Annotated in this window: 41 protein-coding genes and 1 tRNA gene (1 of these 42 only partly in view); 27 read left to right on the top strand and 15 right to left on the bottom strand. The window is 43.5% G+C overall.

The features are described 5' to 3' along the window. Nucleotides 1-221 precede the first annotated feature (221 nt). The 11 genes from I2H87_RS10870 to dnaA all read right to left on the bottom strand — a co-directional run bounded on the left by I2H87_RS10870 (nt 222) and on the right by dnaA (nt 12,687). Entirely contained in the window at nt 222-497 is a 276-nt protein-coding gene (locus I2H87_RS10870; RefSeq protein ID WP_009268951.1) for a helix-turn-helix domain-containing protein, read from the bottom strand. Nucleotides 498-513: 16 nt separating this feature from the next. Further along, nucleotides 514-1,419, bottom strand: a complete 906-nt coding sequence (locus tag I2H87_RS10865) for a hypothetical protein (RefSeq protein WP_195609945.1) — start codon at nt 1,417-1,419, stop codon at nt 514-516. 206 nt (nt 1,420-1,625) lie between these two features. Continuing rightward, entirely contained in the window at nt 1,626-2,342 is a 717-nt protein-coding gene (locus I2H87_RS10860; protein WP_009268949.1) for a lysophospholipid acyltransferase family protein, read from the bottom strand. Between the two features lie 33 nt (nt 2,343-2,375). Continuing rightward, nucleotides 2,376-2,948, bottom strand: a complete 573-nt coding sequence (locus tag I2H87_RS10855; RefSeq protein ID WP_117550068.1) for a Fe-S-containing hydro-lyase — start codon at nt 2,946-2,948, stop codon at nt 2,376-2,378. A 20-nt stretch (nt 2,949-2,968) separates the two neighbouring features. Further along, nucleotides 2,969-3,814, bottom strand: a complete 846-nt coding sequence (locus tag I2H87_RS10850; protein WP_009268947.1) for a fumarate hydratase — start codon at nt 3,812-3,814, stop codon at nt 2,969-2,971. 82 nt (nt 3,815-3,896) lie between these two features. After that, nucleotides 3,897-6,410: a DNA gyrase subunit A gene (gyrA, locus tag I2H87_RS10845; protein ID WP_009268946.1), complete on the bottom strand. Its 2,514-nt coding sequence runs from the start codon at nt 6,408-6,410 to the stop codon at nt 3,897-3,899. A gap of 31 nt (nt 6,411-6,441) precedes the next feature. Next, the gene (gyrB, locus tag I2H87_RS10840) at nt 6,442-8,379 is read right to left on the bottom strand and encodes a DNA topoisomerase (ATP-hydrolyzing) subunit B (protein WP_022151381.1); all 1,938 of its coding nucleotides are present in this window, start codon (nt 8,377-8,379) and stop codon (nt 6,442-6,444) included. Nucleotides 8,380-8,390: 11 nt separating this feature from the next. Continuing rightward, nucleotides 8,391-9,476: a DNA replication/repair protein RecF gene (gene recF, locus I2H87_RS10835; protein ID WP_022151382.1), complete on the bottom strand. Its 1,086-nt coding sequence runs from the start codon at nt 9,474-9,476 to the stop codon at nt 8,391-8,393. Between the two features lie 41 nt (nt 9,477-9,517). After that, nucleotides 9,518-9,733, bottom strand: coding sequence for an RNA-binding S4 domain-containing protein (locus I2H87_RS10830; protein ID WP_195609944.1), 216 nt, complete (start codon nt 9,731-9,733; stop codon nt 9,518-9,520). A gap of 142 nt (nt 9,734-9,875) precedes the next feature. Further along, entirely contained in the window at nt 9,876-10,985 is a 1,110-nt protein-coding gene (gene dnaN, locus I2H87_RS10825) for a DNA polymerase III subunit beta (protein ID WP_009268941.1), read from the bottom strand. A gap of 331 nt (nt 10,986-11,316) precedes the next feature. Next, complete coding sequence (gene dnaA / locus I2H87_RS10820) at nt 11,317-12,687, bottom strand: chromosomal replication initiator protein DnaA (RefSeq protein ID WP_009268940.1); 1,371 nt, start codon at nt 12,685-12,687, stop codon at nt 11,317-11,319. A 508-nt stretch (nt 12,688-13,195) separates the two neighbouring features. Here dnaA and rpmH point away from each other — a divergent pair. From rpmH to rsmG, 8 genes are all read left to right on the top strand, one after another. Further along, nucleotides 13,196-13,330 (top strand): 50S ribosomal protein L34, encoded by a 135-nt coding sequence (rpmH, locus tag I2H87_RS10815; protein WP_004613283.1) that lies wholly within the window; start codon nt 13,196-13,198, stop codon nt 13,328-13,330. A gap of 57 nt (nt 13,331-13,387) precedes the next feature. Beyond that, nucleotides 13,388-13,729 (top strand): ribonuclease P protein component, encoded by a 342-nt coding sequence (rnpA, locus tag I2H87_RS10810; protein ID WP_009268939.1) that lies wholly within the window; start codon nt 13,388-13,390, stop codon nt 13,727-13,729. Nucleotides 13,730-13,819: 90 nt separating this feature from the next. Next, nucleotides 13,820-14,032 carry a membrane protein insertion efficiency factor YidD gene (yidD, locus tag I2H87_RS10805; RefSeq protein WP_009268938.1) on the top strand — a complete coding sequence of 71 codons (213 nt, stop codon included), beginning with the start codon at nt 13,820-13,822 and terminating at the stop codon, nt 14,030-14,032. Nucleotides 14,033-14,044: 12 nt separating this feature from the next. Next, on the top strand, nt 14,045-15,313 hold the full coding sequence (locus tag I2H87_RS10800; RefSeq protein ID WP_195609943.1) for a YidC/Oxa1 family membrane protein insertase: 1,269 nt from the start codon (nt 14,045-14,047) through the stop codon (nt 15,311-15,313). Between the two features lie 40 nt (nt 15,314-15,353). Further along, nucleotides 15,354-16,244, top strand: a complete 891-nt coding sequence (gene jag, locus I2H87_RS10795) for an RNA-binding cell elongation regulator Jag/EloR (protein WP_117550015.1) — start codon at nt 15,354-15,356, stop codon at nt 16,242-16,244. Nucleotides 16,245-16,357: 113 nt separating this feature from the next. Next, a complete protein-coding gene (gene mnmE / locus I2H87_RS10790) occupies nt 16,358-17,734 on the top strand; it encodes a tRNA uridine-5-carboxymethylaminomethyl(34) synthesis GTPase MnmE (protein ID WP_022151389.1) in 1,377 nt (458 codons plus the stop codon). Further along, entirely contained in the window at nt 17,700-19,619 is a 1,920-nt protein-coding gene (mnmG, locus tag I2H87_RS10785) for a tRNA uridine-5-carboxymethylaminomethyl(34) synthesis enzyme MnmG (RefSeq protein ID WP_195609942.1), read from the top strand. The genes mnmE and mnmG overlap by 35 nt, the downstream gene beginning before the upstream one ends. A gap of 56 nt (nt 19,620-19,675) precedes the next feature. Next, a complete protein-coding gene (gene rsmG / locus I2H87_RS10780; protein WP_195609941.1) occupies nt 19,676-20,389 on the top strand; it encodes a 16S rRNA (guanine(527)-N(7))-methyltransferase RsmG in 714 nt (237 codons plus the stop codon). Between the two features lie 68 nt (nt 20,390-20,457). On the opposite strand, the gene I2H87_RS10775 is transcribed toward rsmG, so the two are convergent. Next, the gene (locus I2H87_RS10775; protein ID WP_195609940.1) at nt 20,458-21,411 is read right to left on the bottom strand and encodes an alpha/beta fold hydrolase; all 954 of its coding nucleotides are present in this window, start codon (nt 21,409-21,411) and stop codon (nt 20,458-20,460) included. Between the two features lie 292 nt (nt 21,412-21,703). On the opposite strand from I2H87_RS10775, the gene I2H87_RS10770 reads away from it, so the two are divergent. The 9 genes from I2H87_RS10770 (at nt 21,704) to I2H87_RS10730 (ending at nt 29,193) form a co-directional block, all read left to right on the top strand. Further along, nucleotides 21,704-22,474, top strand: coding sequence for a ParA family protein (locus I2H87_RS10770; protein ID WP_117550008.1), 771 nt, complete (start codon nt 21,704-21,706; stop codon nt 22,472-22,474). Next, the gene (locus tag I2H87_RS10765) at nt 22,474-23,412 is read left to right on the top strand and encodes a ParB/RepB/Spo0J family partition protein (RefSeq protein ID WP_195609939.1); all 939 of its coding nucleotides are present in this window, start codon (nt 22,474-22,476) and stop codon (nt 23,410-23,412) included. Before I2H87_RS10770 ends, I2H87_RS10765 begins: the two co-directional genes overlap by 1 nt. Nucleotides 23,413-23,431: 19 nt before the next feature. Next, nucleotides 23,432-23,983 carry a DUF4446 family protein gene (locus I2H87_RS10760; RefSeq protein ID WP_009268928.1) on the top strand — a complete coding sequence of 184 codons (552 nt, stop codon included), beginning with the start codon at nt 23,432-23,434 and terminating at the stop codon, nt 23,981-23,983. 22 nt (nt 23,984-24,005) lie between these two features. Continuing rightward, on the top strand, nt 24,006-25,292 hold the full coding sequence (serS, locus tag I2H87_RS10755) for a serine--tRNA ligase (protein ID WP_009268927.1): 1,287 nt from the start codon (nt 24,006-24,008) through the stop codon (nt 25,290-25,292). Nucleotides 25,293-25,372: 80 nt separating this feature from the next. Beyond that, nucleotides 25,373-26,248, top strand: coding sequence for a DUF3881 family protein (locus I2H87_RS10750; RefSeq protein WP_009268926.1), 876 nt, complete (start codon nt 25,373-25,375; stop codon nt 26,246-26,248). 36 nt (nt 26,249-26,284) lie between these two features. Continuing rightward, nucleotides 26,285-27,361, top strand: coding sequence for a nucleotidyltransferase family protein (locus tag I2H87_RS10745; protein ID WP_195609938.1), 1,077 nt, complete (start codon nt 26,285-26,287; stop codon nt 27,359-27,361). Further along, nucleotides 27,358-28,545, top strand: a complete 1,188-nt coding sequence (locus I2H87_RS10740; RefSeq protein ID WP_195609937.1) for a glycerate kinase family protein — start codon at nt 27,358-27,360, stop codon at nt 28,543-28,545. Before I2H87_RS10745 ends, I2H87_RS10740 begins: the two co-directional genes overlap by 4 nt. A 74-nt stretch (nt 28,546-28,619) precedes the next feature. Next, nucleotides 28,620-28,691, top strand: a tRNA-Arg gene (locus I2H87_RS10735). 91 nt (nt 28,692-28,782) lie between these two features. Further along, entirely contained in the window at nt 28,783-29,193 is a 411-nt protein-coding gene (locus I2H87_RS10730; RefSeq protein ID WP_195609936.1) for a peptide deformylase, read from the top strand. Between the two features lie 149 nt (nt 29,194-29,342). Here I2H87_RS10730 and I2H87_RS10725 read toward each other — a convergent pair whose 3' ends face one another. The 3 genes from I2H87_RS10725 to I2H87_RS10715 are packed head-to-tail and all read right to left on the bottom strand — an operon-like array spanning nt 29,343 to nt 31,727. Next, nucleotides 29,343-29,879 (bottom strand): nucleoside-triphosphatase, encoded by a 537-nt coding sequence (locus I2H87_RS10725; RefSeq protein WP_009267084.1) that lies wholly within the window; start codon nt 29,877-29,879, stop codon nt 29,343-29,345. Between the two features lie 32 nt (nt 29,880-29,911). Then, nucleotides 29,912-30,688 (bottom strand): ABC transporter ATP-binding protein, encoded by a 777-nt coding sequence (locus I2H87_RS10720; RefSeq protein ID WP_117549962.1) that lies wholly within the window; start codon nt 30,686-30,688, stop codon nt 29,912-29,914. 7 nt (nt 30,689-30,695) lie between these two features. Next, the gene (locus tag I2H87_RS10715; RefSeq protein WP_009267082.1) at nt 30,696-31,727 is read right to left on the bottom strand and encodes a FecCD family ABC transporter permease; all 1,032 of its coding nucleotides are present in this window, start codon (nt 31,725-31,727) and stop codon (nt 30,696-30,698) included. 156 nt (nt 31,728-31,883) lie between these two features. On the opposite strand from I2H87_RS10715, the gene I2H87_RS10710 reads away from it, so the two are divergent. From I2H87_RS10710 to I2H87_RS10665, 10 genes are all read left to right on the top strand, one after another. Next, nucleotides 31,884-33,047: an ABC transporter substrate-binding protein gene (locus I2H87_RS10710; protein ID WP_195609935.1), complete on the top strand. Its 1,164-nt coding sequence runs from the start codon at nt 31,884-31,886 to the stop codon at nt 33,045-33,047. Between the two features lie 477 nt (nt 33,048-33,524). Next, nucleotides 33,525-33,734, top strand: coding sequence for a FeoA family protein (locus I2H87_RS10705; RefSeq protein ID WP_009267080.1), 210 nt, complete (start codon nt 33,525-33,527; stop codon nt 33,732-33,734). 15 nt (nt 33,735-33,749) lie between these two features. Then, nucleotides 33,750-33,971: a FeoA family protein gene (locus I2H87_RS10700; protein WP_009267079.1), complete on the top strand. Its 222-nt coding sequence runs from the start codon at nt 33,750-33,752 to the stop codon at nt 33,969-33,971. A 137-nt stretch (nt 33,972-34,108) separates the two neighbouring features. Next, nucleotides 34,109-36,283, top strand: coding sequence for a ferrous iron transport protein B (gene feoB, locus I2H87_RS10695; protein ID WP_195609933.1), 2,175 nt, complete (start codon nt 34,109-34,111; stop codon nt 36,281-36,283). A 194-nt stretch (nt 36,284-36,477) separates the two neighbouring features. Beyond that, a complete protein-coding gene (locus I2H87_RS10690; protein WP_009267076.1) occupies nt 36,478-37,983 on the top strand; it encodes a D-alanyl-D-alanine carboxypeptidase family protein in 1,506 nt (501 codons plus the stop codon). A 519-nt stretch (nt 37,984-38,502) separates the two neighbouring features. Beyond that, nucleotides 38,503-41,661, top strand: coding sequence for an isoleucine--tRNA ligase (ileS, locus tag I2H87_RS10685; RefSeq protein ID WP_195609931.1), 3,159 nt, complete (start codon nt 38,503-38,505; stop codon nt 41,659-41,661). 4 nt (nt 41,662-41,665) lie between these two features. Then, complete coding sequence (locus I2H87_RS10680) at nt 41,666-44,161, top strand: glycogen/starch/alpha-glucan phosphorylase (protein WP_009267074.1); 2,496 nt, start codon at nt 41,666-41,668, stop codon at nt 44,159-44,161. A gap of 9 nt (nt 44,162-44,170) precedes the next feature. Further along, entirely contained in the window at nt 44,171-45,082 is a 912-nt protein-coding gene (locus tag I2H87_RS10675) for a hypothetical protein (protein ID WP_009267073.1), read from the top strand. Between the two features lie 172 nt (nt 45,083-45,254). Next, on the top strand, nt 45,255-46,286 hold the full coding sequence (locus I2H87_RS10670) for a SpoIID/LytB domain-containing protein (protein WP_243273920.1): 1,032 nt from the start codon (nt 45,255-45,257) through the stop codon (nt 46,284-46,286). 112 nt (nt 46,287-46,398) lie between these two features. Further along, nucleotides 46,399-47,093: the 5' portion of a murein hydrolase activator EnvC family protein gene (locus tag I2H87_RS10665; protein ID WP_195609929.1), read on the top strand. Its footprint extends 70 nt past the window's final position; 695 of the gene's 765 nt are visible here — the first part of the coding sequence; its start codon is at nt 46,399-46,401; its stop codon lies off the right edge, out of view.

Here is a 47,093-nt window from a genome sequence, read left to right as displayed (position 1 = left end):
AAACTCCACCTCGTGGAATTTAGTCCTACAAGGTGGAATTTAACTTTACAAAGTGGAATTTACTTTTTCAATTGACCTTTCTTTCTTTTCTTTCACCCTCTCTCCTTTCAGCCTCCGCCCATATTTATTGCCAGACACCGATATATGCCATTCTCATCGTATATAATAATACATTTTACATGAGCAGAGGCTTGATATCCTCTCTTTATTTACTTATTGAATCAGACACATTCTCCGTCAACGCGACGTAAAATCTTTTTGATCTCCGGAATTGTCTTTCCTGCTTCTCGGAAATTCCGAATCATTTGAATCCGTTCAACACTTTCCTTTCTTTGATAACGTCTTGTTAATTTCTCTTCTTCCTGTTTAAACGGAAGCATTCCCTCTTCTGTATAAAATTTTAACGTACTGTAACGACATTCGGTCAAACGGACCAATTCTCCTATCGTTACATATTCAGAAGCCAGAATTGCCTCCATGGTTCTTTGCCTAGACATTTTCTTTCATCCTTCTTTACCAATAAACCGGAATTAGATTCACTCCCTGAATTGGGACTCTCTGACACACTCTCGTTGTCGGGAATATCCGGTAATAAAAACTATCGATCTTAAGCAATGTTTCCGATCCGTTCTTTACCTGCTCTACATAATGCCCTTTCTCAATCAAAAACTGAACAACAGCTTCTCTTCTTCCTTGAACACTTGTTCCAAACACAACCATGTCAATAAAAATCGCCTGCCGTCTTTCAATAAATGGAAAGATCATATTCACACCTTGTAAATATGGATTCTGAAATAATTTGTGTTTTGCTCTCAGAAAATTTCCAACCGCATTCTCTATCATACTGTGAAATTCACTCTCCCACAAAATACGATAAACCGGATTTGCTGCCGATACAGAGATCATTTTCTTCTGGATCTGCCTTTGTTCCTCGACAGAAAACAGATCATGAATACATCCGCTCTCTCTACATAGCCATAATAAAAGCATCGGTTCCAGACTCACCGGTCCCTCTTCAAGCATCTCTGCACGTATTCCATCTACAATCTGCCAACGCGTCTTTACATCACTCCGATATGCCATCAATTCAACACCGGATGTATAATAATTAATATCACATCCTAAAAGATCAGGAACCTGTGTCATAACACCTGCTTCTCCAAGACACGCATAGATCTCTTTTTCCATGATCTGATCATCTTTCTTTTTGTGATGTCTGATTCTTTCCATACTTTCTTGAAGCATTTTTGAAAATGTATCCGGATCCATATCTTCTGCTACATTTTCAAAAATCTTTTCCAGCTCTCTTGCGACAAAAATCCCTCTGATCACTGCATTTTTTGCAAAAGATGAATGAAGACTCTCAATTCCATCCAAACCTAGTATTGCATACTGCTGCGATAATGTAAAATCTTTCATCTGAATTCCTCCATTTCAAAATGCACTTTTACTTCTCATGGTTCTCATTTTACTTGCTACTTATTACTTACTACTTACTATTTATGAATTTATTATAATCCGCTAAAATAAAAAATGCAACTTTTTTCTTCCTCTCAATTCCATAATTTCATCAAAAAAGCAGCATAACTATTGTCAGTCATACTGCTGTCTGTATCATAATATTTTTATTCTTCTACATGATCATAAATCATTTTTTGAATACGATCCTGAACAACCTGCGCGATTTCCGTTGTTTTCATTTCTTTATAATCTTCATAATACAACGGCTCTAAAAAATGCACCTGAACTTTTACCTGTTCGATCGAATTTGTATCAAATGGCTTAAACGCATTGATCAACGCCACCGGAACGATCGGACATTTTGCTTTTGTAGCAGCCTTAAAGCTTCCTCCTTTAAATTCTCCGACTGTATTTCCGTTTTTCGATCTGGTTCCCTCCGGAAAAATAATATAATTCCGCCCCTCTTTTACTTCTTTTGCCACCTGCATGATTACTTGAAGAGACTGCCTGATATCTTCGCGATCCATCATTTTTGCTTTGACACAGGAAAAAATCTGTTTTAAAAATGGAATATTTGCGACTTCTTTCTTTGCAACAACAGAAAACGGGACCGGTGCGACTTCCATGATCGCCAGCACATCGTACATGCCCTGATGATTTGGGTAAAAAATAAATCCGTTTTCTTTTGGGATATTTTCAATTCCTGATGCGACAATCTCTACATTTCCTGCTTTATTTGCCCTGTGGTCAATAAATTTCAGCATCTTAAAATGTTCCTGCTCCGTATATTTATCCGGATGTGCCGCATGATAACACAATCTGATCCACATCGGCAGAACAAGTACTATATTTCTGATCACCATCAACAATATTCGTTTCATTCTTCTTCCTCTCGTCTGCTTTATCGCATTTATCTATCGAATCTCTGCATCATCGCTGTATGTGCAGTATTCTTTTATCGCTGTCTCATAAAGATTATTTCCGTCACTGTCGATCACCACGATCACAGGAAAGTTTTCAACTGTAAGTTTTCGGATTGCCTCCGTCCCAAGATCGTCATAGGCGATCACTTCTGATTTTGTGATACATTTGGACAAAAGAGCTCCCGCACCTCCTACTGCCGCAAAATAAACAGACTGATTCCGCCTGATCGCCTCAATCACTTCCGGGCTCCGTTTTCCTTTTCCGATCATAGCTCCAAGTCCGAGATCCAGAAGCTGTGGCGCATATTTATCCATGCGGCTTGCCGTTGTCGGACCTGCGGATCCGATCGGACGCCCCTCTCTTGCCGGAGACGGCCCCATATAATAGATCATCTGTTTCTGAATGTCAACCGGAAGTTCTTTTCCCTCGCTCAATGCCTCATACATTCGTTTATGCGCCGCATCTCGTGCTGTATAAATTGTTCCGGTGATGTACACATAATCTCCTACTTTTAGTTTTGCCGCAGCTTGTTTTTCGATCGGCGCCTTGATATGTTTTTCCATAATGCTGATCCCTCCGCTTTTTACAATTCCCGAATAACGTGCCGGTTCACATGGCAACAGATATTGACTCCTACCGGAAGTCCGGCAATATGTGTTGGATATGTATTGATATTTACTGCCAGAGCGGTTGTTGTACCTCCAAGTCCTCCCGGACCGATCCCAAGGGAATTGATCTTTGAAAGCAATTCTTCCTCCAACTCTCTGACATATGGGATCGTAGAATGACTTCCCACTTCCCGGGTCAATGCTTCTTTTGCCATCAACGCACATTTTTCAAATGTTCCGCCGATTCCCACGCCGACGACCATCGGAGGACAGGCATTCGGACCCGCATCCTTTACGGCTGTCAGCACCGCATGCTTCACTCCCTCGATTCCCTCCGCAGGTTTCAGCATAAAAACACGGCTCATATTTTCACTTCCGAATCCTTTCGGAGCCACTTTGATCTTTACCCGATCTCCCTGTACGATCTTTGTATGAATGACTGCCGGAGTGTTGTCTTTCGTATTTTCACGGATCAACGGATCTTTCACAACTGATTTTCGCAAAAATCCATCCACATACCCCTGGCGCACGCCCTCATTGACAGCATCTTCCAATGATCCTCCCTCAAAATGCACGTCCTGACCGATTTCTAAAAAAATAACTGCCATTCCGGTATCCTGACAGATCGGGATCATGTCTTTTGCTGCGATCTGCAGATTTTCCTGGAGCTGTGTTAAAATCTGTTTTCCAAGCGGCGCTTTTTCCGTCTCAACAGCCTGCTTCATCGCCGCATCCATATCCTCTGAAAGATAATGATTAGCCTCGATACACATCTCTTTTATGTTTTTTGTAATTTCTTCTACATGCACAGTACGAATCATAATGTCTCCTTTTATGCTTGTATCTTTTCTTCTCAAAAAGGCAAAGTAAAAACTCTGCCTTTTCTTAAAACCTATTTACTTTTTATTCCTGTTCTTCCGAAATCTCTTCTCCGTCTTCATCAGAAATATCGATTTCTTCTCCGTCGATCTCAGTTGATGCTTTCCTTACTTTTGCTACACTGACTACGGTTTCATTTTCTTTCAGGTTGATCAGCTTCACGCCTGACGTAATTCTTCCAAGTTTGGAAATCGTATCGCACGCCATACGGATAATGATTCCCTCGCTGTTGATCATCATGATCTCATCGTCTTCATTGACCGCTTTCATTCCGATCACATTTCCGGTCTTTTCGGTGATCTTATAGCATTTCACACCTTTACCGCCGCGGTTCTGATTGGTGAATTCTCCCATCGCAGTGCGTTTACCCATACCTTTTTCTGATACGACAAGCAGACAGTCACCCTGCGTGTTGACCTGCATTCCGATCACTTTATCTCTGTCGTCAAGATTAATTCCGCGAACTCCCATCGATGTTCTTCCGGTTGCCCTTACATCATTGACGTCAAATCGGATACACTGTCCGTATTTTGTAACGAGAAGAATATCTTTCTCATTATCTGTGATCTTCACTTCGATCAACTGGTCATCGTCGCGCAGTGTGATCGCCGCCAGACCTTTCTTTCTTACATTGACATATTCTCGGAGCAGCGTCTTCTTCACAAGTCCCTGCTCTGTCGCCATAAATAAATACTGATCGTCATCATATGCCTTGATCGGAATCATCGCCGTGATCTTCTCTTCCGGCATCAACTGCAGCAGATTGATGATCGCAGTTCCTCTCGATGTTCTTCCTGACTCCGGAATCTCATATGCTTTCATACGATACACACGACCGGTATTCGTAAAGAACATGATATAGTTATGCGTGGATGTCACGAACAGTTCCTGGATGTAATCCTCATCCAGCTTCTGCATGCCCTTGATTCCCTTGCCTCCACGGTTCTGACTCTTGAAATTGTCCATCGTCATCCGTTTGATATATCCCATCTTTGTCATGGTGATCACAACATCTTCTTTCGGGATCATATCTTCCATGGAAATATCGAACTCATCATAGCCGATACTTGTTCTGCGATCATCGCCATACTTGTCGGAAATGATCAGGATTTCTTTTTTGATCACACCGAGAAGCAATTTCCGGTCTGCAAGGATCGCACGCAGTTCGTCGATCTTCTTCATCAGTTCCGCATATTCTGTCTCCAATTTCTCTCTTTCCAATCCGGTCAGAGCACGCAGACGCATATCCACGATCGCCTGTGCCTGCACTTCCGAAAGTTCAAACTGTTTCATCAACTCTTCTTTTGCGATCTGAACGTTCTTGGATCCGCGGATGATCTTGATCACTTCGTCAATATGATCCAGCGCGATCAACAATCCTTTTAAGATATGCGCGCGCTCTTCCGCTTTATTTAATTCATATTTTGTTCTTCTTGTCACAACTTCTTCCTGATGTGCCAGATAATAATTCAGCATATCAAGAAGATTCATGATCTTCGGCTCATTGTTGACAAGCGCCAGCATGATCACGCCGAATGTATCCTGAAGCTGTGTATGTTTGTACAACTGATTTAAAATAATATTCGGGTTGACGTCACGACGCAGTTCGATACAGATCCGCATTCCCTCACGGCTGGACTGATCGCTCAGATCTGTGATTCCGTCGATTTTTTTATCTCTTACAAGTTCTGCGATCTTTTCGATCAGACGCGCTTTATTTACCATAAACGGAAGTTCCGTTACGATGATCCGGTTCTTTCCATTCTGCATCGGTTCGATATTTGTCACTGCACGGACACGGATCTTGCCGCGTCCTGTCCGGTAGGACTCTTCGATCCCCTTTGTTCCGAGAATCTCCGCTCCGGTCGGAAAATCAGGACCTTTGACGATCTCAAGTATCTCGTCGATCGTTGTCTCGCCCTTTTCTTCAATCTGATCGTCGATGATCTTGACAACGGCTCCGATCACTTCCCGAAGATTATGCGGAGGAATATTCGTCGCCATACCAACGGCAATACCGGAAGTTCCATTGACAAGGAGATTCGGAAATCTCGCCGGAAGCACAACCGGTTCTTTTTCCGTCTCATCAAAGTTCGGTGCAAAATCAACGGTATCTTTGTTGATGTCCGCTGTCATCTCCATGGAAATCTTACTCAAACGGGCCTCAGTATATCGCATGGCCGCCGCGCCGTCTCCATCCACAGAACCAAAGTTTCCGTGACCATCAACAAGAGGATATCGCGTGGACCAGTCCTGTGCCAGATTGACTAACGCTCCATAAATGGAACTGTCTCCATGAGGATGATATTTTCCCATCGTATCTCCGACGATACGCGCACATTTACGATGCGGTTTGTCCGGTCCGTTGTTCAACTCGATCATGGAGTACAGGATTCTACGCTGTACCGGCTTTAATCCATCTCTTACATCCGGAAGCGCACGAGATGCGATAACACTCATGGCATAATCGATGTAAGATTTTTCCATCGTCTTCTTCAGATCGACTTCATGGACTTTATCAAAAATATTATCTTCCATTCCTACTCTCCTTTAAGTCACTTAAACTCTGCTATATATCCAGATTTTGTACAAATCTTGCGTTTTCTTCGATAAACTCACGACGAGGTTCTACTTTATCCCCCATCAAGGTTGTAAACGTCAGATCCAGTTCGGAGGATGTCTCGTCATCCATCGTCACACGAAGAAGCACACGGTGTTCAGGATCCATTGTCGTATCCCAGAGCTGTTCCGCATCCATCTCTCCAAGTCCCTTATAACGCTGGATCTTGTTGTTACCGTCACGTCCGACTTCCGTAAGGATCTCGTTCAACTCGTCGTCACTGTACGCATACCATACTTTTTTATTTTTCTCTAACTTATAAAGCGGCGGCTGTGCCAGATACACATATCCCTGTTTGATCAGTTCCGGCATGAACCGATATAAAAATGTCAGAAGCAAGGTACTGATATGGGCGCCGTCCACGTCGGCATCAGTCATGATGATGATCTTATGATAACGAAGTTTACTGATATCAAAGTCATCATGGATTCCCGTACCAAATGCTGTGATCATCGCCTTGATCTCCGCATTTGCGTAAATCTTATCGAGTCGCGCTTTTTCCACATTCAAAATCTTTCCACGAAGCGGAAGAATGGCCTGTGTCGCACGGTCACGGGCTGTTTTGGCCGATCCGCCGGCCGAATCTCCCTCGACAATGTAAATTTCACAGTTTACCGGATCTTTATCAGAACAATCGGCCAGTTTTCCCGGAAGCGACATCCCCTCCAGAGCCGATTTTCTTCTCGTCAGATCTCTTGCTTTTCTCGCCGCTTCTCTCGCGCGCTGTGCCATCACGGATTTTTCAACCGTCATTTTTGCAACGTTCGGATTCTGTTCCAGGAAAATCTCAAGCTGTGAACTTACGACACTGTCCACCGCACCTCTGGCTTCGCTGTTTCCGAGTTTCTGCTTTGTCTGTCCCTCGAACTGCGGCTCTTCCAGTTTTACGCTGATGATCGCTGTCAATCCCTCGCGGATGTCCTCTCCCGAAAGATTTGGTTCACTGTCTTTTAATAATTTATTTTTTCTTGCGTAATCATTGAAGGTCTTCGTCAGCGCATTTCTGAAACCTACGATATGGGTCCCGCCCTCCGGCGTCGTAATGTTGTTTACAAAACCGTATGTGTTGTCGCTGTACGAATCATTATGCTGCATCGCAACCTCGACGTATACGTTGTCTTTCTTTCCCTCACAATAAATGATCTGATCATAAAGAGCCGTCTTACTCTTATTCAGGTAAGACACGAATTCTTTGATTCCGCCCTCGTAATGAAATGTTTTTTCGATCAGTTCTTCCTGACGTTCATCCCGCAGCACGATCTTCAGTCCGCGGGTCAAAAATGCCATCTCGCGGAAACGCTGTTTGAGCACATCGTAATCAAATACGGTCTCCTCAAAAATTTCCGCATCCGGGAAAAATGTAACCTTTGTTCCTGTCTTTTCCGGATCGCATTCACCGATTACTTTCAGTTTGTAAATGACTTTTCCGCGCTCATAACGCTGCTTATATATTTTTCCGCCCTGATAAATCTCTACTTCAAGCCATTCTGAAAGGGCGTTGACAACGGATGCACCTACTCCGTGCAGACCTCCGGACACTTTATATCCTCCGCCGCCGAATTTTCCGCCTGCATGAAGTACAGTAAATACAACTTCGACTGCCGGAAGTCCCGTTTTATGATTGATACCGACCGGAATACCACGTCCGTTATCAATGACAGTCACTGAATTATCTTTGTTGATGCTGACAAAAATCGTATCGCAATATCCTGCAAGCGCCTCATCGATCGAATTGTCTACGATCTCATATACAAGGTGATGAAGACCTCTTGCCGATGTGCTTCCGATGTACATTCCCGGTCTTTTTCTGACCGCTTCCAATCCCTCCAATATCTGGATTTGATCCGCGCCGTATTCAGCATCAAATTCTGTACCTGTTGCACCCATTTAACAACCTCCTAATTTTCCTTTGCCACTGTTCCGTTTTTTACATAAAAGATTTTATTGATAGAAAATCTGTGATTCACAAATTCATCCAGACCTGTACATGTAATGACAGTCTGGATATCATGAATGCTGTCCAGCAGATAATTCTGCCGGTTTTTATCCAATTCCGAAAGAACATCATCCAGAAGAAGGATCGGTGTATCATGAATCAGCATCTTTACCAATTCAATCTCCGAGAGCTTCAAAGAAAGCGCCGCCGTCCTCTGCTGTCCTTGGGATCCGAATTTCCGGATATCAAGATCTCCCACCCGAAAACAAAGATCATCCCGGTGAGGTCCGGCAGACGTACTCTTAAACCGGATATCGCGCTCCCGGTTTTTTCGAAGCATTTCCTCCATGGAAAGTTCTCCTGCCGAAGACTCGTAGGACAACTCGATATTTTCTCTCCCGCCGGTCAGTTTCTCATGGATTCCTCCGATGATCCGGTTCACCTCATCGATAAATTTTTTCCGGCGCTCTATAATCTTTGTCCCATACTCAGCCAATTGCATATCCCAGATATCCAATGTATCGATCAGATCTTTTTGATAAACAATTTCTTTGAGCAAGGAATTTCTTTGATTGATAATACGATTATAGTTAGACAGATTACTGAGATAGACCTTGTCAAGTTGGGATAATTCCAGATCGATAAATCTCCTCCTGCCTGCCGGTCCCTCTTTGATAATATTCAAATCTTCCGGAGAAAAAAATACAAAATGAACGATTCCAAACAGTTCTCCCGCACGCCGGATCGGAATCTTGTTGATCGCAATTCCTTTCGGACTGTTCTTTTTCAAATGCATGTCTATCTGAAAAAGAACGCCGTTTTTCTCAACCACTGTTTCCAGATGGGATTCCTCCCGCCCGAACTGGATCAAATCCCGGTCCTTTGTACCTCTGTGAGATTTCGTAGTTCCCGACAAATACAATGCCTCCAAAATATTCGTCTTTCCCTGTGCATTGTCCCCATAGAGGATATTTGTCTTTGGATCAAAAGTCAGATTCAGCAACTCATAATTTCTGTAATTCTTAAGCTTTAATGACTTAATTACCATAATATCTCCATCAGTATGTAACTATTTTACACTCTTTTTCTTTATTTTTCAATTTTTATTTGTTCTCCGTTATATTCGGCCACGTCCCCCGCATATAATTTTCGGCCACGTCTGGTGTCAACTTCTCCGTTTACAGACACCCGGCCCTCCTGGATCACTTCTTTGGCCTCAACTCCGGATTCTACCAGACCGGCTGCTTTAACCGCCTGCCCAAGCTTGATAAATTCATCCTGTTCTCTTAATTTGATCATTTCCATAATTTTCCCTTTCATACAAAATCTGTCAGACTATTGTAGCAGTTCAAAACACTCCTCATAACTATTTTGCCGCATGCATGACAAGAAAAAGTTCGCTCACGGTGCATTTCCCGCAAGCGAAACTTTTCTTCTCCCGCACAGCTTATGCCACGGCGTTAAAGTTTACCGGAAGGATCAGGTAAATATAAGACTGCTGTTCGTCTTTAATAAAGCACGGAGCTTTTGCATTCATAAAATACAGATCTACTTCTTCATCGTCAATGACACGAAGCGCATCGATCAAAAACTTCGGATTAAATCCGATCAAAAGATCTTTTCCCTCTTTTGTGATCAGAATCTCTTCGTCCATTGATCCGATCTGGGACTTGATCTGCAGCTTCATCGATTCATCCCCGATATTGATGATGATCGGCTTCTTTTCGCCCTCTTTGATCAGCAGCGTCGCACGGTCAATACAATCCAGCAGTTCTCTCTTATTGATCCGAACTTTTGTCTCATAATCGCTGGAAAGCATCTGATCAATCTTAAAATAATCCCCTTCGATCAGCCGTGATACGACCAACGTCTGGTCAAACTCAAATACGATATGATTTTTCGTAAATGAAATCTCAACACTTGCTTCAGCTTCTCCGCCGATGATCTTACTGATCTCCTGAAGTGTCTTTCCCGGAACGATCACTTTTCTCTGTCCGTAAGAGTCACTCAGTTCGATCTTACGGATGGAAATACGATGCCCATCCAGAGATACTACTTTCAGGACGTTCTCATCGATTTCAAATAATTCTCCGGTCATCATTTTGTTTGTATCGTTGTCCGCGATTGAAAAAATAGTCTGTCGGATCACTTCTTTCAAAGTAAATTCGGATACAGCGATATTGTCTTCTTTTTCGATCACCGGAAGATAAGAGAAATCTTCGCCAGACTGTGCGGCTATATTAAACTTTGCTTTTTCACAGGTGATCATTGTCTGATTGTTCATGTCTGTTTCGATCACGATCTCATTATCAGGAAGTTTTCTTACGATCTCAGAAAAGATCTTTGCATTCAAAGCTATGATACCACGATCGATGATCTCACCTTCAATGCGTGTTTCGATTCCAAGTTCCATATCATTTGCAGTCAGTTTGATCACATCCGTAGTTGCATCGATCAAAATACATTCTAAGATCGGCATTGTTGTCTTAGACGGAACTGCTTTCGATACAATACTGACGCCTTTTGCAAGATTGGATTTTGTACAGATTATTTTCATAATAGTAAACTCCTTTCAATTCTGTCTTATTGCGGAATAACATCATGGTGTGGAAAAAGAGTTTCACACACAAGCTGTATGTATTTATATATAAAATAATTTCGTCTTCTTAGTATTAGGGGCTGTGGATATGTTTAAAACTATCTCCAGCCCTTGATTTATAAGGCTTTGTCGGCTTTGATAACTCTGTGGAATCCATGTTTGAAGTGTTGGGATAACGTGTGGATAATTCTGAGAGGAAAGAATTAAAAAAATTTCTCAACTGCAATATCCACAGCTTATTCCGTAGTTATCAACAGGTTATCCACAACAAAAAAGTGACTTATTCCCTTCAAAGAGGATTGATTTTCTTCTTAATGATTGAAATTGTATTGCTTAAGGCCTCATCTGTCTTAAGATCGGCCGCAATTTTCTTTACGCCATGGCTGATCGAGGCATGATCTTTGCCGCCAAGAAGTACACCGACTGCTTTCAAAGGCGTGTCGGTCAGAGCGCGGCAGAGGTACATGACGATCTGACGCGGAAGTACGATCTCAGCAGTACGTTTCTTTCCTTTTAATTCGCTGACCGGTACATTAAAGTGTTCGGAAACGACTTCCATGATCAGTTCCGGTGTGATCTCTCTTGCATCGTCCGGAGAAACCATATCTTTTAAAGCTTCGGCAGCCAATGGAATATCGATCGGCTTGTTGACAAGTTTGGCCAATGCGATCAGTTTATTTAAGGAACCTTCGAGTTCCCGGATGTTCGACTTGATGTTGTTGGCAATATACTGCAGGACATCGTCCGGTATATGGTAGACTTCCAGATGATCCAGTTCGATTTTATTCTTCAAAATGGCCATTCGTGTCTCATAATCCGGTGCGGAAATGTCGGCCAGAAGACCCCATTCAAATCGGGTACGAAGCCGGTCTTCCAGTGTCTCAATGTCTTTCGGCGGTTTATCACTGGAGATGATGATCTGTTTGCCTGCACCGTGAAGATGATTGAATGTGTGGAAGAATTCTTCTTGGGTACTTTCCTTTCCGATAATAAACTGGATGTCGTCGATCAGAAGAACGTCGTTGTTCCGGTATTTTTCACGGAACGTAGTCATGGAAAGTTCATTGCCGTTTTTACCGATCTTCAGCGCATCGATCAATTCATTGGTAAAAGTCTCACTTGTGACATACAGCACATGTTTATTCGGTTCATTCTCAATAATGAAATGAGCGATCGAATGCATCAAATGGGTTTTGCCGAGTCCGGCGCCTCCATATATAAAGAGAGGATTGTAAATCTCACCCGGAGATTCGGCCACGGCCAGTGAGGCCGCATGGGCAAAGCGGTTGTTGTTTCCGACTACGAATGTATCAAATGTATATTTGGGATTCAGATTGGCTTTCTCAAATAATACATTCGCTTTCTTTTTCTGGACGGTATCCTGTTTTTTCTGGTGGACGACGGTCTGATCTTCCGTAACAAAAGAAACCTCATACTCTTTTCCGGTGATCTCGGCGATACAAACCTTAAAAGGCAGGAGATATTTTTCTTCAATATGTTCCAGACTGGCCTTGAGTCTGACAAGAATATAGACGGTCGTCTCATCCACTTCATAAACTGTAAGAGGGGCGATCCATGTATTGTATGAAATATTCGATGAGCAATACTCAACTTTCATTTTATTGAGGATTTCGTCCCAATTTTCTTCCACAATGTTCATCAAAAGTAACTCCTAATCAATGTAATCAGAGTGATTTGTAAACAAAAAACTCTCTTCACCATTTTACATCAAATCAATAAGAGAAGCAATCAGAAAAGATGTGGATAACTCAATGCACACTATTCACATTAAAAATCCCTTGATTCTTAAGGAAAAAGGAAACAAAATAATTTTTTGTTCACAGGTTATTTTTTGCTTATCCACTGAAAAACGGCCGGTTATCAACACGTTATTCACAAAATAGTTTCTTTGTGGATAAAAATTGTGGAAAATGTGGAAATATGATAGTTTCTCGCGTATTTACGGCGTTTGCAGGCGTTTTTGTAATGTGGAAACTTTAAAAATGACGGATTTTACCTTGACTTCTTGACATTTTCAGAATATAATTAAGAGCAGTGTCTTTTTGTCTTCTATGATATATAGGGAAGAAAAGAGATTCAGATATAGGATTTAAGGACACCGCAGTGTTCTTTGACACTTAAAGTATGGAAAGAGAGGTGTATGTATAATGAAGATGACATTTCAGCCGAAGAAGAGATCCAGATCCAAAGTTCACGGATTCAGAGCAAGAATGAGCACAGCAGGCGGAAGAAAAGTATTAGCTGCCAGAAGAGCAAAAGGAAGAAAACAGTTATCAGCTTAGGCCGCATATATGTGGCCTTTTCTTCTACTCTGATATAAAAAAGGCAGGAGGCTTTCGATGAAATTTTCCGAATCTTTAAAGAAGAATAAAGATTTTCAGATTGTATATCGAACCGGAAATTCCCTCGCCAACAGATCTCTTGTCATGTATAAAAAAGAGAATGGACTTGGGAAGAACAGACTTGGTATTTCCGTAAGTAAAAAAGTAGGAAACAGTGTTGTGAGACACCATCTTACAAGACTGGTAAGAGAAAGTTATCGGCTTCAAGAAGAACATTTCAAGTGTGGATATGACATTGTCATTGTGGTCAGAGTCAGCGCAAAAGAAATCACATATGCAGACATGGAAAGTGCGCTGATCCATCTTGGAAAACTTCATGATATATATAACATTTCATAAGATGTGTGCACAATGGGGAAAAAGCAACTCTGACAGGCACACCGTACAAATGTGCAAGGGACACATTTGATCAAAAAGGAAGTGACGCAGATGAAAAAAATATGCATAGGGATGATCCGGTTTTATCAGAAATATCTGTCCGGATTGAAAAGACAGTATCACTGTATTTATATACCGACCTGTTCTCAATACGGAATCGAAGCGATTGAGAAATACGGCGTGTTGAAAGGTGGTCTTTTAACTGCATGGAGGATTCTGCGCTGCAATCCATTTGCAAAAGGCGGATATGATCCGGTACCTTAAGGAGGACAAGAGATGCAAGGTGTTTTAGCTTCAGGTTATGCAGATTGGCCGATCATTCATCAGATAGCTTGGCTGCTTGGAAAGCTGATGGATGGAATCTACAATGTGATGGATGGATTATTCGGTATCCAGAATATCGGCGTCTGCATTATTATTTTCACAATTATTATTTATACGTTGATGATCCCTCTTACGATCAAACAGCAGAAGTGGTCGAAGATGTCATCCGTAATGAATCCGGAGATTCAGAAGATTCAGAAAAAATATGCCGGAAAACGTGATCAGGCATCCATGCTGAAACAGCAGGAAGAGATGCAGATCGTTTATGAGAAATACGGAACTTCCCCGACAGGCGGATGTCTTCCGATGTTGATCCAGATGCCGATCCTGTTCGCGCTGTATCCGGTCATCTCCAACATTCCGAATTATGTAGAGGGTGTTAAGAACGTTTATATGCCGGTTGTAAATCAGATCATGGCAACAGACGGATTCCAGAAGATCATGGAGGGAATCGGAAGTGCGAAACCGGTTCTGATGAGTCCGCAGAGCTTTGATTACTCTCAGGCAGAGACTCTTGTGAACGTACTTTATAAATTCCAGGATTCTACATGGACTACCCTGGTAGACAAGATGCCGTCACTGGAGGGAATCGTGGCAAATACGACTCAGGCGATGGGACATCTGAATAGCTTCCTTGGAATCAACATTGGCGAGACTCCGATGACAATGTTAATGACAGCTCTGGCAGACTTCTCCATTATCGGAATCATCCTTGCAGTGATCATTCCGGTTCTTGCAGGTCTGACACAGTTCATCAGTGTAAAACTCCAGCCGCAGCCGGCAACAGATCAGGAAAATCCGATGGCAAGTTCCATGAAGATGATGACATATACAATGCCGTTGTTCTCTGTATTCCTCGGATTTACACTTCCGGCAGGTCTTGGTCTTTACTGGGCGGTCAGCGCGATCGTCAGATGTGTTCAGCAGCTTGCGATCAACAAGTATCTGAGTAAGAAGTCCACGGAAGAATTGATCGCTGAGAACCAGAAAAAAGCGGCGAAGAAGCGTGAGAAAAAAGGTACCTCCGCACAGGAGATCAATAAGATGGCGACGACAAGTACAAAGAATGTAACGGCAGTGAAGAAATCGTCGATCTCTGAAGATGAGAGAAAACAAAAGCTGGAGAAAGCGGCAGAATACAGCAAGAATGCAAAAGAGGGAAGTCTTGCATCAAAAGCAAATCTGGTAAGCAGATATAACAGCTCGAACAGCAAAAAGTAGACGTAGAACCTTACGATAAAAGGAAAGGGAGGATTCGGAAATGAACGGCAGTATCAGAGTGTCAGCAAAAACAGTAGACGATGCGATCACAGAAGCATTGATCCAGTTGGGAGTTACAAGCGACTGTCTGGAATATGAGGTCATTGAAAAAGGAAGTGCCGGATTTCTTGGAATCGGTATGAAACAGGCTGTCATTGAAGCGAGAAGAAAACCGGGAACTGCGGAAGAGGAAGAAGATACCAAGATCAGATTCGACGTTTCTTTGGAGCCTGAGAAAAAGGGAAGAAAAGAAAAAGCAAAAGAACATAAAAAAGAAAAGAGAGAGCCGGAGAAGAAAGCGGAACCTAAGGCTTATGAGAAACAGGATGCAGAAAAGGAACTTCCGAAAGAAGAGAAAAAAGAAGAAGTTGTAAAGGCTCCTGTTGAGAAAGAGGAAAGTGTTCCGGCAAGAAAAGAAAAAGAGACAGCAGTGGTCACAGAAGAATCAAAAAAAGCTGTGGAAGCATTTCTTTTAGACACATTGAAAGCGATGGGAATGGAAGTGGAAATCACTTCCGAGGTGGATGCAGACGGAGCACTCAGTATTGATATGAAAGGTGAGAATATGGGAATCCTGATCGGAAAAAGAGGACAGACTCTCGATTCCCTTCAGTATCTTGCAAACCGTGTGGCAAACAAACATCAGAGCGGATATGTGAGAGTGAAACTGGATACGGAAAATTATCGTGCGAGAAGAGAAGAGACGCTGAAGCATCTCGCAAAGAATATCGCACACAAGGTAAAAAGAAACAGAAAGCCGGTTTCTTTAGAACCGATGAATCCGTATGAAAGAAGAATCATCCATTCGGCACTTCAGTCCGATCCGTATGTAACGACACACAGTGAGGGAGAAGAGCCGTACAGAAAGGTCGTAGTTACTTTAAAAAGATAGTAGCGCCGACGAACAACATGGTATATAATGATTGAAGCGAAAGAGAACGTTTTACGCTTCACGAGAACTTTCGTGAAGTGTAAAACGTTCTCTTTATCATTGAGAGGTAAGAGATGTTAAATAAAGAGACGATCGCAGCAATCTCAACGGGAATGTCCAATTCGGGAATCGGAATTGTGAGGATCAGCGGAGATGATGCATTTCAGATCATAGATCGGATTTATAAAGGAAAGAAAAAATTATCAGAGGCAGACAGTCATACGATCCATTACGGTTTTATAAAAGACGGAGGGGAAACCGTCGATGAAGTTCTCGTCAGTGTCATGCGTGCACCGCGCACATTTACCGGGGAAGATACGGTAGAGATCAATTGTCACGGCGGTGTCTATGTAGTGCAGAGAGTATTAGAGACAGTCTTAAAAAACGGTGCGAGACCGGCAGAACCGGGAGAATTTACCAAGCGTGCGTTCTTAAACGGAAAGATGGATCTTTCTCAGGCCGAAGCGGTGATCGATGTGATCACATCCAAGAATGAATATGCGCTGCAGAGTTCGGTCAGCCAGCTTCGCGGAAGTGTCAAAAAGAAGATCGAAACAATGCGGGAAACATTGCTGTATCACACGGCATTTATTGAAACAGCACTGGATGATCCCGAACATATCAGCGTAGACGGATATGGAGAGACGTTGGAAAAGGAATTGATTCCGATCAGGGAAGAATTGAAAAAGCTGATCGATTCTGCCGGAAACGGGCGGATCATCAAAGAGGGAATCCAGACTGTGATCCTCGGAAAGCCGAATGCAGGGAAATCGTCTCTGCTCAATGTACTCTCCGGGCGGGAACGTGCGATCGTGACGGAGATCGAGGGAACAACGAGAGATGTTCTGGAAGAGCAGATTCATTTGAACGGGCTGAACCTGAATATGATCGATACGGCGGGAATCCGGCAGACGGAGGATGTCGTCGAAAAAATCGGCGTAGAAAAAGCACGGGAATATGCAGAATCGGCCGACCTGATCATTTATGTGGCCGATGCTTCGAGAAAATTGGATGAAAATGACCGTGAGATCGTACAGATCATCGCAGGAAAAAAAGTAGTAGTTCTGCTGAATAAAAGCGATCTGGAACCGGTTTTGACACGAGAAGAGCTGGGCATATTTTTAGAAGATGAATTTCCGGTGATCGAAGTATCTGCGAAAGAAGAGAAAGGGATCCGGGAGCTGGAACAGCAGTTGAAAACGATGTTCTTGAGTGGGGATCTTTCGTTTAATGATGAGGTCATGATCACAAATATGCGCCAAAAATCAGCGCTTCAGGATGCTTATATGTCGCTTCGGAAAGTACAGGAAAGTATCGAGGATCAGATGCCGGAAGATTTCTATTCCATCGATCTGATGGATGCATATGAGGCGTTGGGAAGTATTACAGGTGAAACGATAGGAGAAGATTTGGTCAATGAAATATTCAGTAAATTCTGTATGGGAAAATAAAGATCAATATGACGTTGCAGTTGTCGGAGCCGGACACGCAGGATGCGAGGCGGCACTTGCGGCTGCAAGACTTGGATTTCGGACGGTTTTGTTTACCGTCAGTGTGGATAGTATTGCCCTGATGCCGTGTAATCCGAATATCGGGGGAAGTTCAAAAGGACATCTGGTGAGGGAGATCGACGCTCTCGGAGGCGAGATGGGAAAAGTGATCGACCGCACGTTTATCCAGTCAAAGATGTTGAACCGTTCCAAAGGTCCGGCTGTGCATTCACTCCGTGCGCAGGCGGATAAATCCGCTTACAGCAGAGCGATGCGTCAGGTATTGCAGGAGCAGGAAAATCTGGATATCCGGCAGATGGAAGTGACGGATATTTTAACGGAAACCAACCCGGAAAGCGGAAAGCGGACTGTGACAGGTTTACAGACGTATTCCGGCGCTATTTATCGATGCAGAGCGGTTGTTTTGTGTACGGGAACGTATTTGCGTGCGCGCTGCATTTATGGGGACGTGAGTATGCAGACAGGTCCAAACGGACTGCAGGCAGCAAATTATCTTACAGAGAGTTTAAAATCTCTAGGAATTGAAATGAACCGCTTTAAGACCGGAACTCCTGCGAGAATTGATAAACGGTCGGTTGACTTTTCAAAAATGGAAGAGCAGAAAGGGGATGAACATGTCGTTCCGTTTTCATTTACGACGGATCCGGACAGCGTACAGATCGATCAGGTTTCGTGCTGGCTGACGTATACAAATGAAACGACACATGAAATCATCCGAAATAATCTGGATCGATCCCCTTTATTTTCCGGGATGATCGAGGGAACAGGTCCGAGATATTGTCCGTCAATTGAGGATAAAGTTGTTAAATTTTCAGATAAAAAGAGACACCAGGTTTTTATCGAACCAGAGGGGATCGAAACAAATGAAATGTATGTAGGCGGTATGTCAAGCTCACTTCCTGAGGATGTGCAGTATGCGATGTATCGCAGTGTTCCGGGACTGGAGAATGCTAAAATTGTACGAAATGCATATGCAATTGAATATGATTGTATTGATGCGCGTCAGCTGAAAAGTACATTGGAATTTAAAGAAATCGACGGATTGTTCAGCGGCGGTCAGTTTAATGGAAGTTCAGGGTATGAGGAAGCGGCGGCGCAGGGATTGATCGCGGGGATCAATGCCGCGCGGAAACTTCAGGAGAAAGAGGGGATTGTGATCGACCGTTCTCAGGGATATATCGGCGTTCTGATCGATGATCTTGTGACAAAGGAGAGTCATGAACCGTACCGGATGATGACGTCCAGAGCAGAATATCGTCTGCTTCTTCGTCAGGATAATGCGGATCAGAGATTAACGAAGATCGGCTATGAGATTGGTCTGGTCAGTGAAGAACGTTATGAACATTTGAAAGAAAAAGAGAAGATGATCGCAGCGGAAATCGAGCGTGTTAATCATGTCAATATCGGCACTTCCGAGAAAGTGCAGAAGATTTTGGAACAGCATGGAAGCACCGCACTCGTATCGGGAACAACACTTGCCGAGCTGATCCGCAGACCGGAGCTTTCTTACGAGGTTCTTGCAGAGATTGACGAGGAGCGAAAAGTACTTCCGGCGGAGGTAATTGAACAGGTAAATATCAATATCAAATATGACGGATATATCAAGCGTCAACAGAGACAGGTAGAACAGTTTAAAAAGCTTGAAAATAAGAAAATACCGGAAGAAATTAATTATGATGAAATACAGAGTCTCCGTATAGAGGCGAAGCAGAAATTGAATGCGATTCGTCCGGCGTCGATCGGACAGGCATCGCGTATTTCCGGTGTTTCTCCTGCGGATGTATCGGTACTCCTTGTATATCTCGGAGGAAAGAACCGGGAATAAGGAATAGAAGAATAAGACAATAAAGCAGGAAGAATCTTTTAGGAGGGACAAGACAGATGGCAGATCGATTTGATACACAGCTCATCGAGCTTGGCATCACATTGACAGAAAAACAAAAAAGACAGTTCCATCGGTATTATGAATTACTCGTTGAGTGGAATAAGGTGATGAATCTGACCGGTATCACAGAGTATGATGAGGTAAATGAAAAGCATTTTGTGGACAGTCTGGCAATCATAAAGGCGGTTAATATGGAGGAAATTCAGTCTGTGATCGATATCGGAACCGGAGCAGGTTTTCCGGGAATCCCCTTGAAAATTGCATTTCCGCATCTGAAAGTCGTGCTTCTGGATTCCTTACAGAAGAGAATCCGATTTTTGGATACGGTTATAGAGGAACTGGGACTCGAAGATGTAGAGACGCTGCATGGAAGAGCAGAAGATTATGCGAAGCGAAAAGAGTATCGGGAACAATTTGATCTCTGCGTTTCCCGCGCAGTTGCAAATCTGGCGACATTGAGCGAGTATTGCATTCCTTATATTTGTGTCGGTGGATCCTTTGTTTCTTACAAGAGTGGAAATGTGGAAGAGGAGTTGGACGGATCAAAAAAGGCAATCCGCTTGCTTGGAGGAGAATTGACAGGTGTCGTAAAATTTCAGCTGCCGGGAACCGAGATCGGAAGATCATTCGTAAAGATAAAAAAGAATGAAAGTACAAAGAAACGTTATCCGAGAAAGGCAGGACTCCCTGTAAAAGAACCATTAGTGTAAATATAATAAAAAGCACCGCAAGTTTGTGAACATTCCCTTTTGGAATGATACAAACTTGCGGTGTTTTTTTATAAGTATAGAGATTCCAGGTTCTCTGTAAAATCTTCGGGGCGTTCCATATGCGGAAAACGTTTTGTCTTTTCCAGTTCGATAATATGTGTATCAGGGAGATAATTCTGATATTGATTTGCCGCGAGGATATTTTCCGGATTTTCTTTTCCTGTAAAAATGTAAATAGGTTGTGTTATATTACGAAGACCATGAATAATATTCGTGTTGGTAAAACAGGAATTTATATTTGCATACAAATATTTTCCTTTGGTATGCTGCTTTTGTGATGCTTCATAAAAATACATAATATCTTTTTCTGTGATTTTATTTTGATCGTAGTAATAATCCAGACGGAAATCTTTTTCAATTGTCTTTTTATTGACCATTATATTATAAAGAAATGTTCCAATTATAGGTGTACAAATTACAGTCCTATATAATTCCGCAAATTTGTCAGGAGTCTTTGAGGAAATAAGCAAATTTTCCGGATTTACGAGCACAGCTTTATCAATCCAATCATTTTGGACAGAACAAGCCATCAACAGAATGCCGGAAGAAGCACCGGAAGATACAATATCTGTTTTTTCTCCAATGACATCCTTTATGAAATCTAAAATAAGTTGCACATATAAGTAATTTGTGTAAGTGAGGTTAGGTTTATCTGAATTACCGCATCCGAGGAGGTCAATCGTATATACTGTGTGATTGGAACTTAAAATCCTTTTTACATGATTCCACTCATAAGAACAACTGCATACGTTCAGATCATGGATCAAAAGTATCGGAGAGCCCTCTCCTTGCCTGGTATAAAAGACATTTCCTAACTTCCACTTATAATACTCTGCATCTTTTGCAAAAAGTCTGTTTTCAAATGTTGATACATGGTAGGAAACTCTGTTTATCAAGTGCATTGCACCCAGAGCAGCCCCGGAAAAAATTGTAATCTTTTTAAGATTCTTTTTAAAATTCAAGTGATCACTCCCTTATCTGATTCTAAAGAATATATAAGCTATTATACTACAATGGAAAACTCTTAGAAAGGACTATTTTCTTAAGAAAAAGAGAAGAAAATTGAATGTTTCACGTGAAACATTGTATCAGTCTTTTTTACTTTTGAAATTCAGAAAATGTTTCATGAAAAATCAGTTGGAAAACAAATTTTGAAAAATAACAAGAAAAATGTTTCACGTGAAACATTCTGTTGTAGATTCTTAGAATGTTTGGTGATATAATAGACAAGTATGGAGGAAAGGAGTTATATAAATGGGTAGAATTATTGCTATCGCCAATCAAAAAGGCGGAGTAGGAAAAACAACGACGGCAATCAACTTATCCGCATCTCTCGCAAGTCTTGGGAAAAAAGTACTTGCTTTAGACCTGGATCCGCAGGGAAACATGACGAGTGGATTAGGCGTAGATAAGGATCAAGTTGAAAATAGTGTTTATGATTTGATCATAGGTCAAACAGGAATAGAAGAATGTATTTGTAAAGAGGTAATTGAAAATCTTGATGTCCTTCCTTCTAATATTAATTTGTCGGCTGCAGAGATTGAATTAATCGGCGTAGAAAATAAAGAATATATCATCAGAAATGAGATGGAAAAGGTAAAGGAGCGGTATGATTTTGTGATCATCGATTGTCCTCCGGCGTTGAGCATGCTTACGATCAACGCTATGACAACAGCAGATTCCGTTCTTGTTCCGATACAGTGTGAGTATTATGCATTGGAGGGGCTAAGCCAATTGATCCACACGATCAATCTTGTGCAGGAACGTCTGAACCCGGCATTGGTCATTGAGGGTGTCGTATTTACTATGTATGATGCGAGAACGAATCTGTCTTTGCAGGTTGTTGAGAATGTAAAGGATAATTTAGATCAGACGATTTATAAAACGATCATTCCGAGAAATATACGGCTTGCAGAAGCACCAAGCTATGGAATGCCGATCAATCTCTATGATCCAAAATCGACAGGAGCAGAGAGTTATCTGCTTTTAGCGGAAGAAGTGATTCATAAAGGGGAGGAAGAATAATGGCAGTAAAGCGAAATGGTCTTGGAAAAGGCCTGGATAGTTTGATCCCGGATAAAACCAGTAAAACTGTGAAAAATGGAACATCAGGAAGTACGCAGAAAAAAGAAAAAAAGATTTCGGATAAACTAGCTGACATAAAAGAGTCCCCGAGCGGCGAGGTGTTTTTAAAAGTTAACGAAGTCGAGCCAAATCGAGATCAGCCAAGAAAAGAATTTGATGAGGATGCGCTGTTGGAATTGGCAGATTCTATCAAACAGTACGGTGTTTTACAGCCTTTGATCGTTCAGAAAAAAGCGGGATATTATGAGATCATTGCGGGAGAAAGAAGATGGCGCGCAGCCAAACTTGCGGGTGTCAAGGAAATTCCTGTGATCATCAAAGAATATACAGAACAGGAAATTGTAGAAATTTCTCTGATTGAAAATATTCAGCGGGAAAACTTGAATCCGATTGAAGAGGCAATGGCTTTTAAAAGATTATTGGAAGAATTTCAGTTAAAACAGGATGAAGTTGCAGAGCGTGTTTCTAAAAGCAGAACGGCAGTTACTAATTCTATGCGGTTATTGAAATTGAGTGATAAAGTACAGCAGATGATCATAGATGATATGATCAGTACGGGACATGCACGTGCACTGTTGGCAATTGATGATCCGGAACAGCAGTATATACTGGCAAATAAGATTTTTGATGAAAAATTGAGTGTAAGAGAGACGGAAAAACTTGTAAAATCTCTGAAAACACCGAAAAAGGAAATAAAAAAGCCTTCAGAACATACGTTTGTATATAAAGACATTGCAGAAAAGATGAAAAATGTAATGGGGACAAAGGTCAATATCAATGCAAAAGCAAATGGAAAAGGACGCATTGAAATTGAATATTATTCTGAGGAGGAGTTGGAAAGACTATATGATATGATCATGTCGATCCATCATCAGTAATATATAAGGGAGGCACGCAATGCAAACAGATTTTCTTGGAAATTTGGGAATTGACGCGGGATATCTGATTGTATTATTATTTATGATACAGATTTTGCTGTTCATTCTATTAATCAGTGTCAACATGAAATACAACAGATTAAAAAGAAGTTATTCAACGTTTATGAAAGGAAAAGACGGAAAGAATCTTGAGGAGAGCATTTTTGAACGTTTTGAAATCCTCGATGAACTAAATGAACGGACAGCAGAGAATCAAGAGAAGATTGATAAATTATATAAAAAAGTGAAACGAACATATCAGAAAACCGCATTGGTAAGATATGATGCATTTCATGAAATGGGTGGAAACTTAAGTTTTGCTCTGACAATGCTGGATGAGGAAAACAGTGGATGGATCTTTAATGCGATGCACAGCAGAGGAGGATGTTACACCTATATAAAAGAAATTGTAAAAGGCGAGAGTTATATTGAACTTGCAGAGGAAGAAAAAGAATCTCTGGAACGGGCAATTTTTCAGGAAGCCTACGATATAAGGGATGCAGAGTTTGCAAAAAAGAAAAATAGAAAATGAGAAATGAGCAGGAGGAAAAGTCATGTTAGATATTAAATTTGTAAGAACGAATCCAGAGGTGGTAAAGCAGAATATCCGGAATAAGTTTCAGGATGAGAAACTTCCGCTTGTCGATGAAGTATTGGAATTGGATGTGAGAAACCGCGAGATCAAACAGGAAGTAGAAGCGCTTCGTGCGGAGAAAAATAAAGCTTCCAAACAGATCGGTGCATGTATGGCACAGGGGAAAAAAGAAGAAGCGGAAGAGATGAAGAAAAAGGTTAGCGAGAGCGCAGACCGTATGGAAGCTCTTTCCAAAGAAGAAAAAGAAGTAGAAGAAAAGATCAAAAAGATCATGATGACGATTCCGAATATCATCGATCCATCTGTTCCGATCGGAAAAGATGACAGTGAAAATGTAGAAATCGAGCGGTTTGGAGAGCCTGTTGTACCGGAGTTTGAGATTCCGTATCACACAGATATTATGGAGCGGTTTAACGGAATCGATCTGGACAGCGCCAGAAAAGTAGCCGGAAACGGATTTTATTATTTGATGGGAGATATTGCACGACTGCATTCCGCAGTAATCTCTTATGCGAGAGATTTTATGATCAACCGAGGATTCACATATTGTGTGCCTCCGTTTATGATCCGAAGCAATGTCGTGACAGGCGTAATGAGTTTTGCCGAGATGGATGCAATGATGTACAAGATCGAGGGAGAAGATCTTTATCTGATCGGTACAAGCGAACACTCTATGATCGGTAAATTTATTGATACACAGTTGACAGAAGACCAGCTTCCGCAGACTTTGACAAGCTATTCTCCGTGCTTCCGGAAAGAAAAAGGAGCACATGGCATTGAAGAACGCGGCGTATATCGAATCCACCAGTTTGAAAAACAGGAAATGATCGTTGTATGTAAGCCGGAAGAAAGTATGGAATGGTATGACAAATTGTGGCAGAACACGGTGGATCTGTTTCGTTCCATGGACATTCCGGTTCGTACGCTGGAATGTTGTTCGGGAGATCTGGCAGATCTGAAAGTGAAGTCTGTAGACGTGGAAGCATGGTCTCCGAGACAGAAAAAATACTTCGAGGTTGGAAGCTGCTCCAATTTGGGAGATGCACAGGCAAGAAGATTAGGAATTCGCGTAAAAGGTGAAAAATCAAAATATTTTGCACATACACTGAATAATACAGTTGTCGCACCGCCGAGAATGCTGATCGCATTTTTGGAAAATAATCTTCAGGAAGACGGAAGCGTGAAGATTCCAAAAGCATTGCAGCTATACATGGGCGGAATGGAAGCGATCGTTCCGAAAAAATAAAAATGATATATGAGAGTGACATATAAGAGGATTGCGCAATATGTGCAATCTTCTTTGTGCAAGAAGAAAATGGAGAGAATATGCATCAATATTTGAAAGCAATTGGTTTTGAAAACCTCAAAACGAAAAAAGACCTGCGGCAGTTGTTGGAACAGGTTGAGACAGAGTTTACACATCAGACAGTTGTTTCTTATACGGAAGAAGCAGATTTTTGTGAACTGCAGAAAGAATATGCACAGGGAATAGGAATCACACTGTGCGGAGAACTTGATGAGGAAGAACGGTTTGAACCGGAATATTATTTTCCATATTTTGAGGGAAGCGGAATTACGACTTACGCAGATGTGACCGTGGAAAAGAAAATTGAAAAGGAAATGTATGTCGGCGTCTGTGAAGATCCGCGGGTCGGGATCAGTCTGATTTTTCATTTGCAGAACGGAATCGAATATATGAAAGAATGTCAGCTCGGAATGTTCCCGAAAATGAACACTTCCGTGACCCTTTCCGGTCTGGCTCTTTCCGGAAAGATCCTTCTTCCGGTGCGAAAGAGCGAAATGCAGGTGAAAAATGAAATTGAGGCGTCAAATAATCGAAAACAGCTTTTAAATGCAGCAAGAAGCGGTGATCAGACAGCGATGGAAAGCCTGACGCTGGATGATATCGATACATATTCTAAAGTGTCCCGGAGACTGGTGAGTGAAGACATTTTTACGATTGTGGATACTTATTTTATGCCGTATGGCGTAGAGTGTGATATGTACTCGATTCTCGGTGAAATCCTTGCGATGAGGGAACGAAAGAACAGCCTGACCGGAGAAGAAGTATATCAGATGAAGTTGAATGTAAATGAACTTCAGTTTGATATTTGCGTGCCGAAAGCACAAGTATTGGGGGAACCGCAAATCGGAAGACGATTTAAGGGAACGATCTGGCTTCAGGGAATGATCAATTTTTAGAAAGAGAAATGAAATGTAGAAAGAGAAATGAAATGTATGAAGATTGCAGCGTTTATTGAAGAGCCGGAAATTCTTTCCGGATTATCTTGTGAAGAGGAAGCAAATCTATATCAGAGGATGAAGCAGGAAAGCAAAGCAGACGCATTGATCGCCGTGATATGCGGAAATTTTCGGCAGGATGGGAGTTGGATGCAGGAAGCACATGACAATCGGGCGAAGCATTTGCAGAAAAAGGGTGTGGATCTGGTTGTGGAACTTCCGGTATACTGCACATTAAATACATTTGATACATATGCGTTTTCCGCAATTTCAACACTGGAAAAATTGAATTGTGTGGACGAATTACTGATTTTGTGCCGGGGTGAGGAAGAACGAATCAGGAAAGAAATCACACAATTTTTGTTCAAAGAGTCTGAAAATGTTGCGTGTGATGACATCAATTCCCATGCGGTGGAGTTTGGAAAAGCAGTAAAACGTCTGTATAGCACGATGAAAGTGCGCTTCCTATCGTTAAATCCATTCAATGGGCAGGAGAAGCCTGATGAGAATCAATTGAGTTCATTTGAAATCAGATTATGGCAGGAATTAAAGAAAAAACTCGGAGAAATAGAAGAACAGAAAAGAAAACAGTATCTAAATGAAATCTCCGGAGGATATGCGCCGATGACGGAGAAGATACTCGAGGCATATCAGAATGATGCAGAGATGAAAGTTTTAGATGAATGTCTTGTGACGGAAAAAAGGTCGCGAGGAGATCTCAGACGATATTTTCTGAGGGCATTGCTCGGGATCCGACAGGTTGAAATTTCAATCTGTGGGTTATATAGTTATGCGCTCTATGTAAATGTAGCAGAGAGTATATCAGAAAAAGAAATCAAGCAGGAATATGAATTTCAAGAAGTGCGTGGGATGCAGATGTCAGATATTGTATTCAATCTTGCGAAAAAAAGTTCCTGGATACCCGTTATTGTAAAAAATCATTCCGGGATCACAAATGGAAGTGCGGCAGGAAAATATACAGAGGGGATGGAACAGTTGGATGAGTCCAGAAACATGCTGCTTTCGATCGAAGATAGGGCAGAAGTATTGTATAAAAGGCTGGTGGAATTATGAAAGCTGTAATTGCAATAGATTCTTTTAAAGGAAGTATGACATCCCTTCAGGCAGGAGAAGCGGCAAAAAATGGGATTCTTCGAGTATTTCCGGAGAGTGAAACGGTGGTATGCCCATTAGCAGACGGCGGAGAGGGAACTGTGGAAGCGCTGACACTTGGAATGGGCGGAGAATTGCAGAGCGTTATGGTGAAAGGTCCGCTGGGAGTATTGGTCAATGCAGTTTACGGAATCGTAGAAAGGGAGACAAAGACTGCGATCATGGAAATCGCGCAGGCTGCAGGCATCACATTGCTGCCGAAAGAAAAATTGAATCCGCTTATTACAACAACATTTGGCGTAGGCGAAATGATCTTGGATGCGATTGAAAAAGGCTGCCGTAATTTTATCATAGGAATTGGCGGAAGCGCGACAAATGACGGCGGAGCAGGAATGCTTCAGGCACTTGGATTTGAGATGTGTGATAAAGATGGAAATGAAATTTCTCTTGGAGCGGTCGGATTGAAAGATTTGGAGTTGATAGGGAAAGAACATGTGATTCCTGAATTACGGGAATGCCAATTTCAGATTGCATGTGATGTGACAAATCCACTTTGCGGACCGCAAGGATGCAGTGCTGTTTACGGACCTCAAAAAGGAGCGGATGCAGAGATGATCCGACAGATGGATGCCTGGCTTTCTAACTATGCTGGGATTGCTCTTTCATTTAAGGAGGAAAGGAAAGCAGAAGATGCGTCTGTAAATCTTGTGAATGTTGGTGTGGACGCTTCGTTTCCGGGTGCAGGTGCTGCCGGAGGGCTTGGATTTGCATTCCGCGTGTTTATGAATGCGGAGCTTCAGTCAGGCATTCAAATAGTACTTTGTGAAACGGAATTGGAAGAAAAAGTGAAAGATGCGGATTATGTGATCACCGGAGAGGGGCGTTTGGATGGGCAGACTGTGATGGGAAAAGCGCCGATCGGAGTTGCGGAGATTGCTAAAAAGTATGGAAAACCGGTACTTGCTTTTTCCGGATGCGTAGCGGAAGACGCCGGAGTATGCAATGAATATGGAATTGATGCATTTTTTTCAATTCTTTGTAATGCAGGAACAATTGCTGAGGTATCAGAATGCGAACAGGCAACGTGGAATATGACAACGACGGTGGAACAGATCTTCCGATTGATTAAAACATTAAAGCATTAATTAAGGGAGTAAGCTGAATAAAGCGGTTGCTTTTCAGTTGGCATGATGATAAAATAAGTAAGTATAAGTGATTTGTTCCATTAGTTAAATGGATATAACGGATCCCTCCTAAGGATCAATTGGGGGTTCGATTCCCTCATGGAACGGTTAACCCAAAGCGTTCGATTATTTGCGGAAATGCAAATAATGGGATGCTTTTTTTGTAAAAAATAACCTTGGGAATAGGGGATGGATAAAATGGTAAAACCAATTATGAAAGATATATTTTTTCTGGGACAAAAATCTGAGCCGGCGACAAAAGCTGATCTTCAAGTAGGAAGAGATTTAATGGATACGTTAGCTGCAAACCGTGAAGGGTGCGTTGGGATGGCAGCGAATATGATCGGCGTGAAAAAACGAGTCATCATTGTAAACATGGGATTTGTGGATGTGGTAATGTTTAATCCTGTATTGCTGAAAAAAGAAGTGCCTTATGAAACAGAAGAGGGATGTTTATCTCTTTCGGGAGTGCGTAAGACAACAAGATATCAGACGATAGAAGTTGAATACTTAGATATGAATTGGAAGAAACAAAATTTGAAACTTGACGGTTGGACTGCACAGATTTGTCAGCATGAGCTGGATCATTTGGAAGGTATATTGATTTAAGGAGCGAAAAATTTACAGGAGTAGTGATACTTTATGGGATCGGAAAGAACATAATCTTACTCAGCTTGTATTTCACAGGTAGATATGGTGACAGAGGTATCTTCCTATATTATTGACGAGGAGTGAAGACGAAACACAGAATTGTTGTTTCATATTTTAAGAATTTTCCGACAGTGTCTGACCAGTTCTTCATCATTCCGGTTTTCCTCGGTGATTTCAAATACATGCACCTGCGGATGATGGCGAATTTTTGTCAAAAAAGGAGCCTCCGTTTTTTGAAGTACGCCGAGGATCGGAACAGATCCGTCCAGTGCAGAAAAGACAGCTCTTTGAAAATCAAGCGCTTTTCCCTCATTGGGACCGAGTTCATCCATGATCATCAGGGATGGAGCATCGGAGTGCAAAAGTGCGGCACAACCAAGACGATTGAAACGTTCGATTGGATCATAAGCAGGATTTCCACATAGGAAAAGAAGATTTTCTTCTGTGGGAATCCTTTGTTTTTCCGGCAGTTTTGCAGAAAAAAGATGGACAGAATAGGAAGTTTCCAGAAAAGCATTGGTGCGAACGGTGTAAAAGCCGGCGGGACACTTCGGATAAACGGCGAGTACTTTTTTCAGGAATGTGGATTTCCCTATTTGTTTTTTCCCGGTCAGAAATACATGATTGACAGAACATTGATTCATATTCAGATCTCCTTTTTCGCTTTTCTATGCGGTTATACCGGCAGACAGATAGTACGTTTGGCGCCGTGGCGGTTTGTGACAGTCAGAACATCCATATCAATTCCATATACCTGTTTCAGGTTTTGTGGTGTGATAACCTGACTTGAAGTTCCAAAAGAAGCAGATTTTCCATCTTTCATAAGCAATACGAGGCTGCCGAGAGAGGCCAGATGTTCCGGGCTGTGAGTGGACATGATGATACAGTATCCATTTTGTGCAAGAGAGCGGATTACATAAGTCAGGCGCTGCTGGTTTGCATAGTCGAGACTGGCGGCAGGTTCGTCCATGATCAGTATTTTTGCAGACTGGCAGATTGCCCGGGCGATCAAAATGAGCTGCCTCTGACCTCCGCTTAAGGAAGTATAGGGACGATTGGCAAGATGCAGTGCATTGACTTTTTCCAGCGCATGGAAGGCTGCCTGACGGTCAATGGATTTCGGCATTTTAAATGCGGAAAAATGGGAAGCCCGTCCCATGATCACGACCTCAAGAGCGGTGTAGGAAAAAATCGGCGTATGATACTGTGGAATGTATGCGATCAGATTTGCACGCTCTTTTGGTGAAAGAGTCTGAATATCAGTCCCATCAATGAAAATGTGTCCGTCTGATAGAGGAAGAGAACCGAGGATCAGACGAAACAGTGTTGTCTTTCCGCAACCGTTCGGACCGGCGAGGCAAACAATATCTCCATGATCTGCATGGAAGTCTACCCCTTTTATGATTTCTTTTTTTCCATAGCCTCCATGTACACTTTGTAGTTCTAAAAGCATTTTTATATTACCCCCTACGTTTGATGATCAGATATACGAAAAAAGGAGCCCCCATGATCGAAGTGATCACACCGAGCGGAAGTTCCATGGAAAGCAGAGAACGTGCAAGGTCATCCATTAAGATCAAATATCCGGCGCCGAGAAGTGCGCTCGCAGGAATCAGGCGTTCATAAGCGGCGCCGACGAAAGCGCGTGCCATATGCGGGATCATCAGCCCTACCCAGCCAATCAGACCGCCGAGGCAGACAGCGGCAGCGCTTAACAGCGTAGAAGCTCCGATAAAAATAAGCCGGTAAGTGCGTATATTGATTCCCAGACTTCGGGCTTCTTCCTCATCCAGAGTCAAAAGATTCATGCGCCAGCGAAGCAGAAAAATGATCAGCAGACCGATCAGCATCGGGATGATACTCCAGAGGAAAGACTTCATTGTTGTTTTGGTCAGACTTCCCATGAGCCAGAATGTGATCTGTTGAAGTACATCATTGGGATCGGCAATATATTTGATCATTGTAACACCGGCATTGCAAAGCGCCATGATCATGGAACCTGTCAGTACAAGGCTTAATGTCTGGGAATGTGCGGATTTGCGGCTGATCAGATAAGATGCCGCAACCGCAGTGATTCCGCCGATAAATGCAAAGATCTGTACCAGCCAGTCTGTGCATCCCATCAGGATCGCAAATGCAGCACCAAGACCAGCGCCGGAAGATACGCCGAGAATATCCGGCGATACAAGCGGATTACGGAACATTCCTTGATAGGAAGAGCCTGCGACTGCGAGGGAAGCTCCGATAAAAGCTGCCGATAAAATCCTTGGCAGACGGATATTCCAGAAAATCGTGACAGCCTGCGGAAGTATTTCTTTGGAATACCCGAATTTGGACAGGAAGGCTTCCACGACTTGAAGCGGAGAAAGCGGATAGTATCCGATCCAGAAAGAACAAAGAAAGATTGCCAAAACAACGGCGAATAAAACGAATAAAAGGACGCGATATTTCCGTCGTTGTATTGTATTAGTTGTATATTCGGAATTATTCATAGGTTATGATCTCCATTCAAGTGAATCTGTTTACTCGCTTGACTTCTATTATTTGTTGTGCTAGTCTCATATCAAACGAATATTTTTTAAAAAGTATTCGATAAAAACAGAATAGCGCAATTCCATGGGAATGTCAATGAAAGCAGGAGGAAGAAAATGAAAAAGAGGGAAAGAAAAGAAAGAAAAAGAAGCATTTCATTAGGAATCGTATTATTTCTGATGGTAGGAGCATTGTCCGGATGTGCAAAAAATGCGGAGCAAGGGGAAAAAAATGTAGTTCAGGATGAAAAACAGGAGACCGAAGCAAAAGAAACGAAAGGTTCGGAAGAGGTACGGGAAATCACAGATATGGCAGGAAGAACCGTGAAAGTTCCGGCGGAGATCGATTCCGTATTTTCACCAAAGCCTACGTCTGCGATTTATTTGTATACGCTGGTTCCGGATAAGCTTTTGGGATGGAATTATGAACTGAATGATATAGAAAAAAGCGTGATCCTTGATGAATATGAGACGCTTCCGAATTTCGGGATGGGGGATTCGATCAATTACGAAGCTGTCATTGCAGAAGAACCGGAAATTGCCTTAAATGTAGGCACGATCAACGATGCATTTATTTCGGAGTGTGATGCCTTATCGGACAGTCTGGGCATCCCGGTTGTCGCGGTGGATGGAGACCTGATGGCAGCTCCGGAAGCTTATCGTTTTATGGGAGATGTATTGGGAGCAGAAGAAGAGGCGGAAAAGTTAGCGGCTTATGCAGAAGAAACGTTTGAAGATATTGCTGAAATGAATGTTCCGGAGGAAGAAAAGATACGGATTTATTATGGAAATGGTGAAGATTCTCTGGAAACCGCGCCTGCCGGAAGTGAGCATGCACAGATTATCGATATGATTCATGCAGTCAATGTGGCGGATCTGGAAATCGGAGACGGATCCCGCGTGCAGATTTCTGCAGAGCAGCTTCTCGCATGGGATCCGGATGTGATCGTTGTAAATGGAGAGCCGAAAGCAGATATGAGCGGAAGTTCTGCGGCAGATGCAATTTTGAACAATCCGGATTATGCTTCTTTAAAGGCTGTGCAGGAGCAGAAAGTATACGGTACGCCGAATGCGCCTTTCAGTTGGGTGGATCGTCCGATTTCAGTGAACCGTCTTGTAGGTGTGCGCTGGTTATCCGGTTTGATTTATCCGGAATATCTGAATTATGATGTTGACGAAGAAGTGTGCGAATTTTTTAAATTATTTTACCATGTAGATTTGACAGAGAAGCAGTTGGAACAGATTTATAACGGAGAGATTACCCAAAGCGAACACTTTTAAACCAGTCTCAAGAATCGTGTGCAGACCATTTACTACGTCAGTATCATTTGGTGTACCCCCTGTACGCCTCAATCTACTTCCTTGTAAAATGATACTGCACACGATTTTGAGACCCTGCGGCATGAAATCTTTCAGAAAAAGCGATTTTCAAGGCAGACAAATGAGCTGTACTGGACGTACAGCGATTGCGGATAACGCAGAAAATCGCTTTATATGGAAGATTTCATGTGTATTGAAAGTGTTCGCTTTGGGTATGGAAAAAGAATAAGATTCTGTTTGATGAACCGTACCGGAGGAAGAGGGACATGTGAGAAAAACGTGTGTCTCTCTTTTTCTTTGAGTAATGAGTTTCATTTTCGCGGAGCATTTGATTGGAGAATTTTATCTGATTGACATAAAATTTAAAAAAAAGTTATTGATTTATAATAGAAGTAAGTGTATACTAACTGCATATGAAAAAGAAAGCAGGTGGAGGATATGCCTTTGACAATGGCAGGAATCGGCACAGAAATGCAGATCAAAAAGATCAATGGAAGAGATGAAACAAAGAGATTTCTGGAAAATCTCGGCTTTATTATCGGCGGAGAGATCATGGTCGTCTCCACGATCAATGGGAATCTGATCGTAAAAGTGAAAGATTCGCGTGTGGCGGTCAGTAAAGAAATGGCAATGAAGATTATCGTTTAGTAGGAGGGAAGTACAATGAGGACATTACGGGATATGAAGTGCGGACAGAGTGCAAAGGTTGTGAAACTTCACGGAGAGGGCGCGGTAAAGCGCAGGATCATGGATATGGGAATTACAAAAAATATTGAGATTTATGTGAGAAAAGTCGCTCCGCTGGGAGATCCGGTTGAGGTAACAGTCAGGGGATATGAGTTATCTTTAAGAAAAGCAGATGCAGAAATGATCGAAGTACAGTAGCAGATTGCGGGTACTTATTTTTTTGAATGACAGTTAGATAAAACTAATATTTATTTATTATGTGTAATATGAAATCCTATAATATAAAGCAGGAAAAGAAAATGTTCCAACATTCAGATGAGAAAGAGAGGATTAAAATGAGAGTAAAAATTGCACTGGCCGGAAATCCAAACAGCGGAAAGACAACATTGTTTAATGCACTGACCGGTTCGAATCAGTTTGTAGGAAACTGGCCGGGAGTTACGGTGGAAAAGAAAGAGGGAAAGATCAAAGGATATACGTCGAAAGCGGAGGAAGCGATCCTGGTAGATCTTCCGGGGGTATATTCCTTATCGCCGTACACATTGGAAGAAGTCGTTTCCAGAAATTTTCTGATCGGGGAGAAGCCGGATGCGATCATCAATATCATAGACGGAACGAATCTGGAACGAAATCTGTATCTGACAACGCAGCTTACAGAACTTGGCATCCCGGTTATTGTCGCAGTTAATATGATGGACCTTGTCAGAAAAAACGGTGAGGTACTGGATATTGAAAAGCTTGGAAAAGATATCGGATGTAAGGTAGTGGAAATTTCAGCTCTGCGCGGAGAGGGGATCGATCAGCTTGCACAGAGAGCGGTTGCGATCGCGAGAGGAAAAAAGAAAAATCAGCCGGCGCATCGTTTTGACGGATGTGTGGAACATGCGCTTGCACATATTGAAGAGGCGATCGCAGGGCGCGTAGACGAAAGTATGGAGCGGTGGTACGCGGTAAAATTATTTGAGCGAGATGAAAAAGTAAGGGAAAGTCTGGATTTGGATCCGGCATTGATCCGGCATATCGAGGAGGATATTGTAAGCTGTGAAACGGAGATGGATGACGATGCGGAAAGTATTATCACGGGAGAGCGTTATAATTATATCGGGAACATTATTGAAGACTGTTATAAAAAACGTGTGAAAAAGACAATGTCAACGTCCGATAAGATCGACAGTATTGTAACGAATCGGTTTCTGGCACTTCCGATCTTTGCGGCAGTCATGTTCCTTGTATATTATGTATCGGTGACGACAGTCGGCACGCTCTTAACGGACTGGACAAATGATACGTTGTTTGGAGCATGGATCATCCCCGGCGCACAAAGTGTATTGGAAGCGATCGGGTGCGCGCCGTGGCTGACCGGACTGCTTGTGGATGGAATCATAAGCGGCGTCGGCGCGGTACTCGGGTTTGTGCCGCAGATGCTCGTGCTGTTCCTCTTTCTTGCGTTTTTGGAGGAATGCGGGTATATGGCGCGTATCGCATTTATTATGGATCGGATTTTCCGGAAATTCGGATTGTCGGGAAAGTCATTTATCCCGATGCTGATCGGAACCGGATGTGGTGTCCCGGGAGTGATGGCTTCGAGAACGATCGAAAATGACCGGGATCGGAAAATGACGATCATGACGACGACATTTATTCCGTGCGGGGCAAAACTTCCGATCATCGCACTGATCGCAGGCGCATTGTTCGGCGGAGCGTCCTGGGTAGCACCGAGCGCATATTTTGTAGGGATCGCGGCGATCATCTGCTCCGGTATCATTTTGAAAAAGACAAAAATGTTTGCGGGAGATCCGGCGCCGTTCGTTATGGAACTTCCGGCATATCATCTTCCGACCGTTGGAAATGTACTGCGGAGCACTTGGGAGCGCGGCTGGTCTTTCATCAAAAAAGCGGGCACGATCATTTTGCTGTCAACGATCTTTATCTGGTTTGCACAGAGCTTCGGATTTGAGGGCGGAACGTTCAAAATGGTTGAAAATATGGAGAACAGTATTTTGGCAGCGATCGGTTCCGGAATCGCATGGATCTTTACTCCGCTTGGCTGGGGGAACTGGAAGCCGGCAGTGGCGGCGATCACCGGTCTTGTGGCAAAAGAAAATGTAGTCGGAACGTTTGGAATTTTATATGGATTTGGAGAAGTGGCCGAAGACGGAGCGGAAATCTGGGGAACACTCTCCGGGGCGATGACGCAGGCAGCGGCGTATTCATTCCTTGTATTTAATCTGTTATGTGCACCGTGTTTTGCAGCGATGGGAGCGATCAAACGGGAAATGAACAACGGGAAATGGTTCTGGTTTGCGATCGGATACCAGACCTTGCTCGCGTATACGGTTTCACTTTGTGTGTATCAGATCGGAACTTGGGTGAGTACAGGTCTATTTGGCGCAGGAACCATTGTGGCGCTTATTTTAATCGCAGCGTTTCTATGGCTTTTGTTCCGACCGTATCAGGAAAACAGAATGCGGAAAATGTCCCAAAATGCGGCGGGAGAAATAAACGCGTAAAAAAATAGAAAGTATGTATTACCGCTGTATGAATGATGGATTTTATGATTCGTACAGCGGCTTTTTTTGGAAAATTTTCAGAGAATCTCTTTAAATATTGCGAAATACTCTTGTAATCTTTTCTTTACATATCTTATGATATGGGATAAAATCGGGTAGAAATGGAAAGTCTAAAAGCAATGGAGGCATACTATATGAGGAAAAAACAGATCCTGCCGTGTGCACTTGCCATTCTGCTCGCTGCGCTGCAGCCCGGGATGACAGTGTTTGCGGATGAGACGACGATAGAAAATACAACCCCGGTGGAAAATGGGGCGGAATCGGCGGCATCTGCGGAGGGAGAGCAAGCCGGAACAACACCGGAAGAAGAGAAAACTCCGGAACAGATCGCAGAGGAAGAACGGGCAAAGCTGGAAGCGGAGAAACAGGCGTCTCTCGAAAGCCAGGCAGATACAAATCTTCTGCCAGGGTGGCCGCAGGGACCGGCAGTGTATGCACATTCGGCCGTGGTCATGGATATGAAAAGCGGCGCGATCCTCTATGCAAAGAAACCGGACGAACAGCATTATCCGGCAAGTATTACGAAACTTTTGACGACACTTGTTGCATTGGAGAATGCGGAACTTACAGAAAAAGTAACATTTTCACAGGACAGTGTGGACATTTTAAACTGGGATGATGCACATATCGGGATGAAACCGGGAGAAGAAATCAGTATGGAAGACGCGCTGTATGCTGTTCTTCTTGCTTCGGCCAACGAAGTATCTTATGCTGTGGCCGAAAGTACCGGGATCAACCGGATGAACGGGGATTACAGTACGTTTATTGCAAGGATGAATGAACGGGCGAAAGAGCTGGGATGTACTGGTTCAAACTGGGTGAACCCGAATGGACTTCACGACGAACAGCATTATACAACCGCACATGATATGGCGCTGATTGCTTCGGAAGTTTATCAAAAAGAACAGTTTCGGAAGATTATGGATACATTGGAGTACCGGATCGGAGTGACGAATCTGACGCAGGAAGAACGTGTATTCCAGCAGAATCATAAGATGCTCTGGTCGGAAAATGCGTACTATTACGAATATTGTACTGGAGGGAAAACCGGATACACAGATCAGGCGATGACAACGCTTGTGACGATGGCAGATAATGGAGAAATGGAACTGGCGGCAGTGATCCTTTATGATTACGGCGTGGATGCATATACCGATACAAGAGCAATGATGGATTATGTATTTCAGAACTTTTCCAAAGTCCCGATTACAAAACTGGAGCAGCCGGAAGAAGTCGCAAAGTATACAAGTGAGGATGCATACATCGTGCTGCCGAATGGAGCAGATACTTCGCAGGTCAAATGTGAGATCACCGAGGTAAAGGGAGAGAAAGGAACAGCGGTTTTTACGATACAGGGGCAGAATGTCGGAAGCACGGAAGTTCTGCTGAGTGATGTATATTTTCAGAAAGAGAAAGACGTACAGGTTTCTGACAGTGACAATAAAAATATTACTGCTGTGACAGGGGAACAAGCGAAAGAGAAACGTCCGGTGAAAAAAATGGTGCTGATCGGGGCATCTGCGGCTGCTGTGCTTGCGGCTGCAGTTGGAGGTCGGATCGTATATGTCCGGTATCAGCGGAATAAGAGGAGAAAACAGAGACGCCGGAGAGTCGGAAGAAACTGTAACGAAGATCATTGAAGAATTGGGAAAATGATCGATTTGAATGAATAGGATGTTTGTGAGCAAAGTGTGTGTGGCTGTATAGGGAAAAGAGCAGATTCACCTCTTGACTAATAATGGCAAGTTTCGTATAATATTTTCTGATAATGATTGAAAAAGACTATGATGAAGACAGTAAGTTTTATCGAAAGTCCCAGCGAGCCGGAGAGGGTGGGAGTCCGGTATGAGTAAGGTATTTCTGAAGATCACTTCTGAGTCGCGGCTGGCGAAACAAAAGGAGTAGGAGCCGACGGAGTTCCACCGTTACCGGAACGCATATAAACGGCGGAAAGCCGGAGTATGTTGTAAAAGGTGGTAATAAGCGAAGTTTCAGACTTTCGTCCTGTTTACAGGACGGAAGTCTTTTGTTTTTTCCGAAGTATGTTTCGGAGAGAAAAATACACTTTTTGCAAAATCTCATGATTGTTTCAATGAATGAAACACAAATGAATCAACAAATGCGTCAAAAAAGGAATCAAGAAGAAAGGATGAAAAGACATGTACAAGAAAGTATCTACTGACATGAATTTTGTAGAGCGTGAAAAAGAAGTAGAAAAATTCTGGGCGGATCATGATATCTTCCAGAAGAGCATGAAAGAGCGGGAGGGCAATCCGATGTATACATTTTATGACGGACCTCCGACTGCAAATGGAAAACCGCATATCGGTCATGTGCTGACCCGAGTGATCAAAGATATGATCCCGCGTTACCGCACAATGAAAGGATATCAGGTTCCGAGAAAGGCAGGATGGGATACCCACGGTCTTCCGGTAGAGCTGGAAGTGGAAAAGCTGCTCGGTCTTGACGGCAAAGATCAGATTGAAGAATATGGTCTGGAGCCGTTTATTGACAAATGTAAAGAAAGCGTCTGGAAATACAAAGGAATGTGGGAAGATTTCTCAAGTACCGTTGGTTTCTGGGCTGATATGGATAATCCGTATGTCACATACGACAACAACTTTATCGAGTCCGAATGGTGGGCATTAAAACAGATCTGGGACAAAGGTCTGCTCTACAAAGGCTTTAAGATCGTACCGTACTGCCCGCGCTGCGGAACTCCGCTTTCCGCGCAGGAAGTGGCACAGGGATACAAAGACGTAAAAGAACGTTCCGCGATCGTCAGATTTAAAGTAAAAGACGAAGACGCGTATATCCTGGCATGGACAACAACGCCATGGACACTTCCGTCCAACCTTGCGCTTTGCGTAAATCCGAAAGAAGATTATGCAAAGGTGAAAGCTGCCGACGGCTATACTTATTATATGGCATGTGCGCTTCTGGATACCGTTCTCGGCAAACTTGCTGACGGAGAAGAAAAGAGCGCATACGAAATTCTGGAGACGTACAAGGGAACAGATCTGGAGGGCAAAGAGTACGAACCACTGTATCAGTGCGCGGCAGATCTTGCAGAAAAACAGAAGAAAAAAGCATTTTACGTTGTATGCGACGAGTATGTTACGTTGACAGACGGTACCGGAGTTGTTCATATCGCGCCGGCATTTGGTGAGGACGACGCAAATGTAGGAAGAAAATATGATCTTCCGTTCGTACAGCTTGTCGATGAAAAAGGAAATATGGCAGAATCCACTCCGTTTGCAGGATTATTTGTAAAGAAAGCGGATCCGGAAGTATTGAAAGATCTGGAATCAAGAGGACAGTTGTTTGATGCTCCGAAGTTCGAACATAGTTATCCGCACTGCTGGAGATGTGACACACCGCTGATCTATTATGCGCGCGAATCCTGGTTTATCAAGATGACAGAAGTAAAAGACGATCTGATCGCCAATAACAATACGATCAACTGGATTCCGGAAAGTATCGGAAAAGGCCGTTTCGGCGACTGGCTGGAAAACGTGCAGGATTGGGGAATCAGCCGTAACCGTTACTGGGGAACACCGCTCAATATCTGGGAATGTGAGTGCGGACATATGCATTCGATCGGAAGTATTGAGGAACTGAAATCGATGTCTGATAACTGTCCGGATGATATCGAACTTCACCGCCCGTATATCGATGAAGTGACGATCCGTTGTCCGAAATGCGGAAAACCGATGCATCGCGTACCGGAAGTGATCGACTGCTGGTTCGACAGCGGTTCTATGCCGTTTGCACAGCATCACTATCCATTTGAAAATAAAGACCTGTTTGAACAGCAGTTCCCGGCGAAATTTATCTCCGAGGCGGTGGATCAGACGAGGGGATGGTTCTATTCCCTGCTCGCGATCTCCACATTGCTGTTTAACAAAGCGCCTTACGAAAATGTAATCGTTCTCGGACATGTACAGGATGAAAACGGACAGAAGATGAGTAAGTCCAAAGGAAATGCCGTCGATCCGTTTGACGCGCTGCAGACTTACGGAGCCGACGCGATCCGCTGGTATTTCTATGTAAACAGCGCGCCGTGGCTGCCGAACCGTTTCCACGGCAAAGCGGTGACAGAGGGACAGCGTAAATTCATGGGAACTCTGTGGAACACGTATGCATTCTTCGTGTTGTATGCCAATATCGATGAGTTCGATGCGACAAAATATACATTGGAATATGATAAACTCAGTGTTATGGATAAATGGCTTCTGTCCAAACTGAATACACTGATCAAAACAGTAGACGATCATCTGGCAAATTATCGGATTCCGGAAAGTGCAAGAGCGCTGCAGGAATTTGTAGATGATATGAGTAACTGGTATGTCAGAAGAAGCCGCGAACGTTTCTGGGCAAAAGGAATGGAACAGGATAAGATCAATGCATATATGACATTGTACACAGCGCTTGTGACCGTATCGAAAGTGGCAGCTCCGATGATCCCGTTCATGACAGAGCAGATCTATCAGAATCTGGTCGGAAGCATTGACGCATCCGCACCGGAAAGTATCCATCTGTGTGACTTCCCGACAGTCAAGGAAGAGTTCATCGATGCGGAACTGGAAGCGAACATGGATCATGTATTGAAACTGGTTGTGATGGGACGTGCATGCCGTAATACATCAAATATCAAGAACCGTCAGCCGATCGGTCAGATGTTTGTAAAAGCAGGATTCGAGCTGCCGGAGTTCTATCAGGAGATCGTTGCGGATGAGCTGAATGTGAAGAATGTGAAATTTACAGAAGATGTGCGCGACTTTACTTCTTACAGCTTCAAACCACAGCTTAAGACGGTCGGACCGAAATACGGAAAAATGCTGGGCGGAATCCGTCAGGGACTGGAACAGCTGGACGGAAATGCGGCAATGGATGAGATCAATGAGACCGGTTCCCTGAAACTGGATGTAAACGGACAGGAGATCACATTATTTAAAGAAGATCTTCTGATCGATACTGCGCAGATCCCGGGTTACGTTTCTGAAAATGACAACGGAATCACCGTAGTACTGGATACCAATCTGACAGAAGAACTTCTGGAAGAGGGATTTGTGCGTGAGATCGTCAGCAAGATCCAGACAATGCGTAAAGAAGCAGGATTTGAAGTGATGGATAAGATCACGGTAACTTATGAGGGCAGTGAAAAAGCAGAGTCTGTTTTTGAAAAGCACGGAGAAGAGATCGGAAACGAAGTTCTGGCAGTTGCAGTGACAAAAGCGCAGCCGGCGGGATATGTAAAAGAGTGGAAGATCAATGGCGAAGCCGTAAATCTTGGCGTTCAAAAAGAGGAGAGATAGCAGTATGGCAGAAAAGAGCGATATTCAGCTTAGAAAAGAATTTGATAAAGAAACATTCAAAGAGATGGTCAAAGAAAATGTGAAGACTTTGTACCGCCGGACGATTGACGAGGCGACACAGCAGCAGTTGTTTCAGGCCGTTTCTTACGCGGTAAAAGAGGCGATCATCGACGACTGGCTGGCAACACAGGAAGCTTACAAGAAAAGTGATGCGAAGACCGTTTATTATATGTCCATGGAGTTTCTGATGGGGCGTGCGCTTGGAAATAACCTGATCAATCTGACAGTTTATGACGGTGTAAAAGAAGCCCTGGAAGAATTGGGACTGGATCTGAATGTGATCGAAGACCAGGAGCCGGATGCGGCTCTTGGAAACGGCGGTCTCGGAAGACTGGCGGCATGCTTTCTGGATTCGCTGGCAACACTGAACTATCCGGCGTATGGATGCGGAATCCGGTATCGCTACGGCATGTTCAAGCAGAAGATCAAAGACGGTTATCAGGTGGAAACACCGGATAACTGGCTTAAAGATGGCAATCCGTTTGAACTGCGCAGAGACGAGTATACAAAAGAAGTGCGTTTCGGCGGAAAAGTACGGTTTGAAAGAGATCCGGAGACCGGAAGAGACAAATTTATCCAGGAAGATTTTGAGTCTGTACTTGCGATCCCTTATGATATGCCGATCGTAGGATATGGAAATCATGTCGTGAACACACTGCGTATCTGGGATGCGAAAGCGATCACAGACTTCCAGCTGGATTCTTTTGACAGAGGAGATTATCACAAAGCGGTTGAGCAGGAGAATCTTGCGAAGACGATCGTCGAGGTACTGTATCCGAACGACAATCATTATGCGGGAAAAGAACTGCGACTGAAACAGCAGTACTTCTTCATTTCCGCAAGTTTGCAGGCATTGATCGAGCGTTATAAAAAAGAGCACGGAGACATCCGCAAGCTGCATGAAAAAGTTGTGATCCAGATGAACGATACGCATCCGACGGTTGCGGTTCCGGAACTGATGCATCTTTTGATCGACGAAGAGGGACTGACATGGGAAGAAGCATGGGATGTAACGACGAAGACGTGCGCATATACCAACCACACGATCATGGCCGAGGCATTGGAAAAATGGCCGATCGATCTGTTCTCCAGACTGCTTCCGCGTATTTATCAGATCGTACAGGAGATCGACCGCCGCTTTGTAAATGAGGTGCGTGCGAAATATCCGGGCAATGAGGAAAAAGTGCGTAAGATGGCGATCCTCTGGGACGGTCAGGTGCGTATGGCCAATATGGCGATCATCGCCGGATTTTCCGTAAACGGCGTTGCAGCGCTCCACACAGAGATCTTAAAGCATGAACAGTTAAAAGATTTTTATGAGATGATGCCGGAGAAATTCAACAATAAAACAAATGGTATCACACAGAGACGATTCCTTGCACACGGAAATCCGCTTCTTGCAAACTGGGTGACGGAGAAGATCGGCAACGGATGGATCACGGATCTGTCGCAGCTGTCCAAGTTGAAACCGCTGGCGGACGATCCGAAATCAAGAGATGAATTTATGCAGATCAAATATCAGAATAAAGTACGGCTTGCAAAATACATCAAAGAACATAACGGAATCGATGTGGATCCACGTTCGATCTTTGACGTGCAGGTAAAACGTCTGCATGAGTATAAACGTCAGTTTTTAAATATCCTGCATGTGATGTATCTGTATAATCAGATCAAAGAGCATCCGGAATTGTCTTTCTATCCGAGAACATTTATCTTCGGCGCAAAGGCTGCGGCAGGGTATCTGCGTGCAAAAGAGACGATCAAGCTGATCAATTCCGTTGCAGACGTAGTCAACAATGACAGAAGTATCAACGGAAAACTGAAAGTCGTATTTATCGAAGACTACCGTGTATCGAATGCGGAACTGATCTTTGCGGCGGCAGATGTCAGCGAACAGATTTCTACGGCGTCGAAAGAGGCATCCGGTACCGGAAACATGAAATTTATGCTGAACGGAGCGCCGACGCTCGGAACAATGGACGGAGCAAATGTGGAGATCGTGGAAGAAGTCGGAGCGGAGAACGCATTTATCTTCGGAATGAGCTCGGAAGAAGTCATCAATTATGAGAATAACGGCGGCTATAATCCGACGGATATTTATTTCAATGACTGGGAACTGAAACGGGTGATCGATCAGTTGATGGATGGCACTTATGCGAATGGCGACCACAATATGTACAAAAATCTGTATAATTCTCTTTTGAATACACAGTGTACAGACCGCCCGGATATGTATTTCATCCTGAAAGATTTCCGTTCTTATGCAGATGCGCAGAGACGTGTGGAGGAAGCATACAGAGATAAAGACAGATGGGCGAGAATGGCGCTGCTCAACACGGCAAGCTGCGGAAAGTTCTCATCAGACAGAACGATCGAGGAATATGTAAGGGATATCTGGAAACTGGAAAAAGTAGAGGTTGCGTCCAAACAGCCGGAATAGGAGGTGCCTATGGGATACTATGATGGTTACAGTTATGAAACGACCGTGTCAGGCGGTGACGCCGTCGGCATAACGATATTATTGATTTATCTGATCGTTTTACTTGTATGGGGACTTGTTTCGCTGGCAGGTTATATTTTAAAAGGGATCGGAATGTACACGATCGCAAAACGGCGTGGAATGGATTATCCGTGGCTTGCCTATGTCCCGTTTGCCCGCGCATATCTGCAGGGAGAACTGGGCGGAGAGATCGTATTGAAAGACAAAAAAATCCAGAATCCGGGAATCTGGCTTCTGGCGCTGCCGTTTATCCACGGAGCAATTTTCTTTATATTTTATATTATTTTGTGGGCAGTCGGGATCGGAGCTTTGATCTCCGCAATGAACAGTTACAGCGGACCGGGAGTCGGATCTGTTATCGCACTGCTTGTTGTGGGCGTTTTGTTTATCGGAGTGATGGTCGTATATTCCGGAATTTATAAGATGCTCCAAGTGTTGGTGGATCATCAGATTTTGGAAAGATTTACTTCAAAAAATATGTCCATTGCTCATGGCGTACTGTCCGCGGTGATCCCGCTTTATGAGCCGATCTGTTTCTTTGTGATGCGGAATAAACCGTTCCGTCCGGGAATGGAACCGGAGGGGATGACATTCGGATTCGGGGGAATGAACGGAGACGGATCCGGGCAGAACATGCAGGGAGAAAATGCACAGGAAGCTCGATTTGAATCGAGTGCTGAGACGCGGCAGGAAAGTGGTTTTGTACCGCAGCGAGGGCTTTTGAACGGTATGCCGGAGAAGCCATCGGTATCGGAGCAGTCTGCAAAGGAGAATGCTCCGGTGATCGAATTACCCGACCTGTCAGAAAATTCGGATATGGAAAATGTATCAGAAAATCCGGAAGGAAATAAAGCAGAATAATCAAAGACAGCTCTTCATATCGTATGGTATGGAGGGCTGTTTTTATTCAATAGGAAAATGAGACCTATTGTGAATAAAGACACTCCGTGGGATCGCACTGTGTCAGAGTAGAATATGGCTGTTTTACAGCCCTGCCGCAGGCGGAGAATCCTGCGGAGCAGAATTCTTATTTATGAGACAGGAAATGATGCGGCAAAGAAGAATACAGCAAAAAATGCGTTCGATGGGAGCGTTTCTTTTGATTTTGATCTTGCTTCCCTATGTGGCGACCGTATTGATCCATGGGGCGGACAGACGAAGTCTGACTGAGAATAGGGACTGTTATGTCAATGTGAAGATCGATGGGGAAAATGGGAACGAATTACGGGCTGTTCCGTGGCAGGAATATTTTCTCGGGGTGCTTGCACTGGAACTTCCGGAGAAAAAAGAGACGGAATTTTGCAAAGCGCAGGCAGTGCTGATCCGGACGAAATTGTATGAAGAACTGAATAGAAAACGAACTGCCGGTGAAGATCTTATTTTGACGGATCGGTATTTAAGTATGGAAGAATTAGAACAGAAAGGCGGAGAAGATTATAAAACATATTATAAAGAATTAAGACGGGCGATGGAGGAAACGGAAAATCAGGTTTTGTTTTATCAGGGGAATTATGCATGGACGCCGTTTCATCAGTCGAGCAGCGGAATGACGAGAAGCGCGCAGGAAGTGACCGGAGAGGAGAACTTTCCCTATCTGGCTGTGCGGGAATGTCCGCTGGATAAGGAAGCAAACGACGAAATGCAGATTTTAGAACTTCCTTATAAGGAAGTACAGACAAAATGTCAGCCTTTTCTTGTTGCGGTGGAAGAGGAACAGGCAGGAAAAACCTATACATTTCCGGATTTTGAAATCCTTTCCTACGATTCGGCAGGATATGTGACGGAATTGCGGATCGGCGAGACCGTCTGTACCGGAGATCAGTTCCGGGACGCATTGTCTCTTTCTTCGAGCGCATTTTCCCTGCAGGAGGGGGAGGAGGGGTTAAAAATCACAACAATGGGAAACGGGCATGGACTGGGAATGAGTCAGTGGACTGCAAATGAGATGGCAAAAGAGGGGAAGACGTATGAAGAGATCCTGCAGTTCTTCTTTGAGGGAACAGAATTAGCGGACGGTGGGGATATGGAGACAATGGTTCATCCCGGAGAGGCATCTGAAAAATGAAAATGAGATAAAAGCGGAAAGAAATATGGTATAATATTTCGGAAGAAAAGTTACCATGCAAAGAGTATAAGTCACCTCATTTCTGGCAAAAATACAGGCAGAGGTGATGAATATGAATAAAAATGAAAAGCCGTCTTTCTTAAAAGGGAAAGGCGCAGCAGTTGCGACGGTCATCTGTTTTGTTGCAGTGATCACAATGGTAGGTGCATTTACATTTCGGAATTATCAAAACCGGATGGAGCAGGAACTTGCCAAAGCAGAGACGGCGGCTGACGAGGAGACAAAAGAGAACAGCGAAGAGACCGCGACGAACGAGATCGTTTTGCCGGAAGCAGAGGGAACGGAAGATGCAGAGACAGCGGAGGAAGACGCTGCGGAAGATGCAGGACAAGCTGCAAACGATGCGCTTTCGTTGGAAGATGGCAGCGCAGAAACAGCGGGGGCGGCAGCCGATGTGTGGTTCAGTGAGGAGAGTATCCTTGAATGGCCGGCGAGCGGAGCGGTTCTGATCAATTACAGTATGGACAAGACTGTTTATTTTGCAACATTGGAACAGTATAAATACAATCCGGCTCTGATCGTAGGCGGTGAAGTGGGAGAGATGATCGGCGCGTCGGCACCGGGTGTTGTGACGAACATCGAGCAGGATGCACAGACCGGTCTCACGGTGACTCTGGATATGGGAAATGGTTATAGCGCGATCTACGGTCAGTTGAAAGAAGTGCCACTGGAAGTGGGGGCCTATGTCAATACAGGGGAGACGATCGGTTATCTGAGCGAGCCTACGAAATATTTTGCAACAGAGGG

Source organism: Mediterraneibacter glycyrrhizinilyticus, from assembly GCF_015560805.1.
In the GTDB taxonomy this organism is placed as follows: domain Bacteria; phylum Bacillota; class Clostridia; order Lachnospirales; family Lachnospiraceae; genus Schaedlerella; species Schaedlerella glycyrrhizinilytica_A.
The sequence above is the reverse complement of the archived record's forward strand: the minus strand, read 5'-3'. Positions and strand labels throughout refer to the sequence as shown.

Coding starts and splice junctions, on each gene's coding strand:
- I2H87_RS10870 (WP_009268951.1), bottom strand. CDS start 497: ATGTCTAGGCAAAGAACCATGGAGGCAATTCTGGCTTCTGAATATGTA.
- I2H87_RS10865 (WP_195609945.1), bottom strand. CDS start 1,419: ATGAAAGATTTTACATTATCGCAGCAGTATGCAATACTAGGTTTGGAT.
- I2H87_RS10860 (WP_009268949.1), bottom strand. CDS start 2,342: ATGAAACGAATATTGTTGATGGTGATCAGAAATATAGTACTTGTTCTG.
- I2H87_RS10855 (WP_117550068.1), bottom strand. CDS start 2,948: ATGGAAAAACATATCAAGGCGCCGATCGAAAAACAAGCTGCGGCAAAA.
- I2H87_RS10850 (WP_009268947.1), bottom strand. CDS start 3,814: ATGATTCGTACTGTGCATGTAGAAGAAATTACAAAAAACATAAAAGAG.
- gyrA (WP_009268946.1), bottom strand. CDS start 6,410: ATGGAAGATAATATTTTTGATAAAGTCCATGAAGTCGATCTGAAGAAG.
- gyrB (WP_022151381.1), bottom strand. CDS start 8,379: ATGGGTGCAACAGGTACAGAATTTGATGCTGAATACGGCGCGGATCAA.
- recF (WP_022151382.1), bottom strand. CDS start 9,476: ATGGTAATTAAGTCATTAAAGCTTAAGAATTACAGAAATTATGAGTTG.
- I2H87_RS10830 (WP_195609944.1), bottom strand. CDS start 9,733: ATGGAAATGATCAAATTAAGAGAACAGGATGAATTTATCAAGCTTGGG.
- dnaN (WP_009268941.1), bottom strand. CDS start 10,985: ATGAAAATAATCTGTACAAAATCCAATCTTGCAAAAGGCGTCAGTATT.
- dnaA (WP_009268940.1), bottom strand. CDS start 12,687: ATGAACATTGTGGAAGAAAATTGGGACGAAATCCTCAATAAAATGAAA.
- rpmH (WP_004613283.1), top strand. CDS start 13,196: ATGAAGATGACATTTCAGCCGAAGAAGAGATCCAGATCCAAAGTTCAC.
- rnpA (WP_009268939.1), top strand. CDS start 13,388: ATGAAATTTTCCGAATCTTTAAAGAAGAATAAAGATTTTCAGATTGTA.
- yidD (WP_009268938.1), top strand. CDS start 13,820: ATGAAAAAAATATGCATAGGGATGATCCGGTTTTATCAGAAATATCTG.
- I2H87_RS10800 (WP_195609943.1), top strand. CDS start 14,045: ATGCAAGGTGTTTTAGCTTCAGGTTATGCAGATTGGCCGATCATTCAT.
- jag (WP_117550015.1), top strand. CDS start 15,354: ATGAACGGCAGTATCAGAGTGTCAGCAAAAACAGTAGACGATGCGATC.
- mnmE (WP_022151389.1), top strand. CDS start 16,358: ATGTTAAATAAAGAGACGATCGCAGCAATCTCAACGGGAATGTCCAAT.
- mnmG (WP_195609942.1), top strand. CDS start 17,700: ATGAAATATTCAGTAAATTCTGTATGGGAAAATAAAGATCAATATGAC.
- rsmG (WP_195609941.1), top strand. CDS start 19,676: ATGGCAGATCGATTTGATACACAGCTCATCGAGCTTGGCATCACATTG.
- I2H87_RS10770 (WP_117550008.1), top strand. CDS start 21,704: ATGGGTAGAATTATTGCTATCGCCAATCAAAAAGGCGGAGTAGGAAAA.
- I2H87_RS10765 (WP_195609939.1), top strand. CDS start 22,474: ATGGCAGTAAAGCGAAATGGTCTTGGAAAAGGCCTGGATAGTTTGATC.
- I2H87_RS10760 (WP_009268928.1), top strand. CDS start 23,432: ATGCAAACAGATTTTCTTGGAAATTTGGGAATTGACGCGGGATATCTG.
- serS (WP_009268927.1), top strand. CDS start 24,006: ATGTTAGATATTAAATTTGTAAGAACGAATCCAGAGGTGGTAAAGCAG.
- I2H87_RS10750 (WP_009268926.1), top strand. CDS start 25,373: ATGCATCAATATTTGAAAGCAATTGGTTTTGAAAACCTCAAAACGAAA.
- I2H87_RS10745 (WP_195609938.1), top strand. CDS start 26,285: ATGAAGATTGCAGCGTTTATTGAAGAGCCGGAAATTCTTTCCGGATTA.
- I2H87_RS10740 (WP_195609937.1), top strand. CDS start 27,358: ATGAAAGCTGTAATTGCAATAGATTCTTTTAAAGGAAGTATGACATCC.
- I2H87_RS10730 (WP_195609936.1), top strand. CDS start 28,783: ATGGTAAAACCAATTATGAAAGATATATTTTTTCTGGGACAAAAATCT.
- I2H87_RS10725 (WP_009267084.1), bottom strand. CDS start 29,879: ATGAATCAATGTTCTGTCAATCATGTATTTCTGACCGGGAAAAAACAA.
- I2H87_RS10720 (WP_117549962.1), bottom strand. CDS start 30,688: ATGCTTTTAGAACTACAAAGTGTACATGGAGGCTATGGAAAAAAAGAA.
- I2H87_RS10715 (WP_009267082.1), bottom strand. CDS start 31,727: ATGAATAATTCCGAATATACAACTAATACAATACAACGACGGAAATAT.
- I2H87_RS10710 (WP_195609935.1), top strand. CDS start 31,884: ATGAAAAAGAGGGAAAGAAAAGAAAGAAAAAGAAGCATTTCATTAGGA.
- I2H87_RS10705 (WP_009267080.1), top strand. CDS start 33,525: ATGCCTTTGACAATGGCAGGAATCGGCACAGAAATGCAGATCAAAAAG.
- I2H87_RS10700 (WP_009267079.1), top strand. CDS start 33,750: ATGAGGACATTACGGGATATGAAGTGCGGACAGAGTGCAAAGGTTGTG.
- feoB (WP_195609933.1), top strand. CDS start 34,109: ATGAGAGTAAAAATTGCACTGGCCGGAAATCCAAACAGCGGAAAGACA.
- I2H87_RS10690 (WP_009267076.1), top strand. CDS start 36,478: ATGAGGAAAAAACAGATCCTGCCGTGTGCACTTGCCATTCTGCTCGCT.
- ileS (WP_195609931.1), top strand. CDS start 38,503: ATGTACAAGAAAGTATCTACTGACATGAATTTTGTAGAGCGTGAAAAA.
- I2H87_RS10680 (WP_009267074.1), top strand. CDS start 41,666: ATGGCAGAAAAGAGCGATATTCAGCTTAGAAAAGAATTTGATAAAGAA.
- I2H87_RS10675 (WP_009267073.1), top strand. CDS start 44,171: ATGGGATACTATGATGGTTACAGTTATGAAACGACCGTGTCAGGCGGT.
- I2H87_RS10670 (WP_243273920.1), top strand. CDS start 45,255: ATGAGACAGGAAATGATGCGGCAAAGAAGAATACAGCAAAAAATGCGT.